The following is a 55,171-nucleotide window of genomic DNA, read 5'->3' on the forward strand; positions in this document are numbered from 1 at the left end:
ACGTGGTGGGCGAATTTACTTCCCACTCGGTATCCGTGGTCCCCGGCACCCTGCTGGAGAATGTCTTGGATTCGGCTACCTTCGACATTGCCTCGCACCACCACCAGGCGGTGGAAACCCTCGGAGACGGACTCGTCGCCTCGGCACATTTCGACGACGGCGTCATCGAAGCCATCGAGGCTCCCGGCGATACCTTCACCCTGGGGGTGCAATGGCACCCCGAGGAACGTCTCGACCCGGAAGGCCTCAAGCTGCTCACGGCTCTTGTCCGGGCGGCCAACCGCTTCCGGCAGCACCGCCAGGAACCAGCGACCGCGCTTCAACACTGACGGGTCCGCGGCCGATGCGTCCGGCGGTGCCCTTCCGCCAAACCGCTCTCGAATCGAAAAGGATCCCATGACCCACACAGCTACCGCTGCCACAAAGAACAGTTTCGCAGTGACCAACCCGGCCACGGGAGAGGTATTGCAGAGCGTGCCTACCGCATCGGACGCGGAAGTCGTGGCGGCAATTGCGGCCGCCCATGAGGCCTACCTGCAGTGGCGGGACGTGCCGGTTGCCGAAAGGGCACGCAGGGTGAAGCGCGCGGGCGGACTCTTTGCGGAGCGCACCGACGAGCTGGCAGCCATCATCACCCAAGAGATGGGCAAGCGCCTAACGGAGGCGCAAGGCGAGTTGTCCATTGTCGCCAGTATCTTCGACTACTACGGAACCGAAGGCCCGGCGCTGCTGGCTGACCAGGAGTTCGCACCCCGCAGCGGCGGCCGGGCCCTGATTAAGAAGCGGCCGGTAGGTGCCTTGCTGGGCATCATGCCGTGGAACTACCCGCTTTACCAGGTGGCGCGTTTCGCGGCGCCGAACCTGGTGCTGGGCAACACCCTGCTGGTCAAACACGCGTCCAACTGCCCCGCCTCAGCCCAAGCGATTGAAGAAGTCCTGCTGGATGCTGGGCTTCCGGCCGGCGTTTACAGCAATCTCTACGCCGCCACGACCCAAACCGAATTGATCGTCGCCGACGACAGAATTCAAGGCGTCTCGCTGACCGGCAGCGAAAGGGCCGGTGCCGCCGTCGCCGAGATCGCCGGACGCCACCTCAAGAAAGTGGTGCTGGAACTCGGCGGATCGGATCCACTGATTGTGCTGGACAGCGACGACGTGGCGGCCACCGCCCGCAAAGCGTTCCACGCCAGGCTCAGCAACGCGGGCCAGGCCTGCAACTCCCCCAAACGCATGATCGTCGTGGAGGGGATCTTCGACGATTTCGTGCGCGAGATCTCGGCCTTGGCTCGCGGCCTGGTGCCCGGGGACCCCTCCCATCCTGCGACGACGATCGCGCCGATGTCCTCGGCGGCAGCGGCAGACGAGCTGGCCGAACAGATTGCCGATGCGGTGGCGCAGGGAGCCACCCTGCACACCGGCGGCCGGCGACTGGAGGGCCCGGGGGCCTTCGTAGCGCCCGCCGTGCTGACCGGCGTCGTAGACGGCATGCGTGCTTTCCGGGAGGAACTCTTCGGCCCGGCCATCGTGGTCTATCCCGTGCGGGACGAAGACGAAGCCGTCGCCCTCGCCAACGACTCCCCCTACGGGCTGGGGGCGTCCATCTTCACCACCGATGCACAGCGGGCACTGGACCTCGCGGAGCGCTTGGAGTGCGGCATGGTGTTCATCAACCAGGCCCCGGACTCCGAACCCGACCTGCCCTTCGGCGGGGTAAAGAAGTCCGGTTTCGGCCGTGAGCTGGGTCCGTGGGGCGTGGACGAATTTGCCAATCTGAAACTGGTTCGCCTCTGACGCATTCCCCCAGGCCAGCGGGAAAACGCGCAATATGCCTCCGGGGCTCCGGCAGCACCATTGATCGCGCCGGCTGCTATTCGATAAGAATGGCAGCCGGCGCCGTCGTTGGTGGAATACTTCATTCCGATACATTTTCTGCTTGGGACAACTAGGAGCCATGAAACCCGATCTGAGCGCCAACCTCGCGCGCAACGTCCGCCAATTGCGCGAGCGACGCACTCTGACGCTGAATCAGCTGTCGGAGCGTTCGGGCATCGGGAAGGCCACGCTGTCGCAGATAGAGTCAGGCTCCGGCAACCCGACCCTGAGTACGCTCCGGGATCTGGCCGCGGCTTTGTCCACCGATGTGGACAGGCTGCTTGCTGGCGGTGAACTCGACGGCGTGGTGGTAGTTCGCAGAGGTGCAGGCGTAGACGTTGGGGACGACGCCGTCGGTGCCCTTCTGGTCCACACGGCTGGCACGGACGCGGCGAAACTGGAGGTCCATGCACTGACCGTTAGTGGGGGACGCCGTGAAGTTTCGGCCAGCCACGGGGTCGATTCACGCGAGCTGGTAGTGGTTGCCCAGGGCAGCGTCCGAGCGGGTCCGGTGGGGGAAGAACAACTGTTGCACGAGGGAGACTTCGCCAGTTATCGCGCAGACGGCCCTCATGTATGGGAAGCGCTGGACGAAGACGCCGTCGTCTGGATCACACTGATCCAGCCCATGTAGATAGCGAACTGCCACACCTTCGCCCGGCGCCACTATATGTCCTGCTTCACAGCCTCCCCTCTGTTCGTTATAGTGCTTATAACACCTATTACATCGAACACCCCCGGCTGTGGAGGCCCTCATGGCAGATATCAATTCGTACCTGAGCTCCATCACCATGGACCAGCTCGAGGATGACCCGTACCCGGTCTGGCAGCGGCTCCGCAAAGAGTCACCCGTGGCGTACATCCCCGCGGCGGAATCCTGGGTCATCACCCTTTTCGACGACGTTGCGGCTGTACTTCGCGGAGACCACGGTTTCGGCGGCGCCACCAAGCATCTGACCATGAACCAGGTTTTCGGGCAGCCGAATATCCTGACAAGTACGGGTAAGGAGCACGACGAGATCCGCGACGGGGTCGACCGTTCGCTGCAGCCTGATCCTGTGCTGAGCATGATCGAAGAAATTGTCCGTCCGGTGGCGCGCCATTACCTAGACCGCCTCAGCGGACGTGGCGACGCGGAGCTGGTCACCGAGTTCTTCGAACCCATCAGCGTCGAGGCGCTGCGTCGAGTGATGGGCTTGGACGCCGTTGCAGACACGGAAACCATCCGCCGCTGGTTTACGCAGCTCAACCTTGGCGTTTCCAATTTCGGACAGGATCCGGATCTGTACGCCGTATCCGAAAAAGCTTCCAGCGAGTTCGAGGCTGCAGTTGCACCACTGTTAGAGCACCTTTCGCACCACCCGGATCATTCGATGATTTCGCACATGCTGTGGGCAGGCCGCGAAGGCACCACTCCCCGGCCGGCCAGCCAGATTCTGCCCTCACTGAAAGTCATCCTCCTCGGCGGCATGCAGGAGCCCGGCCACGCCGCCGCCAGCAGCCTGTACGGCCTCTTTTCCCGCCCGGACCAGTGGAAGATGCTGGTGGAAGATCCCGAGGAGTGGATTCCGCTGGCCGTCCAAGAGGGCCTGCGCTGGATCGCCCCGATCGGCTGCACCGACCGGCAGACTACCCGGGAAACCAGGCTGCGCGGCAAGACCCTGCCTGCTGACGTTCCCGTCATAGTGGCACTGTCGTCGGCCAATCGGGACGAACGGAAGTTTGAGGACCCGGATGTGTTCGACATCGATCGCAGCAACCGGACACATCAGGCCTTTGGCGGCGGGGAGCACTTTTGTGCGGGGCATTTCTTCGGTCGTCACGTGGAGCGCATCATGTTCGAAGAACTCGTCAAGACCATGCCGGACGTCGCTGCTTCCCCGACCGAAGCCCCGGAGGTCACCGGCTGGGTCTTCCGCGCCCCGAAGAAGCTTCCGGTGGTCTTCACACCGACCATGTCCCGGGAACGGATCAGCCTGCCGGAGGCAACTTCCGGGCGCGAGCAGCAGGACAGCGCCGAGTTGGTCGTCTCGTCCATCCGGTTGGAGGCCGAGGGGGTGTTGTCCCTGGAATTCCGCGAACCCAACGGCCGCCCGCTGCCCGAGTGGACGGCAGGGGCACACATCGACTTCTGGTCCTCGCCGGACCGCTCCGCCAAGTACTCGCTGTGTTCGGATCCGGCCACCCCGAACGTGTGGCGCATCGGGGTGGTCAGGGAGGACGAAAGCCGCGGGACATCCAAGTTCATCCATGAAACGCTTCGTCCTGGCATGCTGGTCCGGGTCGGGAAGCCGACCAACAACTTCGCCCTGCGGCCGGCCAAGTCCTACGTCTTCATCGCAGGCGGAATAGGCATTACCCCGCTGCTACCCATGATGACCGAGGCTGCCCGGAATGGCATCAGCTACACGCTCCTTTACTGCGGCAAAGACCGACGGTGCATGCCGTTCCTGTCCGAACTGGACGAACACGGAGATCGGGTGAAGCTGTTCATCGCTTCCGAAGGCTCCCGGCTCGACGTGGCGGATACAGTGGCCCGTGCAGTCGCAGACGAGGCATCGATATACTGCTGCGGCCCCGATCGCCTCATGGACGAGGCGCAGCGGGTGGCTGAAGATATTGGGGGCGAGGTGTTGTGCGAGCGCTTTACGGGAGTCCGAGCTCTCCGCGAAGGCGACGAGCCGTTTCACATCCAGTTGGGACGCGGCGGGAAGACGCTTACGGTGCCGGCGGACAAGACTGCCCTGCAGACACTGCAGGAGGAAGGCATGGACGTGCTGACCTCCTGTGGCGCGGGAAACTGCGGGTCCTGCGAAACCCGCGTGCTGCAAGGCACCCCCGAACACCGGGACGTGTATCTGACCAAGGGACAGAAAGCGCGCAACGACCGCATGATGGTCTGCGTTTCGCGGGCCGGCAGCGAGCCGATCGTCTTGGACGTGCAGCCAGCCGTCCCCGCGGAGCATCAATGAACTGCACAGTGGACAAGTTGTGCCGGACACCCTGGTTCGAGTCACACGTCCTGTCCGAACCGGTTGTCGTACGAGCCTGAGGTACCCGACGGAATATCGATTAAAAGGCTTGGTCCCCTCAGCTCAGTGCTGACGGGACCAAGCCGTTTCCGATCGCCCTTGAACCACAGCTGGGAAGCGAGAGCGCGAGCAGGCAGTTCCGGCCCGTGGTGGCAGTCAGGCGGCCACGATGCGTCCGATGGACTGCCGATGATAGACCATGGGCGGCTGGTCTGCGGTGCCCAGGTGGTGCACCGAAAACAGGACGAGGGTGTGGTCTCCAGCCGGAATCTCTTGATGGATGGAACACTCCATCCAGGCGGCTGCGCCATCGATAAACAGGGCCCTGCCCGAGGAAGCCCGGGTCTGCACTCCGTCGAAGCGGTCGCGGCTCCGTGACGACAACTGCCAGGCCAGCGGACCCTGGTCTTCTGACAGAATGGAAATTCCGATCCGTTCACTGGACCGCAAAGCATTCCAGGTGTTGTTGTCGTTCTGGACGCAAATGGAAACCAAGGCCGGGTCCCAGGACACCGCCTGGAAGGATGAAGCGGCGAAGCCGGCGTTGCCCCCCTCGAGGACCGCGCAGACGGCCACCACGCCGCTGGGGAACTGAGCGAAAACCTGCTTCGCGTCCGCCCTCAAGGCATCCTGTTGGGGGTCAATGCTCTGATCGGTCATGCTAGCTGTCATGGTTTACTCCTGCTCCTCTGACTGAGGGACGTGCTTGCTTGTTATCTCAAGTTTGAAGGCGGCAGCTGTGCCAAGCGATGTGACGGTAGACAGATATACCCGCGTTCGTTGTGCCGCGTGCACAACCCCAGAAATTAGGAATGGCCATCAGTTTCCAGCCCGTTAAACGCGTCTTGTCCCGCCCAAGGAGCAGGGGCGGGACAAGACAAAAGCCGGCTAGGCTGGTCAGGCGTGGAGGTGGGAGGTGCCCGTGTTGACGGAGAACAACTCGAAGGTGTCCGTGCGGGTCCGGGTGGTCAGTATGTCCCGGAAGTAGCGCTGCAACGGGGCACCGTCCGCGCTGTTCTGACTGCCGGCGTTGCGCAACATCAGTTCAACGGCCTTCCAGACTAACTCCTCAACCACGAAGTACACGCCGTTCAGCCTCATCGATCGTGATTCATCAAATGCTTCGATGCCGGCGGCCGACCGTGCAGCATATTCCTCGTATAGCCGGGAGCTGTTGACCAGAATGGACTGCGCCCCGTCGACGTACGAGATGGCCATACCCAGGACCCGCTGCCATTCCTCATAATCTCCGCGTATGGACCCGTCCTTGATCCACGGATGCCGTGTCTTCATGATAATTTTTTCGAACTCGTCGACCGCCGCGTAGCCCAGCCCGACGGACGTGGAGGCGACCTCACCCTCGGCAAACCCGAAGAACGTCCCGGCATAGACCGGGTTGTTGTGCAGCTTCGACCCGACGGTTTCGCCCAGGTTGGAGGCGGTCCACTTTTCCTCCGAAATGCAGTAATCGGGGACGAAGGCTTTCTCCGCCTTGATGCTGTTCGATCCCGAACCGCGCATTCCGATGACACGGCCCCAGTCGTCCTGGACTTCGTAGTCCTCTCTCCGCAGAATCATCCAGACCCGTCGTTCGGGGTCGTCGGGCTGCAAGCCGGGAAGGAAGGCCGTGGCCATGAAGTGGGTGGAGTACGGCGCCCCGGAGCAGTACCGCCAGAACCCGGTGACTTCCCAGCCGCCGTCCACGCGCTCCACTGTTGTGTTCTGACTGTTGCCGCTGGCCGGACAGATGATGTGTCCGTGGGCGCCGAACACCTCGCGCTGAGCCCGCTCTTCGAAGAATGATCCCAGAGTCAGAGCATGGCCCGAGGACAATGAGAGGCACCAAGCAGTTGAAGGGCAGCCACGCGCTACCTCGGCGATCACCTGGTAGAAGGCCGAAACCCCCAACTCCAAGCCCCCGAACATTTGTGGCTGGAGCATCCGATAGAAACCATGCTCCAGGAAGTACTCATGCACTTCCTGCGAGTATTGTCCATCGACTTCCGTCTGGGCCTGCGCTTCCCGCAGCTTTGCGCGAATCTCACGGGCGCGTTCAAGGAGCCGTTCGAGCTCGTACCGAATCCGCGGGTCTTTCTCTGTTGGGACTTGAAGGCTGAACGGTCCGGCCAAGCCCGGCTCGACCGATGCTCCGGTGGCCACTGCTGGTTTGGCGGCTGTTTGCTCCGATGCCGACTGGGTGGGGGTGGCGACAAATGCTCGTGTCATAGCGATCTCCTTGCGCATCACGGGATGTGACTTTCCCTCAAGTCTGGGAGGGCCCGACGTCACAAACAATGTCCGGCGCTGACAATCATTGACTCCGAGATGGTGCCTGAAGCACAATTTGTTCGACGAGGTGCTGCCCTGGCAGTGCGTGGAACACAGAAGATGGATGCGTCAGTGTCTGGAAAAACTGAAGACCCTCCTGCTGACCTAGGCCAACATGCCGTGCGCCCTGCCCAGCAGGCCAGTACACCTTTGGACCAGGGCGCGGGCGAATCCGGCGTCTGGACTCTGATCCGTGCCGCGCGTCAGGGCGGACTGCAAAGCATCGTCGCGGCGCTGCGGCAGGCCCTGGGTGCCGACAGTGCGCTGTTCGATATCAACGGCAACACCCTGGCTGCTTCACCGTCACGTACCATCTGGAATTACCCCTTGGTGTTGGAGGCGAGCCTCGGTGGCGATTCCGCCCTGCCGGTCGCCGCGGCGCGGGTCTTCGTGGACAATGAGGCCGTCGCGATTCTTGCCGTCCACGAGCCGACACCCCCGAGACGACTCCTGGCAGCGGCCGTCGACCTGGTCACCCTGGAGATTGGGCGGTTGCGTGCCCGCCAGGACGGGAAACGCGAGCTCACGCAGCATGTCATGGACGACCTGATCCATCACCGCGTTGTGGAAGTGGAAGCCCGGAGCCGGCTCCGCAGCATTGGCTTTGATCCCGAGTCCCGTTACCGCGTGCTGCTCGGCCAGGCGAACATGCGCCGCGAACGACTGCTCTCCGTGCCCTGGAACATACATACTCTGCTGAGCAACCAGCATGAACCCTTCGTGCGGGTCGTCGTCGACGGTCGCATCCTCATGCTCGTGCCCGAAGACCCAATGGTGGACCGGATTGCCGCGTCATTACTGAGCCACATGCAGGAGGTGGGCACCGACGGGTCCGTGGGTGTCAGTTCTGTCCACACCGGCGCGGCAGGCATCCGGGCAGGTTACTTCGAGGCTTTGTCGGCAGCCTCCGGTGGCCCGGGAGTCCGGCGGCCCGAGATCGTGGACCTTGGACAACTGCTCGTGCTGACCAACACCACGCTGCCGTTGTCGGATTTAGCCACGGCCTCGCTAAAACCATTGATTAACTACGACAGCGGTCATGGAACGCAACTGGTGGCCACGCTGCAGGCTTTCCTGTCCTCGAACCGCTCCTTTGCGGAGACTGCTGAGGCGTTATTTATTCACCGCAACACACTTCGGTACCGCTTACGGCAGATCCATGACCTGCTGGGTTACGACGTCACGTCGACCCGCCACATCACCAACCTGTGGCTTGCGCTTCAGGCCCTGACCGGCCTGCAGGAACTGTAGTCCCTAGCCAAGCCCGCCCAAGTCGACGAAGTCGTCAAGCAAGCCCCTGACACCCCCGGCTTCCACCGTCACCGCAATCCTGTCATCGGCCTCGTAGTAGCGGCTGAGCCCGAACGTCTGGCCAAAGGGATCGCGGAGCACCGCATAGCGGTTCATCGTGCTGTTGTTGGCGGGCACAATGATCCGGGCACCTGCCTCAACCGCCCTTGCGACGGCGAGGTCCACGTCGGCAACATCGAAGTAGACGAGCCAGCCCGATTCCCCCGCCTCCATGAAGTAGCCGCCGAATTGTACGAAACCGGCCACGATCCGACGGTCATCGTATAGCAGCCGGAAGTCGTAAGGATCGTCGACCACGTCCAACCGGTCCACACCCAGAACAGACTGGTAGTAGTCGGCGGCTGACCGCGTGTCTTTCGTCGAATAATCCACGTTCGTTTGCCCGACGCCCGCTCCGCTCACTGAGCCGGTGTCTGCAATACCCGTCCAAACCTGCTGGCCGTCCACCACGTAGGTACGCTCATCGCCGCCGGGAAGAACAATGCTTCGCACCGCTCCCCCGGCTGCGGCGGAGCGGCTTCCTGCCGCTGCGGCGTCAGCCAGGTGAAAGAACGGGATCCAACCGGAGTTCGGTCCGTCCGCATGCTGCTCCGTCACAGCGAAAATGCCACGCGCCCGCAGCATTGCGGCCGCGTCCCAGGTACCGGCATCGACGTCCGCTGCACCGATCAGCCAGGCGTAAAAATCCGAGCTTGCGGCGGGGTCGGAGCTGACCAACTCCATGCCTGCCAGGCGGCAGGTTGCGATCTTGGTGTGCACAGTTCGAGTATGCCGCATTTGCTCCACGTGCGCAGACCTACCCCTGCAAAGGGTCCCTTGACATGCGAAGCCTGCCGTTGCGGGCGCGTGTGAGACGCGGACACTCGTTCGCTCAGCGAAGTAGGCGGCTTATGTTCCTCATCCGGCCGCCTGTCGGCGGGCAGCTTTTGGCGCTTCACCCGCTAAGGTCACAGTTCTATCTCGTACTACTAAAATACACGGAACGCATGCCATAATAAACGCACTGAATGTGACATAGGTCGCATTCCAGGCTCGGACGCCCACACACATTGAGTTTCAGACGCGCAGAGAGGCATTTCGTGGAACGTCAGGATACGAGTGCGGTCCAGTCCCGGGCCGATCACGTCGTCATTAAAGGAGTGCAGAAGCGCTATGGGGGCGTGGTGGCGCTGGGGGGTGTCGACGTCGTCATTAAGCGGGGCGAGATCCATGCCCTCGTTGGCGAGAACGGCGCCGGGAAGTCGACCTTAGGGAAGGTCATCGCGGGATCGATCCTCCCGGACGGCGGGAGCGTCACCGTGGACGGACGGGTAGTAAGATACCGGCGTCCGAGCGAGGCGATCAGGGATGGCATCGCCATGATCGACCAAGAGCTCGCCATTCTCCCGCACCGCTCCGTGCTCGACAACGTTTTTCTCGGTACCGAACGCTCGAGGTTAGGAATGACGAGCCGTCGCGAGGCGCTCGTTCGCTATGCCGCGTTGGCGGACCGCTATGGCTTTCAAGACCTCAACCCGCACGCCCGCGCCGGGGAGTTGCGCGTCGCCGATCAGCAACGCATCGAAGTGATGCGGGCTCTGGCACGTAACGCCAAGCTTGTCGTCATGGACGAGCCCACGGCTCCATTGTCCCGGGTCGAGGCGGAGAACTTGCATGCGATTATCCGGGATCTGCGGGACCAGGGAACAACGGTCGTGTTTGTCTCCCACTTTCTCGATGAGGTGCTCAGTCTCGCCGACACGACAACGATCCTCAAGGATGGACTCTGGATACGCACGGCGCCAGCCAGCGCGGAGACCAAGGACTCTCTCGTACTCGGCATGCTCGGTCGATCGATCGAGTCGGTATTCCCAGAAAAGAAGACTGCAGATGTCCCCAAGGAAACGGTCCTCAGCGTCTCCGGGCTAACGCGCCACGGTGTCATCGACGACGTGTCGCTAGAGGTCCGGGCCGGAGAAATCGTCGGAATCGCAGGGCTTGTCGGCAGTGGGCGAACAGAGACTGCACGGGCTTTGTTCGGCGCAGACCCGATCGACAGCGGCACCATCCTTCTCGATGGAAGGAAGATGCTCGCCCATTCACCGCGTGATGCCATCCGCCAAGGTATTGCGTTGGTCCCGGAAAGCCGTAAGACGCAGGGGCTGCTCATGGGCCGCTCCGTGCGGGAGAACATCTCCATCTCAGCGCTCTCGCGGCTTTCCATCGCCGGGCTCATCAGCCGGAGGCAGGAGAGCGTGAAGATCAAGACGCTCATGAAGGAGCTCGGCATCAAAGCCGGCTCCCCCGCAGAAGCCGTCTCAACCCTTTCAGGTGGCAATCAGCAGAAGGTGGCGCTGGCTAAATGGCTGGCACGCTCCCCACGGCTGCTTATTGTCGACGAGCCCACGAGGGGCGTCGACATCGGCGCGAAATCGTCCATCTATCAAGTTCTCCGCAATCTGGCCACCAACGGCATGGCGATTTTGGTGATCTCCAGCGAACTTGAGGAAATTTTAGGCCTCGCGGACCGCGCCTACGTGATGAGCCGAGGACGAATCGTGCGGGAATTCACCGGAGACTTGCCGGCACAAGAGGAGGCTGTGCTCGCAGCAGCCTTTGACAAAGTCGCTCCACAGGCGAGCACTGCAACAAATGCAGACGCATTCATAGAGGAGAGAGTGTGACCCCTACATCCACCACCCCGCCGTCGCTCGCCTCGGAAGCGACGGCCCGCACATTGAAGTCGAATGGCAAGGAGACGAAGCAACACCTAGGCCGCCGGGTACCGGAGATACTGCGCGAATACGGCATTGTCTTCGCTACGGTAGTGCTCTTCATCGGGATGGCGGCATCGTCTGATGCATTCCTCACCACGGGGAACCTTTTGAACATTCTGAACCAAAACGCAGCTGTCGGCATCATGGCCTGCGCGATGACCCTAACCTTGATCGCCGGCGGTTTCGACCTCTCACTCGGCGCCATCTACGGCTTTGCCGCCATCACGGCGGGCCTGGTAATGAATACGACGGAGTCCGTCACGCTCGGCGTGGCCGTCGGACTCGGTGTCGGACTCCTATTCGGCCTCGTCAACGGCTTTATCGTCAATGCGGGTCGCATCAACTTCTTTGTCGCCACGCTGGCGATGTCGCTCGTCTACCGCGGTTTCGCCTACGTAATCACCGGCGGCTTCATCGTCGTTGTTACTACACAGGCGTTCAGCGGCCTTGCCCGGACCCCGATCCTTTTCGACGTCCGTGCCCCGATCCTGATCTTCATCGCATTCGCGCTCATCTGCGGGTTCCTGCTCAACTTCACCGTGTTCGGGCGCCACATCTACGCGGTCGGAAGCAACGACCAGGCGGCCAGGCTCTCCGGAGTCGCGGTAAACCGGGTGCGCACCATCACCTATGTAATAGGTGGCGGTGCAGCCGCTCTCGCAGGACTCATCACCATGAGCCGCACGCTCAGTGTCGACGCCCAATCCGGAGTCGGTCTTGAGTTCGACGCGATCGCCGCCGTTCTTGTTGGCGGCACGTCCCTCATGGGCGGGTCCGGCGCTATCTGGCGCACGGTCGTTGGAGTGATGCTCTTCGCCCTGATCAACAACGGCTTCAACCTGCTCGGATTCGATCCGCTGTACTCGAAGATTTTCACCGGCGCGGTCATCATCCTCGCCGTGATGCTCGATGTATGGGGCCGGCGTAACCGGCGTGACTGATTCTTCCCCGCTTGACCTCGATCAACGGGATCCGCAGTGCCGCGGTCTCCCACACCAACAATCAGATAGGAACCACATGAAACACAGGGTAGCAATGCGCATGACGACCCTCGCAGCTGGCGCCTTGGCGGTCGGACTGGCGGCCGCGGGCTGCTCGGCCTCGTCTGCTGGAGATACAGGAACCGAGCAGCCCGCGAACGAAGGGGTCGAGCTGGCGTATCTCGTCGGCCACATCTCAGACTTCACCCAAGCCCAGCTCGCCGGCATCGAGCGGGCAGCCGAGGAGCGCGGTGCAAACGTCACGATCTTCAACGCCGAGGACTCTTCTGCTGAGACGCAGGACAAGCTTTGCCAGGACATCATAGCTGCCGGTCGCTACGACTCGCTTGTCATTGATGCCTCCAACGGACAGACCCTCACGGTCTGCGCCGAGGACGCCATTGCGGCCGGCATTGAAGTGGTTTCGGCTTGGACGGCGCTCGGACCTGACCCCAAGAGCACAGAGATCCAGATCGAGGGCCAAGCCGGGGCCGTCGTGCTCAACCCGGAGGAATATTACGGGCAGATGTTCGATATCGTCGTCGAGGCGTGCGAAGGCATCGATCCCTGCAAGGTTGTCTCCGTCATCGGTTTCAAGGGCTACACTCCCGAGAACATCCGAGTGGAGTCTTGGCAGGAGCGGGTTAAGGACCACCCGAACATCCAATTCGTAGCGTGGGGCGAGGACTCGTATGATGCTGCGACAGCTGTGGTCACCGGCGGAGACCTCCTGCGGGCAAACAAGGATGCGGCCGTGTACACGGGGTCTGGCGACACGACGACCGTGGCTATGATCCCGGTGCTCGAGGAACTCGGGCTCGTCGACAAGGTGAAGCTCATCGGTGACGGTGCCAGTAAGCGCGGCCTCGCCGCCGTCGAGGCCGGTGACATGTACGGCACGGTGCCGCTCTTCCCGAACGAGCTCGGCTACCAAGCTGCCCTCAGGGCCATCGATGCCGCCGAAGGCAAGGAGATCGAGCAGCCTGGGCTCAACGTGAATGACATCTTCCCGGAGCTGCCCCGCATCATCACCCAGGAGAACGCGGACCTCTTCACTCCGGAGTGGTGAGGACCGGGGCGGGTCTGAACGAATGAGGGGCCGCCCAAGAGCCAGCCGTTGTTGCGCTCTTGGGCTGTCCCTCGCACCCGGGAGCGCCCAACCTTAGCGCTCCCATGCATAAGGCGGCAAAAGCAAAATACGGATCCATTTGAGGAGCAGATGTGACGTTCAAGGTTGCAGTGTATGGCGTGGGCACTATGGGCGCGGAAATTGCGAGGATGCTCGTCGAGCGCAACGTTCCGATCGTCGCGGCCATCGCGCGTAACCCTGGGAAGGTCGGTAAGGACCTTGGAGAAGTGATCGGCATCGATCGTGAGCTGGGGGTTATCGTGACCGACGACGCGGACGCCGCGCTGCTAGGGACGCGCCCTCACGTGGTCGTGCTCACCGTGAACAGCTTTATCACCGATCATGCTTCCTTCGTTGAGCGCGCGGTGCGCGCCGGAGCCAATGTCATCACCATCGCCGAAGAGGCCTCCCACCCTTGGCGGACCAGCCCCGACGAGACAAAGCGGCTCGACGCCCTCGCGAAAGAGCACGGGGTTTCTATCTACGGCGGCGGGCACGAGGACGCCTTCTGGATCGGCCTCGGCCTGCAGTTGGCCGGGGTTGCACACCGTATCGATGCAATTCGTTGGGAATCCACGTGGAACCCTGACACGTGCGGCCCGGAAATCCTCGCTTCGATGGGTATTGGCAGTCAGCCCAACGCGGGCACGGTGAATCTCGAATGGGAGGAGAACATGCCGCATCCCCCGTTCGCCCTTCCCGCGCTCGACGCCGTGGCCGACCACCTCGGGCTTCCCGACGCACCGCGCCGGGTGTCAACCGAATATATTCTTGCCGAGACCGCGACATGGTCCTGGGCACTCGACCGCAAAATCGAGGTTGGGGAAATCATCGGTCTCCGTGACATTGTCCGCCGCGACCCCGTAAATCCCGGTGAGCCGTTGCTGGAGTTTGCCGTAGCGGGCATCCTCGCGCCGGGTGTTCATAATAGTGGTGAAACCTGGGAAATTGAGGGCGAGCCGTCACTGAGTATGCGCACCTCATTTTCGGAGGGCACCGCTCAGGTCACTGGTCAGGTAGTGAATCGTCTCCACGATCTAGTCGCGGCAGCCCCCGGTTGGGTCAAGCACTCCGACATGCCGGCGATCAGTTATCAGGGAATGCCGCGTACATAGTTGATAGCGGTCGTTGAGCGAAAGCAACGAGGGCGGGGACAGTACATCTGTTCCCGCCCTCGTTGGTTACCCACCTGCTAACTGGTTCACGATTAGCGATGCCTTCGCCTTCTCGATTAGCGATGCCGACCGGCGGCCCAGCCTCCAGCAGCAGCGATGAGCGTGCAGGCGAGCAGGCCGACACCCAAGGAAATCTGCAAGTCCTCTCCGCCGAGGCCCACGAGCGGAGCAGCAGCCGCGCCAATTGAATATTCCGCTGCGCCGATAACCGCCATCGCCGTGCCGGCAGCGTGCGGGATCTGTTCGACCGCGAGCGCTGTCGCGTTGCCCAGCACAAGTCCCAGGCTGCTCACGACGAGGAAAAACAGCAGCACCGTGGCCCAAAGACCCGAGCTGCCGGTGAGCGTCAGGAGGGCATAGATCATCGAACCTCCCAGCATGAGCGCCAGCCCCAGCAGCATAACCGTGACAGGGCTGAACCGGTTGACAAGTTTGGCACTTATGAGGCTAGCCAGGGCAAGACCACCAGAATTCACCGCGAAAATGATCGAGAACCAGCCCGGGCCCAGCCCGAACGTCTCCTGGAGTATGAACGGCGACGCTGCAATATAGCAGAACAAGGCGCCCAAGCCAGAGCCCACGGCAAGGCAATACCCCATGTAGGCGCGGTTCCGCATGACTGTTTTGATCAGCGACACCAACTCGGCCACGCCTCCGGCCTGCCGCTGCTCGAGCGGCAGGCTCTCCCGGATGAACAGCAACGCCAGCAGCCACAGCACCACGCTGAGGATGGTCAGCATCCAGAACACTCCACGCCAACCAAGGACCGGGACTACCGCTCCCCCAGCCAAAGGAGCAAGGATCGGGGCGAGACCCTGGATGGCCATCATCAGCGAAAACAGGCGCGCGGCTTGGCGTCCCGACGCACGATCGGCCAGCACAGCCCGGGCCAAAACGACCCCGGCGGCTCCGGAGGTCCCTTGCAGGAAGCGGGCGGCGATCAGCGCCTCCACAATCGGGGCCATAGCGCACAGCGCCGTGGCAAGAGCGCAGAGCGCTGAGCCGGCCAGCAGCAACTTACGGCGACCGAACTGGTCCGACAACGGTCCAATGACCAACTGCCCACCGGCAAGCCCGATCAGGAAGGCCGTCAGGGTCAGCTGCACGGCAAACGGCGACGCATCCAACTCCCGGGCCAGCTCCGGAAACCCGGGAAGGTACATGTCGATCGCCAACTGGGGCACGGCGGAGACTGCGGCCAACACGACCACGAGGAACGGGGTCGGCGGAACCGCACGGAACCCGGCGACGTTTCCTCCAGCTTCCGGAAGACGGGGCGTCACCTCGCCCGCGGGCCCGCTGATCGCAGGAAGCTGTGGGTCTTTGGCCATGACTAGCCGTCCTTTCAGGGTTGTACAGACGCCGACGGCGGTGCCGCGGCCGGGGTGGGATTCCCGGGCGGCACCGCCGTCGTCGCATACGCTGTGCCTCGCGCGGTCTGACCGGAAGAGGCAGCCGGCTCAGCGATTGCTGATGAAGTTCACATCATCGGGCGAGAAGAGCTTGTCGCTGGTCCAACCATTGAGGTCGTACTGGTCCATGCACTTTTCCACGAGCGACCGCGCATGATCGAGCGTGCCGTCTTGCTGTGCCGACTCGTTGAGCGTCAGGTGGCAGAGCTCGGGCTGGCCCCAGTAGTTGTGCTCATACAGTTCGTGCCGGGCGCCAAACTCCGAGCCGATCGAGTCCCACAGCAGCTTCATGGTCTTGGAACGGTCCAAGGCGGTCTTCCCGTTGGAGCCGCGCAGGTAGCGGTCCAGGTACGGGCGCATCTCGGGAGTCTGGAAGTCCACGGCGTTTGAGTTCAGGTAAATCAGCCCGGAGGCAACCACCGTCTCGATGATTTCGCGGATGCGCCGGTTCATGGAGGACGCCATGGAGGCGTAGGCCCACCCGTATGCCCGGTTGGGAACCAGGTCATCGCCCCATCCCTGGGTGGCGTTCTCGATCATGCCATCGCGCAGGGCGTTGACGGCATGGCGGTAACCGATCACTTCGCCCAGGGCAGCCTGCACGCCCCGGAACTGCCCGGCACCGGTGATTTCCAGCGCCTTGCTCAGCGCGCCCACGAAGAAGTCGAGTTTGACGCCGAAGCGCGTGGAAGCCTGAAGGACGGCCCGGCCTTCCCAGCCGGAGACGGTGTCGAACTCGGCCATCCGCTGCGTGTCGTAGATCAACACGTTCTCCCAGGGGATCAGCGCCTGGTCAAAGATGAGTACGGCGTCGTTCTCATCCAGCCGGGAGGACAGCGGGTAGTCGAAGGGGCTCGCGGCCCGGGCCGCCGTTGATTCGTAGGAGGCACGGGAGAACATCTTGATCCCCTTGCCGTTTGTCGGGGCGAGGAAGGTGATGGCGAGGGATTTGTCCTTCAGCGGGGCACCGGCGTGGGAGACGTAGACATACTGCGTGGTCGGGGATCCGGTAGCCACGACCTTGGCCCCGCTGACAATAATGCCTTGGTCGGTTTCCCGTTCCACGTGGACGTAAACGTCCTTGACTTCCTCGGCGGGGCGGGAGCGGTCCACCGGCGGATTCACAATGGCGTGGCCGATGTGCAGCACGCGTTCCTGGGTTTCCTTGTACCAGTAGCGGGCGTTGTCGGCGAACTCGCCGAAGTACTCGGGGTTGGCGCCCAGACCGGTGATCAGCGAGGCCTTGTAGTCCGGCGTGCGGCCCATCCAGCCAAAGACCAGCTCCTGCCAGGTCCTGATGGCCTCACGGCTGGCGCGCAGGTCATCCTTGGTTCGGGCGTACTTGAAGAAGGGGTGCGTCAGTCCCCCGTTTCCAGTATCTGTCGGCGCGGTGGTGCGCTCGCGGGTTTCGGGGTCATGCAGTGCATCGAACAGTGAAGCCAGCGACCGTGCCGAGTTCCGGAATGCCGGGTGGGTAGTGACGTCGTCGACACGCTCGCCATAGATCCAGACCTCGCGTCCGTCGCGGAGGCTTTCGAGGAACTCGTCGCCTGTCTGCATCCGTCCGGTCGAGGCCGGAGCGACGGGGGCGGTTTCGGTGGATTCGTTGACGATGGTCATGAAGTGGGTCCTTTCGCGAGGGCGCCGAACTGGCCGGCATGGAAGGTGAGGGGGGCGCCGCCGGTGTGGCTGTGTTGATGGACGTGCCCGATGAACAGGGTGTGGTCGCCGGCTCGGTGGCGGTCCACGATGCTGCAGGACAGGTAGCCTACGGCTCCGTCCACCAGGGCCATGCCGTCTTCCCATGTGAACTGCGGCAGCGTCTTCCCGGGTTTGCCGGCGAAGTGGGAGGCAATATCCAGTTGGTCTTCCGCCAGCACGCTGATGCCGTAGCGTGGGCGGTGGGTAAGGTGTCCGTGCATCTTGGCTCTTTCTCCCACTGACACCAGCACCAGCGGTGGGTCGAGTGAAACCGACACGAAGCCATTGGCGGTCATGCCGTGGACTTCACCGTCCTCAGTGACCGTTGTGACGACGACAACACCACTGGCGAAGCTCCCCAGCGTGCGGCGGAATTCCATCGGGTCCAAGGCTTTTTCCCTGATCAGCGTTTGCGTACCTTTGTACATACTTGAAGATGTTAGGCACCTCACAGAGTTAATACAAGAGGTTTGAGATTTATTTTAAAGAACGGCCAAAGCTGCCGGAAGCAGCCCTAGAACTTCCAGAAGTGGAGAGGGATGAACCGCGGGTAGCTACCAGTTGGCCGTACATACTTCTTGCATAGCGCTCCTGTCATAGGGCAGCTACTCCCGAGTATGTACAGTTATCTCGTGACTCTTTCTCCGACTACCGGCCGTCGTAGGCCCAACGACCCCGCCCGGCGACAGCGCATCATTGAGGCAGCAGCCCGCGTTGTAGCCGAGCATGGGGTGGACTCGTTGACGTTCCGCGCCGTGGCCGATGCCGCAAAGGTCCCGCTGGGGTCCACGACGTATTACTTTGCCGACAAAGACGATCTGCTAGTCTCCACCATCCGGATGATCCGCGAGCGCAACCAGCGATCGTTCGGCGAGATCCTCAAGCCCTTGGTCGAGGCGCAGGGCCTCGCTGGCGGCCTGGCCAGCCTCATAGAGGAAGTCACCGTCCGGCAGCACCAGCAGTTGGTGCTGGAGTACGGACTGTACCTGAGCACGCTGCACCGTTCGGCACTGCGGCCGGAAATCCGGGAGTGGCGGATGGACCAGGTGGTTGCGCCCTATTGCGACCAGCAGACGGCGGCCCTACTTGGCTATGCCTTGGAAGGCATCCTGTTGCAGTCGGTCATGGAAGACGTCATGTTTTTTGCCACGGACGTGGAACCCTTGTTGCGGCGGATCACCGCCCCGGCTTAGGCGGCAACACCGCCGGAAGCGGCATATACGCGCTCCGGCGGTGCCTGCCGCCGCTTAGGGCGGGCCGCTCTACGGACCAGTGACCGACTGGAAGGCCAGCGGGGCCCGGAACCTGAGGTTCGGCAACTTCTCCGCCCGCAGGTATCCAGCCGGAGCGGAAAGGACGTCGGGGACCCGGCTTAGCGCAATGCCTGCAGTGCATGCCACGCCAGGAAGCGGACTAATGCGCATGGAAATCGGCTCGGGCAGCAAGGGAGCGTGAACGGTGGCCAGCGCATACTCCTCGTCTCCCGCTTCGAAAACCTTCCCGATTAAGCGGACTTCGATGTCAACACCGGCAACAGTGGCAACGACTGTCTTTTCCAGTGATCCACTGACCACCCCGGCCGGGAAGTCGCCCCCCAGCGCTGCTACTCTCATCGGCGAAGCCGCAACTGTAGGTTCCACGGAGATACTCTCGGTAACCACCTCCGTACCGATGACGCCGGCAATCATGTGGGCACACTGTCGGGAAATGACGTCCTGGCCCCCACCGGTCCCCGGCGTGAAATCAGCCGGGTCGACTCCGATTTGCAGGAAGGACAGCAGTTCAGCTCCGAAAGCTCCGAAGTCGCCTACGCACTCGACTTCTATCCGGTTTACGCCAGGCACAATGCCCGCCAACATCGCCGGTATCTGAGCCATCGCGACTTCATTGACACCAGTGCCGACCAGGGTGGCGTTCCCAGCGATGGCTGCGGCGTCGAGCTCGGCGGCCGTGGCTGCGTCAAAGCCCCACGGGTACATTGCATCTTCAGCGATGGTCAGCACATTGATGCCGCTGGCCAAGCACTCTTTCGCCGGGCCGAGTAGGTCGGTGAGCGCCGTCGTCGTAAAGAACAAGGCGATGTCAGCCATGCCGGGCACTGCCCGGAAGTCCCCCGCCGCTTGCACCCGCACGCCGCAGGGCGGCATTCCAAGGACTTCGGCCACGTCCTCCCCCACATGGCTGGCGCGGGTGAAGGCACCAACGATTTCGGCCCCATCCCGAAGAAGTGAGCTCACGGCTTCGGTGCCGACGGCCCCGAGGCCGAAAACGAGATAGCGAGGATTGTGCACTGCGTCCGTCCAATCAGTCGATGTTCAGTGGTCATGCTCAGCGCCGGGACGAGGACGTCTCACATCTCGAAGGCTGGCATTAGCTGCGGAGCACAACCGTCCTGAGGGTTGCAAGCACTTTAGGCAATCGGTGCGGCACGCCATATGTCCATCGGAGCCAGAGATCGCCGATTCTTCTGTGCACGGTGCACTAGCACATCAGGCCCCGGCAAGGAGCAGACTAAAGCGTGCGGCTTACCCCTATACACTTTACGAGCACCTGTGTCATATTAAAACGAAGGACGATGCCTGGTCATTGGATTGGGTTGATCGAAAGCAGTCGCACCAACCTTCTGAAAAGGAACGTAAGCCATGATGACCGACAACCTCCGCCGCACGGCGTTCAGCCCGCTGTACGAAGAGGACGTGACCGAGTGGGAAGAGGTCATGGGCTACAGGATGCCAACGGCGGTCGCCGGCCTGGACACCGAGTACCGTGCGCTCCGGAACACCGTCGTCGCGCAGGACTACTCCATGCTTTACAAATGGTTCGTCGAGGGTCCCGAGGCGCGTACCGTGGTCGACTCGCTCTTTTCCCGCGATGCGCACGCGATCGGTGTGGGCCGGATTGCCTACGGCGTCATTGTGGCCGATGACGGCGGCATGGTAGATGACGTAACTGTGAGCGTGCTCGACGCTGACAGAGTCGTGGTCATGGGCGGCAACCCGGACGTCACCGATGCACTCCGGGCTGCCGCACCGGCGGGGACCACCGTGCGGGAACGGCGGGAGGACTTCGCCGTCCTTTCGGTCCAGGGGCCCAACAGTCGTGCGCTGCTCCAGCGGCTCACCGACTCTGACCTGAGCAACGAGGCGCTCCCTTACTACTCCCTGTTGTCGGACGCTAAGGTGGCAGGCGTCCCCGTCGACATCTTCCGTTTGGGTTTCACCGCCGAACTCGGCTATGAAGTGATGGTCGCCGCCGACAACGCGGAAACGCTCTATGAGGCTGTGTTTGCCCAGGCAGACCTGGGAGTTGCGCCTTTTGCCGGCGGGACGCTCATGGTGGCCCGAATAGAGGCCGGCCTGATGCTGGCCGGCGTCGACTACAACCCGGACATCACGCCGTTCGAATGCCGCTTGGGATGGACGGTTGACCTCGAGAAGTCGCCTTTTCGTGGCCAGGACGCCTTGCGGGAGCGGAAGAAGACAGCACCCCTGCGCGTGGTGAGCGTGGTATCCGACGCATCGGCGGAGGAATTAGACGGCGCAACCCTGTACGCCGAGGAACAGGCCATCGGCCGCGTGAACATGGCAGTCTCTTCTCCTGCCTTGGGCGGGACCACGCTCGGCCTCGCCCGGCTGCGAAAGGACTTCGCCACGGTCGGCACCCGCCTCACCACACCTATCGGTGAGCGCAGGGTTGCCGTGGAAGTCCGCCCCACGCCCGTGCACGACCCGGAACGCGTGCGAGTCAGGAGCTAGGTGGATGTAAAGGCCTTCGCTCCCAACAAGTTGCGCTCCCGTTAGCCACACCATCAACCCGTTTAACCCGTTCAAAAGGAGGACAACGATGTCCATTCCCACCCACTCGGGCGAAGTGCCGCAAACAACGCACTCCGCAAAGCGGACGTTAACGTCCACGAAGATCATCGTTCTGATCGTCGCAGCCCTCACACCGTTATCCGTCGTCGTCGGCACGCTCCCGCTGGGCTTGGCCTTCGGCGGACCCTCAACGGCGCTTTTGTACGTTGTCGCGGGACTGATCATCGGACTGTTCTGTGTGGGCTACGTCCAAATGGTCCGCAGGATCACGCGTCCCGGGGCGTTCTATAACTACATCGCCCGGGGGCTCGGCCGGCCTACAGGCGTGGGATCCGCGATGATTGCCGTAGTCACGTATTCGACCTTGCTCATCGGCATCTACGCGGTGACCTCCGTTGTGAACCAGGAGATCCTGGCTGGCTTCGGCATCAATGCCCCGTGGCAGGTTTGGTTCGTTGCCCAACTTTTGATTGTCACCGTGTTGGCATACCGAAAGATCGACCTGAGCGCACGGGTTACTTTTGTGATTGTCGGCCTCGAACTGCTGATTCTGGCCGCCCTGGTGATTGCCATCGTCGCCAAGGAGGGCTTGCCCGGGGCGTTCCCGGCGGAAGCATTCTCCCCGAATGTCCTGAGCGTTGGACAGTGGACGATCGCGTTCGTATTCGCCATGCTCTGCTTCCAGGCCTTCGAAGCCGGGGCCCTCTATGCCCCCGAAGCGAAGAATCCGGAACGCACCGTTCCCCGCGCTCTTTACGGGGCGCTGATCTTCCTGGTCGCCTCATTCGCGCTCGTAGCCTGGGCACTGACCGGCGTGACCGGCGTCGACGGATTGCAGGAGGCGGTGGGGGCCGACCTGGCCGGCTTCGTTTTCACCACGACGGCTGCGTACCTGGGCGAGGCGGGCGTGTGGGCGCTGAGCCTGCTGGCCCTGCTGGCACAATTGGCCTGCGCCCTGGCGACCACGAACTTTGTGGCCCGCTATCTCAACAGCCTGGCCCGCGAGGAACTGCTGCCCGCCATTCTTGGCCGGAAGAACCGCCACAATTCGCCCGGTTCCGCCATACTCATCCTCGCAGCCCTTGCCGTTGTGATCATCCTTGGTTTCTCCGTCGTCGGAATCGACCCGTACACGGAGATTGCCCCCATTGGGTTTGGGTTGGGAGCAGTCGGAGCAACTACCTTGCAAGCCTTGGCGTCCGGTTCGGCCGTAGGTTTCTTCCTCCGGCAGCCGGCCTCCGAGCGCCATTGGTGGAAAACGACCGTCGCGCCAATCCTCGCCACTGTCTTGCTGGTGGCCGCCCTGATCATCGAGCTGAGCGCATTCAGCTACATCACGGGTAAGGACTCTCCGGAGATGCTCGCCGTGCCGTGGATCATCCCCGTGGCGGGCGCGGCCGGACTGGCCTTCGGTTTCTGGCTTCGCAAGAACCGGCCGCTCCACTACCGCAGCCTCGCCGCCGGAGACACTGCGGAAGAAGCAGAAGAACTGCAGGAACTGCGTGACCAAGAACAGTCCCTGAGCGCGAGATCCGCATCGATGGAGATTGCCGGGGAGAAGTAGCACCGGAATTTCCTCCCGGTGGTACGGAGGAGCGGCCGATCGTCGAGCTAAGCGCGACAATCGGCCGCTCCTCCTGCTAAGACTCGAGTCGCGCGGAAGCAGTCGGGCAGGCGGTGCTCTGTAACTGCTGAGACAAACTCGAACCTCAGCGATATCATCGCCATATGACGATGCAGCAACAACGGGCCGCGGGCCGAACAGGCGACCTGGCGCCGGCGGCCGCTTTGTTCCATAGCCTTTCCGACCCCACCCGGCTGACCATCCTGCAGCACCTGACCACCGGCGAACACAAGGTCCGGGAGTTGACGGAACACCTCGGCCTTGCCCAGTCCACGGTCAGCGCCCACCTGTCGTGCCTGAGCGACTGCGGCCTGGTCACCTCGCGCCCGGTCGGGCGGGCGTCGATGTACTCGCTGACCACCGAGCCCGAACTGCTCGCCGCATTGGCGTCAGCCGAGCAACTCTTGAAGGCCACCGGCTACGCCGTCGAGCTGTGTCCGACGGTTGCCGGCGGCCGGGCTGCCGCTGAGGCGCTGCCAGGTGCGGCGCCCTCATCCGAGGCGTCGGCGTGAGCGGACACCACCACCACGCGGCGCCCACGCACCGCGGCCGGCTGGCCATCGCCTTCGCCATCACCGCCTCCATCCTGGTCGCCATGGTGGTCGGCGCCTTCCTGACCGGGAGCCTCGCGCTGCTGGTGGACGCCGGGCACATGCTCACCGACGCCGGCGGGCTGCTGATTGCCCTGCTCGCCGCTTCGCTCATGGCCCGCCCGCACACGCCGCGCCGCACCTGGGGATACCTCCGGATGGAGGTCCTGGCCGCCGGCGCCCAGGCCGCGGTCCTGCTCGCGGTCGGAGTCTACGCGCTGGTCGAAGGTGTCCAGCGGCTGTTCCACCCGCCCGAAGTCAGTTCGGGCGGCCTGCTGGTCTTCGGCATCATCGGCCTGCTGGGGAACATTGTCGCCATGCTGGTGCTCAGCGCCGGCCGGAATGCGAACCTCAACCTGCGGGCGGCTTTCCTCGAGGTGGTCAACGACGCCCTCGGCTCCGTCGCCGTCATCGCCAGCGCCGTCGTCATCGCCACCACCGGGTGGACCCAGGCGGACGCGCTGGCCGCGATGCTGATCGCCGTCCTGATCGTCCCGCGCACCGTCAAGATCCTCCGCGAGGCGGGCAGCATCCTGCTGGAAACCGTGCCGAAGGGCCTGGACCTCGAGGACGTCCGCCAACACATCCTGGAAGTGCCACACGTGATCTCGGTCCACGACCTGCACGCCTCGCGGATCTCCTCCAACATCCCGGTACTCAGCGCGCACGTGGTGATCGAGGATTCCTGCTTTGTGGACGGTCACGCCCCGCAGGTCCTGGACCAACTCCAGCAGTGCGTGGCCGAACACTTCGAGCTGAGCGTGGAACACTCCACCTTCCAACTGGAGCCCGCGGGCCATGTGGAGCACGAGCACCCGGGCCACGACTGAGCGGAACGGCCGGCGCGGCATCGCCCCTCACGCCGGCCGTTCCTGGCCGGACGGGGCGAGCTACTGCGCCGGGACGAACTCCCCTGCCACCACGCGGCCCATCAGCTCCGTGAGGAGATCCACGCCGGCGAGCAGATCGTCGTCGTGGGTCAACTCCTTCTCATTGTGGGAGATGCCATCCACGCTGGGCACAAACAGCATGATGGTGGGGACGACGTCCTTCAGGTTGGTCGAATCGTGCCCCGCGAGCGTGCGGACCGTTCCGTACGTCAGGCCCAGCGCCTCCGCGCACTTGGCAGCCAGCCGCATGCCCGCCTCGTCGTAGGACTTAGCCGCCCAGACGTGTTCGGCGCCGCGCTCGATCCGCACACTTGCCCTTCGCTCGATCTCCGCGACCCGGCGGTGCAGTTCGGCATCGGCGGCAGCAAGCACATCGGGGTCCGTGCTGCGCACGTCCACGAGCAGCTCCACCCGGTTGGCCACGACCACCGGCGAGTTCGGGTAGACCGTGAACTCCCCGCAGGAGGTGATGACGGAATGCTCGTCAGTACTGAACTCGTCTGCAATCTCCCGCGCTGCGACCACCAGCGAGGAGGCTCCGAGCAGCGCGTCGTGCCGGTCGGCAATCACCGTGGCGCCGGTGTGCGCCTGCTCGCCGTGCACGATGAACTCGTATTTGTTCGCGCCCCAGGTGGATCCCACCAGGCCGATGGTCAGCCCGGCGTCCTCCAGCGACCGGCCCTGCTCGATATGGATTTCCACGTACGCCGAGATGTCGAGGGAAAAGTCGCCGATGGTGCCGATTGCCTCCAGCGCCTCGCGGACGGTGGTGCCGTGCGGATCGGTGGTGGCAAGGACCTTCTCGGCGGGCAGTTTGCCGGTGAACACGGAGCTGCCCATCATGGAGGGCTTGAACCGGCACCCTTCCTCGTTGAACCAGTTGACGACGGCGATGTTGAACGCCGGTCTGGTGCGCTCGGCGGCCAGCCGCTGCTTGAGCCGGATCGCCGCATGGGCTCCGGCCAGCACGCCGTAGGCGCCGTCGAAGCGCCCGCCCAAGGGCTGCGAGTCCAGGTGCGAGCCGACGGCGATGTACGGTGCACCGGGCACCAGCTCGAGCAGCGCGAACTGGTTCCCCACCGCGTCGTAACGGACCTCGAAACCGTGCCCCTCGACCAGCCCGCGGAACCAGTTCCGGGTCTGCCCGTCCGCAACGGTCCCGGCCTGACGGTCCACTCCCCCGCCCGCCGTGGCGCCGAACGTACTCATGGAGCGGAAGTCATGCAGGAAGGACCCGGCGTCGTCGCTGGACTTGCCGGCCTGCTGCAGGGCGGTGATGGTCATGATGGCACTCCTAGGGTCTGATTGTTCAGAAGGTTCTCTGCGGACGACGCCGGCGCCGGGCTCGGGGCACGGACGGCGGTCCGGTTCGGGGCACGGACGGCGGCCCGGTTCGGGGCCGGCAGCGCGGCGTTGCCCGCGCCGGGAGCCGTGCCCGCGTCCAAGGTGTCGTAGGTAAATTCGCCGCCGACGATCGTGGCAAGGACCTCGAGCGCGGAGATGTCGGCAGCGTCCAGCGGGGAGCCGGACAGCACCGCGAAGTCCGCCAACTTCCCCCTGCGCAAGGTGCCCTTCTCGCTGGCCGTGCCGGTGGCCCGGGCGGCCCAGTCGGTGTAGGTCCGCAGCGCTTCTTCGGCGGTCAGGCCCTCGCCTGGCCCGCCGAGGATCCGTCCTTGTTCGGTGCGCCGGTCCACCCAGGACTGCATGGCGCGCAGCACGTTGTTGTCGGCCACCGGCAGGTCGGAGCTGCCGGCGACCAGGATGCCGGCGTCCACCAGCGAACGCCCGCGGTAGAGCCAGCCCTCGCGCTCGGGGCCCACCAAGGCGGCAAACTGGTCGCCCAGCGGGCCGATGAACGCGGCCTGCGGTGTGACCGCGATCCCGGCCGCGGCGACCGGCGCCAGCTGGTCGGGCCGCGAGATGCCGAAGTGTTCAATCCGGTTGGGCAGGTGGTTCCGGCCGTAGCGCTCCTGGCAGCCGACGATGATGTCGGTGGCCAGATCGATGGCCGCGTCGCCGATGGCATGAAGCGCAATCGGCCAGCCGGCCCGGTAGGCCGCGTCCACGCGTTCACGGTAGGCCTCGGGTGAATCCAGCAGGTACCCCTTGGTGTGCTGGTGGCCGCAGTAGTCCTCGGTCACGGCCGCCGTGACGCCCAGCAATGAGCCGTCCATAAAGACCTTTACCGGCCCCAGGGACACCCATTCGTCGCCGAAGCCCGCAACCGCCCCGAGATCCAGGCCCCGCCCGTTGCCGGTGCCATGCATGTCGGCGGCGTTGGCCTCAAGCGGCCGCAGCGAGTCGAGCGCGGGCATCAGCTGGGCGCGGGCGTGGAGCTTGCCGGCCTGCTTGGCCTTCAGGTACGCCTGCACTTCCACCGGGCTGTGCCCTATCCAGCCGCCCCCGATGCCTGCCTCGGTGAAACTGGTGATCCCTTCGGCCGCGTAACGCGTGGTCGCCGCGTCCAGTGCCTCGACGATCCGCTCCACCGGATACGGCAGCAGCAGGTTCTGGATCAGCTGCTGCGCGGATTCTTCGACGACGCCGGTCGGGTAGCCGTCCGCGCCGCGGAGCACGGCGCCGCCGGTGGGGTCGCTGAAGCCGGGATCGAAGACGCCGGCCAGGCGCAAGGTGGCGGAGTTGGTGATGGACAGGTGCCCCGAGACGTGCCGCAGGTACAGCGGCCGGTCGCCCGTGATCTCGTCCAACCGTCGGATGTCCGGAAAGGTCCCGCCATGGTGCTTGTGGTTGAAGCCGGTGCCGTTGACCCAGGCGCCCGGCCGGTCCTCCAGCCGCCGGACCTCGGCGTCCAGCAGCGCGTACAGTTCCTCAAGGCCGCGCGCCTGATCCAGCTCGACGGCGCCCAAGCCCAGCCCCCACCAGGCGGTGTGGCAGTGCGCGTCAATGAAGCCGGGCACCACGGCGGCACCGTCCAGCGATACTTCGCGGGCAGCGGTGCAGCCGTCAAGCTCCTCATCGAAGCCGACAATCCGCCCATTGAGCACGCCGACGGCTCGGGCGCGGGGACGCTCCGATTCCAGGGTGAGGATTTCGGCGTCGCGCAGGATGAGGTCCAGCTTCATCGTGCCCCCTCCACCGCCGCCGCCAGAGGACTGCCGGCATCCTGCGCCGCCGGCCGGGGTGAAGCCAGGCCTGCAATTTCCTCCGGCGCATTGGCCGTGCCCGGCGGCATCGTCTGCGGATCCGTGACCAGGTGCAGCAGCGCCAGCCGCCCGCTGGCCAGGGCACGCTCCAGCGCCGGCCCAAACTCGGAGGTCGCTTCGACGCGTTCCCCGTGCCCGCCGAAGCTGCGGATCCAGTCAGAGAAGTCGGGGTTGACCATGGAGGTGCCGGACGGCCGGTCCGGGTAGTGCCTGCGCTGGTGTTGGACGATGGTGCCGTAGATGCCGTTGTCCACCACGATCACCAGCGGAGCAGCTCCGTGCGCCGCCGCCACGGCCAGTTCCTGCGCATTCATCATGAAGTCGCCGTCGCCGCAGACGGCCACCACCTGCCGGTCCGGTTCTATCAGCGACGCGGCGACGGCCGCCGGGACGGCCAGTCCCATGGCGCCGTTGCGCGGTCCGATCAACGAACCGGCGGCGTGGTGGGTCAGGTAGCGGTGGCCCCAGAGGGTGGCGTTACCGGCGCCGTACGTCACCACCTTGTCCGCCGGCAGCCGGTCTTCCAGCACGCCGAAGGCCACCCCCAGGTCAACCCCGGGGCTGTGGTCCGGACGAGGCGTGGCGAACCGGCGCTGTTCCGCGGCGAGCGCGTCCATCCAGCCGCTGCCCCGCGTGCCGCGGACCTCTGCGGCGGGAGGAAGTGCGTCTACGAAGGCCGACGGCGAGACCGCCAGATGCTGGTCAATCCGGCCGGAGTGCATGGCTGCATCCGGATCCGGCAGCACCAGCACCGTCGTGGCGTCGAAGCCCTTGGTGTAGCCGTCGCTGAGCACATCGCTCCGGCCGCAGCCGACGAACAGCAGCAGGTCGGCCTCGTCCAGTCTGGCGGCCAGGGTGTCCGCCCGGCCGTAGCCGAGCCAGCCGGACCAAGCCGGCGAACCGTGCGGAACCACGTCGTAAGCCCGCCAGTCGGCGGCCACCGGTACCTGGGCCTCGGCTGCCCAGGCAGCGAGCCTCCCGCCGTCGTCGCCCCAACCCTCGCCGCCGGCAATGATCAACGGGCGGACGGCAGCGGCCAGCCGGCCGGCCAGTTCCTCCATCGCGGCCGGAGGCGGGACGGCTGCTGCGAGCGCACGTGGTTGAACTACCCGCGTTTTGGTCGGCCGGACCAGCACGTCCTCCGGCAGGCCGATGACCACGGGTCCGGGCCGGCCGGACACCGCCAATTGCATTGCCTCGGCCACCGTCTCCGCGGCGCGGTGCTCGTCGTCGAGCACCACCACCCGCTTTGCCGTGGTCGAGAACCAGCCCTCAAGGCTGAACTCCTGGAACGAGTCCCGCCCCCGGTCCGCCACCGGGATCAGGCCGACAAAGAGCACCAGCGGCGTCGCGTCCTGCCACGCGGTATGCACGGCAATCATCGCGTTCGCCGCGCCCGGTCCGCGGGTGACCATCGCGATGCCCGGTATGCCGGTCTTGCGCCCCTCCGCCAGCGCCATGAACCCGGCGCCGCCCTCCTGGCGGCACACCACGGTTGACACCGGCGAGTCGTGCAGCCCGTCCAGGACATCGAGGAAGCTTTCGCCCGGTACTGAATACACGCGCCGGACGCCGTGCGCCTCAAGTTGTCGGACAATCAGGTGGCCTGCGGACATGGCCATAGGGTGGTGCTCCTTCGTCAGGAAAGTCGTCGTCGGACGTTTGGATCAGTGCTTGAAGCCGGGCAGGTTTACGCTCATGCGCGGCGCCAGCGCACCGGCCACGGCGGTGAACAGGCTCAGGAACACCAGCAACGCGGCGGCCGGCCACCAGTGGTTTCCGGCGGCGGCTACCGTACCGGTGGCCAGCAGCGGAACGAACCCGGAGAGCATGCCGGCGGTGTTGGAGGCGAAGCCCACCCCGGTGTAGCGGGTACGTGCCGGGAACAGGCCGGTCAGCACCGTGCCGGAAGCCGCGTACGGGAACGAGAGCGTCGCCACGGCGAGCACCATGCCGGTGACCACCAGCGCGTGGTTGCCGCTGTCCACCAGCAGGAAGGACGGCACCGCGGCCACGGCGGAGGCGATGCCGCCGAAAAGGATGACGCGGCTGGCGCCGTACCGCTCGCCCAGTCGGCCGCCCAGGATGAGGACGGGAATTTCGACGACGGCGGCGATGATGCCGCCCAGCAGCATCAGCTGGGCGGGGTAGCCCAGGATGTTCACGCCGTAGTAAACCACAAACGCGGTGACCAGATAGAAGCCGCCGACGCCGAGCAGGGCCGCGGCCATGCCGATGATGATGTGCTTCCAGGATTCCCTCAGGGTGGTGCGGATCGGGGCCTTCTCCACCTGGTCGTGCTCCAGCAGCTCGGCGAAGACCGGGGATTCTTCCAGCCTGCTGCGAATGTAGAGCGCGATCAGCAGCATCGGGATGGCGGCCAGGAAGGGGATGCGCCAGCCAAAGGAGTTGAAGGATTCCTGCGAGAAGAACAACGTCATGAGGAAGAAGCCACCGGAGGAGAGGATGGTGCCGATCGGTGAACCGATCTGCGGCAGCGCCGCGTAGCGGGCACGGCGCTCCAACGGGGCGTTCTCCACCACAATCGTCATTGCGCCGGACCACTCGCCGCCCACAAACAGTCCCTGGGCCACGCGCAGCAGCACCAGCAGCACCGGAGCGGCAATACCAATGGCGGCGTACGTCGGCAGCAGGCCGATGAGGCCGGTCACCACGCCGATGCCCACAATGGTGACCATCAAGGTCTTGCGGCGGCCGATTCTGTCGCCCATCGCCCCGAAGAACATGCCGCCCAGCGGACGTGCCACCAGTCCGACGCCGAAGGTGGCGAAGGAGGCCAGCGCCGCCGCCGTTGCGTTCTCGTTGGCGAAGTACTGGACGTTGAACACCAGCGCCGCCGCCGCGCTGAACAGGAAGAAGTCGTACCACTCCATGGCAGTGCCGATGAGGGCACCGATGGAAACCTTCATCGCCTCCTTGTCCGTGATCTGCCGGGTTGCCCCGGCCTCGAGGTTCAAGGTTTCTGACATGGTTCCTCCGTGTTGGGTGTTCAGGTGTTCCGTTGTGCCGGACGCCACAACGCGCCGATGACGGACACCAGCTTCCCAGAGTGTGCCGCGTCACACCCGCACGAAACGTTGCGGCTTTTCGCGGCTAGGATGTGCAAAAGCACACGATAGGGGCAAAAACGCCATGGAAGCACCACTCATGGAAAACCACGACGACGATGACGCCTCCGCGGCCCGTTGGAACCTGCTGCTGGACCAGCTGTCCGTGGACAAGTTGACGGACCTTTTCATCGAACGCATCCTCCAACTCGACGACTACCGGGACGGGGTGCTGCCGGCCAGCGAAATCCGCCGCACAGGGGCGGCCTCGTTCCGGGCGCTGATTGAGAGCCTGCGCCCCGGCGAGGACAGTGAGCGCCTCATCGCCGAGCGGCAAGGCATTTCATTGGACGTCGGTGTCTCCCGCGCGAGGACCGGCATCCCCGTGGAGTCCCTGATGACCGCAATCCGCATCGACTTCACCGTAATCTGGGGCGAACTCATGGCGCTGGCGGATCCGGGCGATGCCGAGCTACTGGTGCGCCGGGCCGAAACGGTGTGGCAGGTCGTGGATTCCTACGCGGCGGAAACCCAAGCCATTTACATGGCGGAGCGCCAGCGCATGGCCCAGGAAGAATCGTCGGTGCGGCAAGGACATGTCGCCACGATATTTGGGCAGGTGGACCCACCGCCGGAAACGCTCACCCGCATCGCCGACGAACTCGGCATCGATGAAGCTGCTCCCCTTGTTGTCGCGGCAGCCACAACCGACGACGCCGCCGCGCTTCGTGTGGAGGTTGCCTCGGCTTCCCGCCGTGGCACAGAGATATTCACCCATCCCCTGCCCGACGGACTGGTCGCCTTCTGGGCAGCCGATGACCGCCCGGGCAGCGCCGCACGCGAAACCACCGAGCACATCAAGAACATCCGCTGCGGCCTGGTCGCCCAGGTTGGCGGCCTCACAGACTTGCGCGTCGCCGCCCAAACCGCCCGCGCCTTGGCATCGTTGGCCGAGGACAGTGATCAGCAGGCCCTCACGATGCAAAACGCCTGGGCCAGGCTGGCCCGGCACCGCCTCTCGGAAACCGGGGTTCCCATTGTCCCCGACGTGGACGCCGCTCTGGCCCGATGCGGAACGGTGGAACGGGCCCGGCTGGTGGAAGCGGTACGTTCCTACCTTTCCACGGGCAGCATCGCCCAGTCCGCAGACCAGCTCTTCTGCCACCGGAACACCCTGATGAACCGGCTGCGTCGCTTCACGGAACTAGTCGGCGTCGACGTCACCGTCCCCCAACAGGCCGCCCGCCTCGTCGTGGCCTGGTCCTGACCGAGCAATCAAGCCAATCTCCCCGGCCGGGCCGCGCCGGAGGCACAGGCGCTAACCCGCGTTCCCACCTGTCCCGTAGATGAACTCCTCGGCGTGGGCCACGGACTTCTTGAACGAGTCGTTGCGCAACGCCGCCTGTTCCGGGCCGCCGTTGACGCTTTCCGTGTAATTCGTATAGCCGGGGCGCAGGGCCCAGATCCCACCCGCCGGCGGCAGATAGAACACGGCGAAGGAGCGGCGTTCGCCGTCGTCGTCCTCCCACACCGGAACGACGGCGACGGCGGCGCCGGTATCGACGTTGATCCACTGGGCGCGCGGCCGCGGTTGGCCTTCTTCGAAGACGCTCGGGTCCAGGAACGGTGCGGTTCCCGGCCCCCAGCGCTCCTCAAACCGTTCATGAAATACGGGAAACAGGTGCTGGTCGTACCGACGCCAACTGGAAACAGGCATTGATCCTCGCTTCATCGAAAGGGGAATAGCAGCCACTCGGGCCACACGGTATCCTCGGGCTCCGGTCGTGGGAAGCCGAGGTAGACCGGATCCGCCACCTCGCTGGCCGGGCGCACTCGCGGGACAGGGCGCGGACGTGTCCGGGGCGTCACGGGCGGTGTCGGCGAGGACGCCGGCTGGCCGGCGGCGGGCGCGTTCGCCGTTGGGTCGCTACGGCGGCCGCGGGACGAAGCAGTCGCTGTTTGCCCGCGTCCGCTGCCCACGCGACGCCCGCGGTCGTAATCCGCGCGGCGGCCTACGTCGCCCAGGACGGAGTAGGCCTGCAGGATGGCTCCCATCGCCAGGCCGTCGGCACGCGACCGCGGCGCATCGCCGTCGTGGTTCAAGTCGGGATGATGGAGGCGCAGCAAGGCCCGATAGGCGCGCCTGATGTCCGCATCGCTGGCATCGGGTGCCACGCCCAAAATGGCGTAGAAGTCGGCGTCGCCCATACCTGGCCTCCCTCCTGCTGCCGGAAACCTGCGCCGCTCATGGCCAGCCGGTGGCTCCGCCCGCGCCCGGGCGTCACCACCGGCTGCGATCCCACAGGTCAGGCGTCGATCATCTGCTTGGTGTCTCCGCCTTTGATCTCGATCTTGCGCGGCTTGGCCTGCTCGCGGATGGGGATCCGCAGGGCCAGCACACCGGCCTCGTAGTTCGCCGTGACCTTATCCGTATCCAGCGTGTCGCCCAGGATCAGCTGGCGGCTAAACGCGCCGCTGGGCCGCTCGGCGGCAACGACTTCCTTGCCGTCCTCGATCTTGGACTTGCGCTCCGCGGCAACCGTGAGGACATTGCGCTCAACGTCCAGGTCAATGGTGGACGGATCGACGCCGGGCAGGTCGAGTTCGACGACGAACTCCTCGCCCTCGCGCCACGCATCCATCGGCATCGCCACCGGGCGTGCCTGGTTTCCGAAGACCTGCTGGGTCAGGCGGTCCAGCTCACGGAAGGGATCAGTTCTCATCAACATGGCAGCCTCCTTCAGCTCTTCTTCTCGGCGCTCACTAAATCTATGTTCGAGCGCATAGATATTATGACTCTGCGCTACTATGTTTGCAAGTCGGTTTTGGGAGGAATTTTGGCACGCGAGAAGAAGCAGCAGCCGCGGACGGACAAGGGCGTCTACGGCATCTCCGTGGTCTCCGACATCGTGGGCGTGGGCGAGCAGACCCTGCGCCTGTACGAACGGCGCGGCCTGCTGGAACCGGAGCGCACGGCGGGCGGCACGCGGCGGTACAGCCAGGACGACGTCGACCGCCTCCGCCGGATCGGCGAACTCGTGGACGACGGGGTGAACCTGGCCGGCGTGGGCAAGGTCCTGGAGCTGGAGGAGGACAACGCCTCGCTGCACCGGCAGCTTCAGGCGGCGAAGGAACGCGCGGCCGGGCAGGAGCAGCCCGAGGAGCCGGAGGAAACCACGCGGCCGGCCTGAACGCCCTCCCTTCCGCCGGGCACCCGGAGTATGGTCGACACCGGGGCTCTGCTCCGGAGCCGAACAAAGGACCATGCTCATGGGACTGCGAAGCGCGCTGTTCGCCGCGCAATATGATGCTGCCATTCGCCGCGAACCGGCGGAGCTCGCGTCGCACCGCAAGGCCTTGCTGTCCGGCGTGAGCGGGGTTGTGTACGACGTCGGTGCCGGCACCGGCGCGAATCTGCCCTACTTCCCGCCGGGGTGCTCCGTGACGTTGGTGGAACCGGACCCGAACATGCGCAAGCGGCTGGAGTCCCGGGTGGGGTCCCACTCCGCAGCGGTGCGCGTCGTCGATGCGGTAGCCGAGGACCTGCCGGCCGAGGACGCCAGTCTGGACGCCGTCGTGTTCACCCTGGTGCTGTGCAGCGTCCCCGACCAGGCCGCGGCCCTGGCCGAGACCAGGCGCGTGCTCAAACCAGACGGCAAGCTCCTCTTCCTGGAGCACGTCCGCGGCCCGGGCGCGCACGGCAAAGTGCAGGACCTGCTGCGGCCCGCCTGGTCGTTCGCGGCACAGGGCTGCGAGCCCAATCGGAACACCGAGGCGGCTATAGCCGCCGCGGGCTTCAGCGTGGCGATGCAAGATGAGTTCGCCGTCGGCCCGGCCTGGCTCCCGATCAATCCGATGGTGGCGGGCACGGCAACGCCCGGAACCAACCGCTAGGCTGTCTCCGGGCGCTGTGCGGCGCGGCCGCTGTAGGCGGAAGCGTTTGTTACCCGAAGCCGCCGAGCTTGTCCTTCATGCCGCCCAGCTTCTCGCCCAATCCCCCGGGGAGCTTGCTCAGGAGCGCGTCGACGTCAATGCCCAGCTTGGACAACAGCCCGGAGTCGCGCTCGGTGTCCACCTTTTGTGGCAGTTCCGCATCTGCCGCAACTGCCTGGTCCTCGTTTCCTTGCTGCTTGAGGAAATCGATGATCTGCTGCTTGTCGATCTGCATGGGTTTTTCCCTTCGCTAGCGTGTCAGCGTACTGTCCACTCTCCTCGCGGGGGGCACGTGTGGCAAGGGCTCAAGACGGCAGCAAACCCTGGATGGCATACTGTTTGGACTCCACAGCGCCGTGGAAATCTCGTGGACAGGAACGCATGACATGGCTGGGCATTTCGAAGTGATCAAGGCGCCCGACGGCGGCTACCGGGTCAGAATGCTGGACGGTAAGGGAAATCTCATGGCCGAATCGGTGACCTATCCGTCCCTCCAGGAGGCCAAGGACGGCATCGAGCTCGCCCGAGAAATTGCCGGCACCGGCCGCGTGATCGACCGGACGGACGGCGACGCCGGTACGTAGAGGCCAGGAAAACACCCCCAAAGACGAGGATCAGGCGCCCTTACCGTTGCAGTGGAGACGGCGTATCCAGGAAAGATGCCCCTACTACCGCCACGAATACCCGGAAATGTCTCGGTTTACTGACTGGCCACGCCAAGATGTACTAGACAGCAGGAACTGCCCGATAGCTGTCGGGGGTCAGGACACACGTTCGATCCAAGGCCCCCCGCAACTCGTAGATTCCGGACTTACGCTGCTTCCGACCGTCAGTTCCGCGAAAATCGTACACTCTCGCCAGGCTGTACTCGGCCTGCACATCTCTGGAGGTCTGTAGTTCACGCTTAGTAACAAAAAAGGGAACCGCACGTGAACCGGTGGTTGTCTTCACTTCAATAAACTTGTCGCGCCCGTCAGCCTCATAGGAATGTATGTCGTACCCAAGTCCATCTCCTCTGGTGATTGAGACATGCTCGATCCTATTCGCTAGCTTTTTCGCCCCCAGCGCATGCAATCTCCTTTCTTCAAACCAGAGAACAGCGCGTTCGCCCGCAAGCCCCAGGGCAGAGTTGCGGGCCTCCATTTCAAGATAGTTCCGTCTGACGCCCCGCGTCTTCCAGTCGGTGGTATCCGCGGGGACGTCCAATATTCGTGGGGCCGAAGGCGTGTAAACCAGGTCGACAGGCTTAGAATCGATACTTTTATGAATCAGACCCAAGGCAGCGTTGTCCAAAGAAGGGTGTCCTGCCATCGCGTCAATAACGCACGGCAACAACTCACGTTGGATGTTCGGCATCGGCCCTAGTCCCGGGATATGTGGCCACCCCAGACTCACAAATACGGAACTGATATTGCACATTTTGAGCTCAACGGAGCCTGGAGTGCGTACTTGAAGCTGATCGGATAGGCGTTTGAACTCACGCGCCTTCACAATGGCTTCACCGTTAGCGGCTCGCTGGAATAGGTCGATATATAAATTGACCGCCATGTCGATTTCCTGCGGTATCCACGCTTCCCCAGCGACTCCGAGTTCCATATAGGAAGTCTATGATGAAAATTACTTGTCCCTTGGATCTGCTCTGCGAGTCCGCATCAGCGCTCTTGGTATTAGCGAGTAGAGGTTTTTAAAACTCACCACTCCACCACGACACATACCGATGTCGGAGTTTTCTGCCTATCAGTACATAGCATGTTCTGCTGTGCCATTGGGCGGCCATCCAGCCATTGAGGATCGATCCGGCACTGGATGTGTCTAACGAGCCGTTGGAAACTGCGCATGGACCTCGGCAACGCTTATCGCACCGGTCATGTTTGGGACGCCGCTGACCGATGCATTAAGCGCGACGCCCGAAAAGACCGCGAGGAGGAGCGGCGGCGGATGAAGTACTCGGCGACGGCAACGTTGAGCAGCCAGGCCGCCCCCATGAGCACTGCACGGCTCAGTTCGTTGGTCGGGCCTACCAGGAGAATCCAAGGGATGGTCACCAAGGCCTGTGTGCCCGCCGCGATTCCGATGGCGTAACCGCGGGCCATCCAGGCACCGTGAGCGGCGAAGTTGCGCCGCTTGATTGCGAGGATGCCCAGGACGATGCTCACCGTCATGGCCGTGCCGAACACCAGTCGGAGCGCGAGCAGGATGACGCCGTCGTCCGGCGGGAGGTCGTAGAAGACGGACATCCAGAGGCCGGAGAGGGCAGCGAGCAGCCCGGCCGGGATAAGGACAACCCCGGCGATGCGGTGCCAGCTGCGCCTGCCTCGCTTGCCGCGGCGCAGCGAGGGCACAAACTGGAAGGCCCCGACCAGGCTGTAGACGATGGCCGCGGGGATGTGGATCAGCACGGGAAGGGGCGAGTCGAAGAACCGCTGGTTGGCCGGCGTGACCGCCGCTCCCCCGGTCAACTCGGCCACGCGTATCGATCCGAAGATGACCGGGATGAGGCTGACAAAGATCAAGCCGGCGGGTATGAGCCAGCGGCCGCGCGGCCGGCGCCCGGAGGCCTTGGTGACGGCGATCGTTTCTGCAGCCATTGTTTGTTCCCCAAGTTCCTGGGTGTACGGCGTACACCTTGTGATCTAAAAGTAGGTGTACGTTGTACACTTGTCAAGAGATATCTGCCGTCAGAAAGGGTGGTCCTGATGGCTCAGCAGGTGGAGTCGGCCCGCCGCACCCCGCTGAACAGGGAGCGGGTGTTGATCGCCGCCGTCGTTCTTGCCGACGAAGCGGGCGTGGAGCAGCTCAGCATGCGCAAGCTGGCCCAGGAACTGGGCGTGGTCCCGATGGCCCTCTACAAGCACGTCGCCAACAAGGAAGAACTGCTCGACGGCATGGTCGACGTCATTGTCGGCGAGATCGAGACGCGACCCAGCGGGACGGATTGGCGGAACGCGGTCCGTGAGCGGGTGTTGTCGGCCCGGGAGGTCCTGCTGCGCCACCCATGGGCCCGCCAAGTACTCGAGTCGCGCACCAACAAGTCGCCGGTTGTCCTGGACTACATGGACTCGGTGATCGGCATGTTCCGCGCCGGCGGATTCTCGGTCGACCTCACCCACCACGTGATGCACGCCCTGGGCAGCCGGATGTGGGGTTTCACCCAGGAATTGTTTGACGACTCGCAAAGCGCTCCGGCGGACGTACCGCCGGAGATGCTGCAGATGATGGCCGCGCGATACCCCCACATTGCCGAGGTTGCCATCGCGGGGGCGCACGACGACGGGTCAGTGGTCGGCCAGGGCTGCGACGACCAGTTCGAGTTCGAGTTTGCGCTGGATCTGCTGCTGGACGGTTTCGAAAGGCTCCACCAGCAAGGTTGGACCTCGGCCCGGCGCTAAGGCGGCGCGCCGCAGGATCACTGCATTTTGGCGGCCTGCACGAAATCGCGGATCAGCCCGACGTCCTTGATACCGCGGCGGGATTCAACGCCGCTGGAGACATCTACGCCGTTTGGCCGGAGCGTGGCGATCAACCCGCCGACGTTGGCGGGAGTCAGCCCGCCCGCCAGCAGCCAGAACCCCCGCGGCGGTTGCGCCTGGATGGCGCTCGCTTCAAAGGTCACTCCGGCGCCGGGCTCAACTGCGTCGAGCAGCACGCGGCCTGCCACCCAGTCCGCCTTTTCGTCCGCTGGGAGGGCTTCATAGCACTCGGCGGAGAAGGCGCGCAGAGTCCGGAATCCCGCGTCCTCGAGCAAGCGAATGTCGCCGCGCGGCTCGTCGCCGTGCAGCTGGACGGTGGTCACCGTCGCGGCTCTGGCGGTCTCGAGCACCTCGGCGATGGGCTGGTTGCGGAACACGCCGACCGTTTCAACATCCGCCGGCACAGTTTCGCCGAGCGCGCGTGCCAACTGGGCATCGACTGTGCGCGGGCCACCGGGGGCGAAGACGAAGCCGACCGCGTCCGCGCCTGCGTCGATAGCGGCGGCGACCGCCTCTGGAGTCCGCAGTCCGCAGATCTTGACATAGGTTTCAGCCATTATTCCTGCCCGTTCGTGCTGTGCGTGTACGTGCGCATCCGCTCACTCTCGGGACCGAAAACGCTGAGGAATTCGACGCGAGGGTTTTACAGTGGCCGCAGACTCCGACGAGCACCTTCCGCGATGCGCGCTCCGGCAAGCGCAACCGGTTCTGGAGCGCGCCACTCTTGAGGACCATCGTAGCCGCCCGCAGGTGCGCCGCATCCGGGTCGGCGGGCGTGTCCGGTCAGGCCTTGCCCCGGACACGTAGGGTATGAGGGACGAGCGCCGGAAGCCGACCAGAGGAGGAGAATGCGCGCCTACGTCCTCCTCCTGCTGGTGGTCATCTTCTACGCCGGCAATATCTTGACCGGCAAGGCGCTCGGCGACCTGCCGCCTTTGACCATCGCGTTCTTCCGGGTCTTCATTGCCTTCCTGGTGCTGCTCCCGCTGGGATACCGCAGCGCCTGGCAGTCCCGTCAATTGTTCCTCCAGCATCGCAAACCGCTGCTGCTGCTGACCCTCACGGGAGTCGCCCTCTTCAATACGCTGATCTACACCGCCCTCCAATTCACCTCGGCCACCAACGCCTCGGTGCTGGAAGCCTCGGTGCCGGCGGTGACGGTGGCCCTCAGCTTCTGGCTGTTGCGCGAGCGGCTCAGGGCGATCCAGTGGTTCGGCGTCGTGCTCTCCATATGCGGGGCGCTGTGGGTGGTTACCAACGGGCAGCTCATGAGCCTCGCGGACCTGTCCTGGAACATCGGCGATGCCATTATGGCGGCGGCCGCCGTGTCCTGGGCGGTGTATTCGATCGCTGTGAAAAAGTATCTGCACCTGTTCCCGTCCTACGGGGCGGTCCTGGTGATGACCGGGCTGTCGGTCATGATCCTGCTGCCCGTCATGGCGGCGGAGTGGCTGGTCGTGGGAGTCCCGCAGATCGGCGGAGGCCACTGGTCCGGGCTGGTGTACCTCGGCGTCTTTCCGTCGGTGATTGCCCTGATGCTCTACAACCGGGCCGTTGCCGTCCTCGGGGCGTCACAGACGTCCGTGTTCCTGAACTTCGTGCCGGTCTTCACCATGCTCGGTGCGTATCTGCTGCTGAACGAGAGCATCAGCGTCATGCAGATTCTCGGCGCAGCCCTGGTGATGTGCGGCGTGTTCTTCACCACCCGGGACAAAACAAGCGCCGGGCGCAAGGGCTCGCGGCCCGCCGTGGAACCTCGCAGGGATTCAGCCGCTGAGGAGATTCCTTAGCCTCCGTCCCTTTGGAATGGGGGCCGCTATCAGGCGTACGGTGGCTTTAAGGCGGCTGCAAGGGAAGGCGCAAGCGCGCCCGATCATGCGCTGTGACCGTAAGCGGCGAGCGTGAAAACCAGCCGTGAAAGCAACCCGAGGGAAGGATGGACATGGAACCCGAGGATTTCGACCTGCTGGTGGTTGGCGGCGGGAAGGCCGGCAAGTCGCTGGCGATGGATCTGGCCAAGTCCGGCCAGAAGGTGGCGATGGTGGAGCGGGCGATGGTCGGCGGCACCTGCATCAACGTGGCGTGCATTCCCACCAAGACCCTCATCCAGTCCGGCCGGGTGCTGGACACCGTCCGCCGGGCCGTCGAGTTCGGCGTGGCAGGCGCGGAGCAGGCACGGATGGACCTCGACCTGCTGCGCCACCGCAAGGAGGACGTGGTGGACACCATGGTCGCCGGGCAGCAGAAGCTGTTCACGGGCTCGGGCATGGACTTTATCCTCGGCGAGGCCAAGTTCGTCGGCGAGAAGACCGTGGAGGTCGCGCTGAACGACGGCGGCACCCGCCTCCTGCGCGGCACCGACGTCGTTCTCAATCTAGGCACCGAACCGGCGCTGCCCAACATCGACGGCCTGGCCGAATCCAGGGTGCAGACCAGCAACACCCTGCTGCATCTGGAGCAGCTGCCGGGGAGCATGGTTATCCTGGGCGGCGGCTACATCGGCTGCGAGTTCGCCGACCTGCTGAACACCATCGGCGTGGAGGTCACGGTGATCCAGCGCGCCGGGCAGTTGCTGCCGCGGGAGGACGCCGACGTGGCCGGGCTGGTGGCCCGGAATTTCACCGACGCCGGGATCACGCTGAAGCTCGAGGCGTCCGCGGAGAAGATCGAGCGCGCCGCCGACGGGAGCGTGACCGTGACGCTGTCCACCGGGGAGACCGTCACCGCGGACGACGTGCTGGTGGCGCTGGGACGCCGGCCGATGACGGACGGGATGGGGCTGGAGAAGGCCGGGGTGGAGCTGACCGACAAGGGCTTCGTCCGGGTGGACGACCAGCTGCGCACCACGGCCGACGGCGTATGGGCCGCCGGCGACGCGGCCGGCTCCCCGCAGTTCACCCACGCCTCCTACGACGACTACCGGATCTTGAAAGCCAACCTGGCCGCCGCGCGGCGCGAGGGCGAGCCCCGGTCTACCCAGGGGCGGCTGATCCCCTACACCGTCTTTACGACGCCGGAGCTCGCCAGGGTGGGGATGACGGAGGCCCAGGCCCGGGAGGCCGGCCACGACGTGCGGATCGCCCGGATGCCGGTCAGCGCGATCCCCCGCGCCCGGACCCTTGGAGAGCTGGACGGCGAATGGAAGGCCGTGCTGGACCGACAGACCGGCAAGATCCTGGGTGCCGCGTTGCTGGGAACAGGGGCCAGCGAGGCGATTGCGGTGCTGCAGATGGCGATGATCGGCGGAATGGACTACACCGCGGTGCGGGACGCGATCATCACCCACCCCACCGTCTCCGAGGGGTTGAACCTGCTGTTCACACCCGCGTGGCTGGAGGACTAGGCGTCCAGCGCCTGCTTTCCGGTGTCCTTCGTGGCGGCTTCCCGGACTTCGAGCTCCGCGGCGAGTGCGTAGTACTGGAACAATGCGTCCCGGACCGGGTGCTCACAATCCAGGTCACGGAAGCACCGGTTGCTGAGATTTAAGAGCTGGTCCGTGGGCAGGATCGACAGATCGGCGGGAAATGGCGAACGTCCGGACGCCCGGGTCATGCTGTTCATGCCGCCCCCTGCAAACGTGCCCGGCCTATGGACACGGCCGGGCAGTGCGGCAGATCCGCGGGAGCGGCTACCGCAAGGGTGCCGGTAAAGGGGCCCGGCTGCGCTGCGCCAACTTCTTCTCCTGCGCCGAACCGTTCGAGCATCTCCAGGCCGCGGCGTTCGATGTGCTGCGCGTCGGACAGATCGACCGTAATGACGATTCCGTGGGCAAGGCGCTCCATACGATGGAACAGGGGTAAAAGCGCTGTGCAGCTCTCCGCGGTCAGGCACCCGCTGACCTCGATGACCGCCGAGGTACGGTCAATATCAAGCCTGACAAGTACACGCAGTTTGTGATCCATGATCGGCGCTCCATATGAGTGGATCGATGGCCAACTGCTTAACCGGACCCAACGCTACAAGGACATCTCCCCTTGCTCAAGGGCTGGAGACGATGCGTGCCGGTTATTTGTCGAAATGGGTTTCGGCCGATGGAGTTCCGGTGGAGGCGACGATGTCGGAGGCCAGCTCGCGGAGCTTGATGTTGCGGGTGTTGGAGGCTGACTTGAGCATCGCGAAGGCTTCGTCTTGGCTGCACCGGCTTTGGCCCATGATGATCCCGACGGCAACGGCAATGGTCGTTCGTGATTCCAGCGCCGCCTTTAAGTCCGCTTCGGTCTCTCGATGCCGGGCCAGCCGGACCGCCAGGGACAGTGCCTGGGATGCCTGGTGCGCGTATTGTTCGGCGGCCTTGAGCGCTTCCGCATCAAACCTTTTCGGCATATCGGAGTAAAGGTTCAGCCCCGCACTGTCCCCGCTCTCAAGCGGGATCGGCACGGCCAGGATGGACCGGATGCCTTCGGCCAGAACGTCCTGGGTGTATTCAGGCCACGTCGTTTCTGTCTGCAGGTCTGCCATGTGGACCACCGTGTGTTCGCGAGCGGCGCGCAGGCACGGTCCGTCTGCGTATTCGTACTGAATCTCGTCCATCTTCTGCGCACGGTCGCTGCTGCTCGCGACCGTGCCGGCCTTTTTATGGCGCAGCAGCGTGATGCCGACCAGGAGTTCCTCGCCGGGCCGCGACAGGTTGTGCACGGCCAAACGGGCCACGGCGTTGAGGAACGCCTCAATGTCCGCACTGTCGGCAGCCAGTCCGTGAAGAAAGTCCCTGACCGTCGTCTCGGAATCATCATAAATTTCGCGTGCCATGATGCCCTCCACTGATGCTCCGGCGTACGTCCACGCTACACCTCGTGACGCGGGTCACAGCTAGAGCCAGTCGGGTGGAATCTGTTTCGCCGGCCTCCGGCCTCCCCTCCCTCGCTGATAACGATTCGGAATACCGATCGCTTCAGGCAACTACTTGGCACTCGACCCCGTACGATGCTAAGTGTGCTGTCAAAAGGCCAGCCGGAAAGCAGGAGACGTTGACCAGTACGCCTCATTTGGATCGGGCGGGCACCCTCTTGGGCGGGCGATACCGGCTCAAGGAACTTGTCGGGACCGGAGCGAGCGCGCGGGTGTATCGGGCGGAGGATGCCGTCTTGGGACGCGAGGTCGCCGTCAAGGTCATCCAGCGGCCCTCGATGAACGAGGCAGAGTTCCACCGCGATGACGCGGAAATCAAGCTCCTGGCGCGGCTGAACCACCCCAACCTGGTGATCCTGCTGGACGCGGGCATCGACCGCGTGGAAGCGGGACACCCGCAGATCTACCTGGTCATGGAGCTGATCGAAGGCGCGGACCTGAGAACGCGCCTGGCGGAGGGGCCGCTGCCGCCGCGCCACGTGGCCCAGGTTGGCCGCGAGCTGGCCGAGGGAATCGCCTACATCCACAACAACTCCGTGGTCCACCGGGACATCAAGCCCGGCAACATCATGCTTCTCAATCACGACGACGACGCCTCGCGGCTCCGGGCCAAACTCACCGACTTCGGCATCGCCGTCGTGATTTCCGAAGATGCACGCGAGGACGGCATCTATGGGACCGCCGCCTACCTGAGCCCCGAGCAGGCCAAGGGCGAGCCCGCCGGCCCGGCCAGCGACATCTACTCCCTTGGCCTGGTGCTGTTGGAGTGCTTGACCGGCAAGCCCGCCTTTCCCGGTCCGCCGCTGGAAGCAGCGGTTGCCCGGCTGCTGCGTGATCCGGAGATCCCGGCCAGCCTCGGTCCCGACTGGGTGTTGCTGCTGGGCGCCATGACGGCTGCCGACCCGGCGGAACGCCCTACCGGACGGGAGGTGGCGCTGGCGCTGGAGGAGATGGAGCTTTCGCTCCGGGGCAGGCGGCGGCTGTGGGGCAGGCGCCGGCTGGACATCCCCGTCGTGCCGAACCACGGACCCCACCGCCTGAAAGCGGCCGCGCGCTAAGGCTTTCGCGGCTGCTCTGCCGGTCCGGGGTCCGACGCCGGCAGCCCGGCCAAGCGTTCTATCACGCGAAGTCCCGCCGGAGTACCGGGCCAGTGCCGGCGCAATGCCTCCGGGCCCGCGGACCGAATCAGCAGCCGCAGGGCCCAGGCGACGACCAGGACGTCGTCGGCATACCCGATGACCGGTAAGAAATCCGGCACCAAGTCGATGGGGCTGGCCAGGTAGGCCAGCAGCAGCACGAGCAGAATCCGGACCCGCGCCGGAACCGCGCGGTCCCCCGTCAACCGGCGCAGCAGCCGCAACAGATCCGGCAGCAGGCGCAGGGCATCGCGCATTCCCACCGTCTCCGGATGCCGGCGCGCGTACCACCACAGGCAGGCCAGCAGCACCGCATAGACCAGGACGAGGCCACCGGCAACACCGACCAGCAGGTCAACCCAGTCCACTCTCTGCTCCCTTCCCGGCACGGCCCCGACGTCGTACTTTTCCTGGCCGCGCTACCGCAACTGTAGGGCAGACAGGGACGTCCATGTGCGGTAGCGTCCAACCATCACGGCGGCCCGGCGAGTGCCGGGCCGGCTTCGGCAATCCTTCGGAGGGACCCATGCTGCGCGGAATGAGTACGGTCAGCTATTACACCCCGGACCTGCCGGCGGCGGTCGAGTGGTACTCCGACCTGCTGGGGAAGAAGCCCTACTTTGAGCAGCCGGGCTATGCGGAGTTCCGGGTCGGCGACTACGAGCACGAGCTGGGGCTGATCGACACCATGCACGCTCCGCCCGGACACGCTATCGACCCCGGCGGCGCGATCCTCTACTGGCATGTGGACGATGTGCGGGCCGTGCGGCAGCGCCTGCTGGACAAGGGCGCGAAGGAGCTGGAGCCCGTCACGGAACGCGGCCACGGTTTCGTCACGGCCTCGGTGGTGGATCCGTTCGGCAACGTCCTCGGCATCATGCAGAACCCGCACTACCTGGAGATGCTGGGCTCCTCCGCTCCGGCGTCCTGACGTTAAAGCGCCGCAGCCACCGCTGCCCGGGTGGCTGGACCGCCCAGTTCACCGCCACCGTGGTGAGGGCCCAGCGGAAGCGCCGGGCAAACGCGGTTCGGCCGGCGAAGATCCGCCCGGCCGCGCCGACGCGCAGCCGCCGGTCGAACCTGATCCGCGCCCACGGAGCCAGTTGGAAGCTCAGGTCCAGGTCGTCGTGGATGTCCTGCCGGTCGCGGTGGACGCCCGCCATGGCCCGCTCCCAGGCAGACCGTCGCATGGCGAAGTTCGACCCCCACACCGGGGTGGCCGCCATCGCGAGGCCGGCGCCGAGCCGGTAGCCGGAGCCGTACGCGGCGCTGGCCAGCCAAGCCACCGGCCGCCGCAGGTCGTAAAACCGGCCCGGGCCGGTCAGCGCGTCCAGGCAGGGATCGGCGTCGAAGGCGGCACCGATCCGTGCCAGCCAGTCGGCGGGAGGACGGGTGTCGGCGTCGCAGCGGACGATCACCGCGGCGGGGGTGTCGAAGCGGGCGGCAGCATCAAACCCCGCGGCGGCGGCGTCGTAGCCCGCAGCCGATGCCGCCGGGATGCCGGGACGGCGTTCGACGACGACGCGCGCCCCGGCGGCCCGTGCCACCTGGGCCGAGGAATCGGTGCAGTTGTTGTCTACGACGATGACCTCGAAGGCGGCACGGGTCTGCCGCCCCAACAGCGCGAGGCAGTCGGCGAGCGCCGCGGCGTCGTCGAGCACCGGGATCACCACGGTCATGATGGTGTGATGCCGGCCCTCCGTCGGACGGGCCTCCGCGGACCCGTTGTCGCCCCGGGGTTTCACCGGGCTCCCGCGTACCAGATCAGCAGCATGGTGACCAGGAAACCGACCGCATAGTTCAGCCACAGGAACCGTTTCCACCCCGCGTTCGCGGCGGCCGAGCCCGCGTCGTCGATCCGGGCGAAGCGCAGCACGTTGGCCAGGTACGGCAGGGCCAGGAGCCCGCCCAGCGGGCCCGGCCAATCGGTGGCCAGCATCAGCAGTCCGGCAGCGGCATAGGCGGCGGCGGAGACCAGCACGGTGTTGCGTGCGCCCAGCACGGTGCCGATCGACCCGAGCCCGGCCTCACGGTCCGGGACCACGTCCTGCACCGCCCCGAAGGCATGGCTGGCCACGCCCCACAGGAAGTACGCGGCCAGCAGCGCCCACAACCCCGGGGTGAACACCGCGCCGGCCAGAACCAGCCCGTAGATAGCGGGCGAGACGAAGTGCGTGCTGGAGGTCAGGGAGTCCAGGAACGGCCTTTCCTTGAACCGCAGCCCCGGCGCGCTGTAAGCGTAGACCGCGGCCAGCGAGACCAGCAGCACCAGGTTGGACGCCACGCTGCCCGCGACCGCCAGGACCGCGATGAACGGCACCGTGGCCACGGCGCTTGCCTGCAGGATCGCGCGGTGTCGGGCCCTGTCCACCACCGCTCCCTCGGCCCCACCCTTGCGCGGGTTGAGCAGGTCCGATTCGTAGTCGAAGACGTCGTTAATGCCGTACATCGCCAGGTTGTACGGGACCAGGAAGAAGATGGTGCCCACCACCAGCAGCCAGTCGACGCCGCCGGAGGCCAGCAGGTATCCGGCGGCGAAGGGGTAGGCGGTGTTGACCCAGGACACCGGCCGAGAGGTGATGACCAGTTCACGAATCACGACGGTTCCCCTCCCCCGTCGGCTCGGCCGGCCCTCTCATCCGCACGACGGCGGCGCGGGCCCGTGAGCATCAGCCACACCGCGGGCAGCAGCAGCGCCGCACCCAACGGATAGGCAAAGTCCTCGACCGGCGCCAGGCCGATCCGTAGTCCGGCCAGGGCGTGGCCGCCGTAGTCGAACAGCCCGGAGGCGATCATGACGTTGTCGAACACGGCGGTGAGCACCCACAGCGCCGCGACGGACAGGCCGGCCGCCGCGACTGCCCCGCGGGGCACCCGCCGGGCCAGAACCGCGCCCACTGCCGCCACCACCGCGACGCCGAGGAAGACCGCATTCAGCTCCAGGAAACTCACGCCGCACCACCCCCGGCCGGCGCGCCGTCGTCGCGGCCGGCCAGCTGCGGCCTGGCCGCGCGGGCCGCCCGCCGGTGCCGGCCCCATGCCAGCAGCCCGGTGAACAGGATCATGGTTTGGTAGCAGAGGAAAGCCAGGAAGAACGCCTCCTCCAGCGGCAACTCCGGGCCCAGCATCAGGCCGGTCATCAACGGCGAGTCGCGGTGCACAAAGATTCCGAGCGCGATCGCCCAGACGTCCCAGGCCAGGAAGTACGCCAGTCCGATGGCCAGGGTGACGGCCGCCGCGACCGGCCGGGCGAAGAAGAACAGCCTGTAGCGTGCGTCCAGCAAGGCCATGCAGCCCAGCAGCGCCACCAGCACGGCCAGGTAGATCATGCGCTCCTCCCCGCACTGTCCGACGACGGCGCGGGGCCGGGCGCCGCCGGGTCCGGTTCCGGCAGTGCGCCGGGCGTCCCGATCCCCTGCACGGCCTTGAGCACCAGTTCGGCACTGATCAGGCACATGGGCACGCCGATGCCCGGCCGGACCGAGCTGCCGGCGTAGTGCAGCCCGTCCACCCGGCGGCTCCGGTTGCCCGGGCGCAGGAAGGCGCTCTGCCGCAGGGTGTGCGCCGGACCCAGCGCGCTGCCGCGCCACGCGTTGAAGCCGTCCGAGAAGTCCGCCGGGCCGTAGGTGCGCCGGACGGCGATCCGGCCGCACAGGTCAGTCGCGCCAGCCCAGGCGGCCAGCTGGTCGATGGCGGCATCCGCGACTGCTTCCACGGCGGCCGCCCCGGACCCGTCGTCACCGCCCGAGCCCCAGGCCGGCTCAGCCGGGGCGGGAACCAGGATGAACACGTTCTCGTCCCCGGCGGGCGCCGCCCCGGCGTCGGTGGCGCTGGGCTTGCACACGTAGATGGACGTCTCCCGAGCCAGCGCGCACCCGGAGCGGATGCGGCCGAAGTTCTCCTTCCAGTCCCGGGTGAAGAGCAGGTTGTGGTGGGCCAGCTGCGGCAGCGGCCCGCGCACGCCCAGGCAGACCAGCACGGCGCTGGGACCGGGGTCGCGGCGGCGCCATACCCGTTCCGGGTGGCTGCGCAGGTGCGCCGGCAGCAGCGCGGTCTCCACGTGATGCAGATCCGCCGCGGCGACGACGACGCCCGCCGCCGTCCGGTGTTCGGCGCCGGCGGCATCCGACCAGACCACCGCCTCGCAGCGGGCCTTCGCGCCGGACCGCCCGGTGACGATCCGCCGGGCCGTGGCACGGGTTTCGATCCGGACGCCGGCCTCCCGCGCCAGCCGCTCCATCGCATCGACCAGGGCGGCGAACCCGCCCATCGGGTAGTACACGCCGTCGTCCAGATCCAGGTGGCTCATCAGGTGGTACATCGCCGGCGCCCGGTACGGGCTGGTGCCCAGGAACACCGCCGGGTAGCCCAACAGCTGGTGCAGCCGCGGGTCCGTGAACCGTTCGCGGACGTAACGGTCCAGGCTCCAGCCCAGCAGCTTGGCCAGCCGGGGTGCCCGGCGCAGCACCTGCGGGTGGGCCAGGCCGCGCAGGCTGGCGAAATCGTCGTATAGGAAGTGCTCCTTGGCCAGCCGGTACGTTTCCGCTGCCTCGTCCAGGTAGCGGTGCAGCGCCGGCCCGGACCCCGGTTGCAGGCCTTCGAACAGATCCGCCACGATTTCGCGGCCCGAGCGGACCTCCGTGGCCGCCGGATACCCCTCGAACCAGATCCGGTAACCGGGGTCCAGCCGCACCAACTCCAGCTGCTCTGCTGCGCTGGTGCCCATCAGTTTGAACCAGTGGTCGATCACCTCCGGCATCAGGTACCAGGACGGGCCGGTGTCGAAGCGGAAGCCGTCGCGCTCGAGCCGTCCCGCCCGGCCGCCGAGGACGGAACGCTGCTCTAGCAGGGTGACGCGGTGACCCGCCCGGGCCAGCAGCCCGGCTGTTGCCAGTCCCGAGACCCCGCCGCCGATGACCACCACCGGTTGGCCCGAGCCGCCGGCCGGCGGCGCCGCACCCGCTGCCCGTCGACGGGCGGTCAGCCTGGTCTTGAACGAGGCGGCGCCCATCAGGCGGCACTCCTTCCGCGCAGCCGCTGGCGGGCCAGGATCCGCAGGGCGATCGCGGCCTTCTGCGGCGTGCCGACGCGCACCCGGCGGGAAAGCAGCTCCTCCGCCGGTATCCGTTCCAGCCGGTCGACGAGCGCGCTGAACAAGGCGTGGGCCAGTTCGACGGCGGTGCAGGCACCGGGCGGGAGCAGCGCAATACCCCGCCCGGCGGCAGCGAGGTCCGCCCGGATATCGGCCACCAGCGCGTGCTTCCGTTGCTCGTCCCACGCCTCGGCGCCCGTCTGCGGGAAGTAGATGCGGCCCAGCTGATCCCGGTCGGCGGCGAGGTCGCGCAGGAAGTTGACTTTTTGGAAGGCGGAGCCCAGCCTGCGGGCGGCGGCGGCGAGCTCGTCGTCCCGGCCGGGTATCGCGCCCGGCATGGTTTGGAACACCCGCAGGCACATCAGGCCCACCACCTCGGCGGAGCCGTAAATGTAGTCCGCCAACGAATCTGCGGTGTGTTCGGCCACCGTGATGTCCGCGCGCATGGAGGCGAAAAACGGCCGGGTCAGGTCGACGCCGATGCCGCACGCGCGGGCGGTTCCGGCGAACGCGTGTACCACCATGTTGGTGCTGTAACCGGTTAGCAGTGCGGTTTCGGTCTCGTGTTCCAGCCGGTTCAGCTGGTCGCGCACGGCCACGGCGTCGAGCCCGGCCTCGGCAGCCGCCCCGTCCACCGCTTCGTCGGCCACCCGGACCAGCGCATAGATGTTGGCGATGTGCCGGCGTTCCTCCGGCCCGAGCAGCCGGCATGCCAAGCCGAAGGAGGTGGAATAGCGGGCAATCACGACGCCGGCGCTGCGGCCGGCGGCGTCGGTGTAGCGGAGCAGCGGGTTCGGTTCCATGGCCGCTAGTTCCCCCTCGTCAGCACCTGGTTGCAGACCCGCGCCAGTTCGCTCCACGCGCCGGCGTCCAGGGGCAGGAGGCGGGACTCCTCGAGCGCTTCGTCCACCAGGATGCGGGCGAGCCGCATCGCCTGCGCGTCGGCGCCGCAGTCCGTGAGCGCCGCGCGGACCTCGCCGACCCCCGCCTCGCCGCGGCGAAACGCGGCCAACAGGTCATCGAACCCTTCCGCCTCCGCCGCATACGCGGTCAGCACGGTGCGTTTGCCTTCGCGCAGGTCGGATTCGGCGGATTTGCCGGTGGTGCCGGGCTCCCCGAAGGTCCCGAGAACGTCGTCCACGATCTGGTAGGCCAGCCCGATGCGGCGGCCGACCGCGGCGAGTGCCTCGGCCGGGTGTCGGTCGGCACCGGCCAACAGCGCCCCGGCTTTCAGCGGCGCCTCAAAGGAGTAAGCCGCCGTCTTCAAACGTTCCATGCCGAGGACGTCGCCCAGGCCGGGGCTTTCCGTCGCCGCCGACAGCAGGACATCATCCAGTTCGCCCGCGGCCGAGGCGAACACGGCGTCGTGGACCGTTTCCATCAGGACGTCGGCGCACGGCAGCCCGGCGCCGGAGCTGCCGGCCATCCGCAGGGCACCGGTCAGCAGGAGGTCGCCGGCAATGATCGACGCCGCGTGGCCCAGGTGCTCGGCCTCGGGCCCGGGCAGCCCCTGACCTCTGGCGTCGTCCCGGTAACGGGCTCCGATGGTTGGCAGGCCGCGGCGGACGAAGTCCCTGTCGATGACGTCGTCGTGCACCACCAGCGCGGTGTGCAGCAGCTCGAACGCCGCGCCTAGCCGGGCGCAGCGGCGCGGATCCTCGCCGCCGAAGGACTTGTACGCGAGCTGCACCATCCTGGGCCGCAGCCGCTTGCCGCCGCCCAGCGCAGCCTCAATCCGGTCCCACAGCACGGGAAAAGTACGCGAGAGCTTGCCGGCCCGGCTGCGGTTCCCTGCAGTAAATCGCTGAAGCTCCGCTTCGACGAGGGGGCCTACTTGCCGCCAGCCACAGGGATCCGACGCTGCCTCGGCGGCCGCGCGGCTTTCGGCGTTCAGAGTCATGACTGACCTTCTCCCCAAGGTTGGGAGCGTGCAGGCTGCCCCCGTCACTTCTGCACTTCGTTGTTCCATAGTGTGCGTCACCGGGGCCCGGTGCGCGACCATTGCCTGCAATTGGCGGGGTCAAAATCCCCAACTAGTCGGCCGGTTTGGCGGGCTCCCGCGCCGATATCCGGCAAAGGCTTGCCAGCGGCGGCCCCATCATGGAACGTAGTAAGCACACTTAGCATCGTTGGGGTATATCGTCCGGACCCTGGCGTCACGTGAGGCCGGTCAGGCTTCCTCACCCTAAGGAACAAACCATGACACCGACACCGCAACAGCCGGTCACCGACGACAGCATCAAGGTCCGCCAGCTCAGCCACTACCAGTTCACCTGGGTAGCCGGTGAGCCGGGGGCCCGCGGCACCTGGACCCTGCAACTGGTCCTGGACCAGGGCGCGTGGGAAGAGGTGCTGACGCTGGACGCCGACGACGCCGACAACCTCCAGGACCTCCTCTCCACCGCGGAGACCGTGTACTACGACATCGCCCGCCGCACGCTGATGTTCGGCACCACCAAGGCCGGCCACCACTAGCCACGGGGCGACGGTGGAACCAGCCGGGCGCTAAACCGTCAACGGTTTCCGCGGCGGGGGCTGTGCTGAGATGCTGGTGGCGTGACAACAATCTCGACCGAGCCGCCCCGGACCGCGCTGAGCTGGAAACTGGTGCCGGCGCTGCTCCTCTCGGCGTCCGGCGTGATGCTTTTTGCCGTCGAGAATGGGCCCCTCGGCTACGGCCTGCTCGCGCTGAGCGTGGCCACGGCGGCGTTGGTTGACCGGGAGTTTGTGCGGCATCTTGCGCTGATCGCGGGCGGGATGCTGATCATCAGCCTGGTGCCCCTGAACGCCGACCTGAGCCTCGGGCACATGTCCCTGATGGGCGGCGCCCTCGCGTTGGCCGTCCTGGTGCCGTGGCTGGTGTCGAGGTTTGTCTACCGGGAGAAGATCATCAGGTTTCCGGTGAACACGGGCCGCAAATGGCCATTGTCCGCCAAGCTGTACCTCATCGGCGTCGTGGCGCTCGGCTACTTCATCCTGCCGGTGTACTTGGTCAGCACCGGCGTTTACCAAAATTGGCCGGATGCCTCCGACCCCACGATCTTCTGGCGGCTCTTTCTCGGCGTGAACGCCGTCGGCATCTGGGACGAACTGTTCTTCATCTGCACCACCTTCACGCTGCTGCGCCGGCATTTTCCCGACTGGCTGGCCAACCTCCTGCAGGCCGTCGTGTTCTCGTCCTTCCTGTGGGAAATCGGTTACCAGGCGTGGGGGCCGCTGCTGACCTTCCCGTTCGCGCTGCTGCAGGGCTATACGTTCAAGCTGACGAAGTCGTTTACCTACGTGGTATCCGTGCACCTGATCTTCGACTTCGTGCTGTTCCTGGCGCTGGTGCACGCGCACAACCGCGACTGGCTGCCGATCTTCCTGTATTGACCGTACTGCTCCCGCGCACACCAGGACGTAGAGGGGCCGGGGCACTGGGACGCGAAGGGGCCCGGCACGCAGGACACAAAGGGGCCCGGCGGCACCCCCTGTGCGGGTGCCGCCGGGCCCTGGATGCGGCGAGGCGCGCCGGAGGGCGCCGCCGGCCTACTTGGTCTTCTTGGCCGCGCCCTTTTCGGTCTTGGCGCCCTCCGTCGCGAGTTCACCGGCGCTGTTTTCCAGGTGTGCGCGCATGAACCACTGGAAGAGCTCCAGCTCGGCGGTCTGGCCGATCAGCATGTCCTCGGTGACCGGATCAATCTCGCCGACGGTTTCGATGGCCTCGCGGTGGTCGGAGATCACGCCGTTGTACACGACGTCCAGGGCGGCCAGGTGTTCGGCGGTCCCGGCGCGGTGGATGTCGTAGTCGTCCCAGCTGCGCTCCTTGACCAGGGCGCCGGGCAAGCCGTTCGGCGAGACGCCCAGGGTGGCGATGCGCTCGGCGGTCTCGTCGATCATCGCGCGGACCTTTTCGATCTGCGGGTCCAGCATTTCGTGGACGCCGATGAAGTCGCGGCCCACCACGTTCCAATGTGCGTGCTTGAGCGTCAGCTGCAGGTCGTTGAGGGCGTGAAGCCGCATCTGCAAGAGGTCGGCGACCTTGACACCCTCTTCAAGTTCGAGCCCCGGTACGGTGTAGCTTGCCTTCGATCGGTTCGTTTCCGCCATGAGAAACCTCCTTGTGTAGGTGCTGCCGCTTGTCGGCGTGCTGCTATTCCCAACCTAGCCATGGCCGGCGGTTTCGTCCCGTCGGCGGCGCGTCCGTCAGCCAAGGGCGAAATTCAGCACCCTTACTAATCTCCCGGGGCTCCCCTGGCAATGAACCGGATGACGACGGCGGAGAGCAGCACCACCGCGGCGCAGATGCCGGCCGCAATAGCGGTGCCTTCGTCCACCAGCCCGCCGTCCAGGCGCCCGACGGCAATCCAGGCCAGGCCCCAGGCGGTGGCCAGCGCAGGCGCGAGCCGGCCGCGGCTGTACAGGGCGGTTCCGACGCCCACCGCCGCCGCGACGGCAAGCACGATGGAGGACAGCAAGGTGACCGGCAGCCCCAGGCCGTCCAGCCCGGACGCGGCGAGGACGGCGGAGGTGTTGGCAACCGTGGCCACGGTGACCCAGCCCAGATACAGCCCGAACGTGCCGTCGGTGATCAGGGTGTCCAGCCACCCACCGGACGTCGACCAGACCAGCAGCACGAGGATGCGCGCCAGCACCGCCAGCAGGACAACGATCACCGTGAGGCTGAACACCAACAGGCCGGCCTGCACCACCCAGATCCAGGCAGCGTTCAGGAGCATGGCCGCCACCGCCCAGGGACGCAGGGCCGCGTGTCGTTCCGACTGCCGCTGGGCCGGCAGCAGTTGCCACACCGCGTAGGCCAGCAGGCCCAGGTAAATGAGCGACCAGATGCGGAAGGCGGCCGAGGCCGGGGCCAGCGGCGTCGAGTCCTCATTCAGCCAACCCCCTGCCGCCTCCTGGATCGGCGTGCCCATGAGCGCCCCGCTGCCCCAAAAGGCGGCAACGATCGCCGCCAGGGAACTGGCCAACACCAGGATCGGCACGGCCGGCCCGGTCCTCGTCTCCGTTTGCTGCATGGTTCCTCCGGCTGTCGAGGGATGTTCGGGTGCGCTGCGGGACCTTCCTGTCGTGACCGGAGGGGACGGCTAGGTGTCGAGGGTGCCGCGGACGATGCTGACGCTGGAGTGCTCCGGGTTTCCGTCCAGCGGTTCGTCCGAAACGTCAACGATGGGGAACTTCGACAGGTCCAGCCCGTCCGGGATGGCGAACCTGCCGGTGTCCGAGTCCATCACGCCGAGGCTGACCAGGGCGGACAAATCCGGTGCTATCAGCCACACCTCCTGGTATCCCTGCGCCTCGTTCTCGCTCAGCCGGATCTCAAGCTCCCTGGTGCCGTTGGCTTCCACTACCCGGGCCGTTCCGGTGGCCGCGTATTGCTCCAGCGGTTCCAACTGCGCCTGCGCCAGCGTGGCGGCGTTGCGGGTGACGCCCCAGGAGATGCCGATGGCGGCGACGATCGCCACCGCGGCCGCCGCGGCCAGCCAGGCGGGCAGGTGCCGGGAGGAAACGCGCCGGGAGGACGGAGGCCCGGCGGGGAGGCGCCGGGCAGCCTTGGGCTTGGCAGATACCCCCCGGGATGAGGCGGTCCGGGACGGCCGGCGCCCGGCCGGCGCTGATTCCGTACGACCCTGCAATGGGTCCGCGGCCAGTTCGGGGGAAAGGGCGAGTTCGCGGTGAATGGTTTCCCAGACCGCCGGATCCGGCGGCTCCAGGGTTGGTTCGGGGTTGGCCCTTACCGCCTCCACCGCCCGGCGCAGCGCGTGGTACTCCTCCGCGCACTGGCTGCAGCGGCGCAGATGGTCCCTGTCCGATTGATTGCCGACGGCGTCGTCCAGCGCCAGCA

The 55,171-nt window shown here is 65.6% G+C and carries 57 protein-coding genes (2 of these 57 cut by a window edge); 25 read left to right on the forward strand and 32 right to left on the reverse strand.

Going from position 1 to position 55,171, the window contains the following annotated elements:
- The 4 genes from AC5RTY_RS14895 to AC5RTY_RS14910 all read left to right on the forward strand — a co-directional run.
- Positions 1-329, forward strand: the end of a protein-coding gene (locus AC5RTY_RS14895) for a gamma-glutamyl-gamma-aminobutyrate hydrolase family protein (RefSeq protein WP_494139802.1). 439 nt of this gene lie to the left of the window's left edge; only the last 329 of its 768 coding nucleotides appear in the window; its start codon lies beyond the left edge, outside the window; its stop codon occupies positions 327-329.
- 67 nt (positions 330-396) lie between these two features.
- Positions 397-1,791 carry an NAD-dependent succinate-semialdehyde dehydrogenase gene (locus AC5RTY_RS14900; protein ID WP_494139803.1) on the forward strand — a complete coding sequence of 465 codons (1,395 nt, stop codon included), beginning with the start codon at positions 397-399 and terminating at the stop codon, positions 1,789-1,791.
- Positions 1,792-1,951: 160 nt separating this feature from the next.
- Positions 1,952-2,506, forward strand: coding sequence for a helix-turn-helix domain-containing protein (locus AC5RTY_RS14905; protein WP_494139804.1), 555 nt, complete (start codon positions 1,952-1,954; stop codon positions 2,504-2,506).
- Positions 2,507-2,627: 121 nt separating this feature from the next.
- Positions 2,628-4,844 (forward strand): cytochrome P450/oxidoreductase, encoded by a 2,217-nt coding sequence (locus tag AC5RTY_RS14910; protein ID WP_494139805.1) that lies wholly within the window; start codon positions 2,628-2,630, stop codon positions 4,842-4,844.
- Positions 4,845-5,060: 216 nt separating this feature from the next.
- Here AC5RTY_RS14910 and AC5RTY_RS14915 read toward each other — a convergent pair whose 3' ends face one another.
- Both AC5RTY_RS14915 and AC5RTY_RS14920 read right to left on the reverse strand, forming a co-directional pair.
- Entirely contained in the window at positions 5,061-5,576 is a 516-nt protein-coding gene (locus tag AC5RTY_RS14915) for a flavin reductase family protein (RefSeq protein WP_494139806.1), read from the reverse strand.
- Between the two features lie 225 nt (positions 5,577-5,801).
- Entirely contained in the window at positions 5,802-7,130 is a 1,329-nt protein-coding gene (locus tag AC5RTY_RS14920) for an acyl-CoA dehydrogenase family protein (protein WP_494139807.1), read from the reverse strand.
- A 222-nt stretch (positions 7,131-7,352) separates the two neighbouring features.
- On the opposite strand from AC5RTY_RS14920, the gene AC5RTY_RS14925 reads away from it, so the two are divergent.
- The gene (locus AC5RTY_RS14925; RefSeq protein WP_494139808.1) at positions 7,353-8,483 is read left to right on the forward strand and encodes a PucR family transcriptional regulator; all 1,131 of its coding nucleotides are present in this window, start codon (positions 7,353-7,355) and stop codon (positions 8,481-8,483) included.
- A gap of 3 nt (positions 8,484-8,486) precedes the next feature.
- Here AC5RTY_RS14925 and AC5RTY_RS14930 read toward each other — a convergent pair whose 3' ends face one another.
- Positions 8,487-9,302 (reverse strand): VOC family protein, encoded by an 816-nt coding sequence (locus AC5RTY_RS14930; RefSeq protein WP_494139809.1) that lies wholly within the window; start codon positions 9,300-9,302, stop codon positions 8,487-8,489.
- Positions 9,303-9,622: 320 nt separating this feature from the next.
- Here AC5RTY_RS14930 and AC5RTY_RS14935 point away from each other — a divergent pair, with 320 nt between their 5' ends.
- From AC5RTY_RS14935 to AC5RTY_RS14950, 4 genes are all read left to right on the forward strand, one after another.
- A complete protein-coding gene (locus tag AC5RTY_RS14935; RefSeq protein WP_494139810.1) occupies positions 9,623-11,206 on the forward strand; it encodes a sugar ABC transporter ATP-binding protein in 1,584 nt (527 codons plus the stop codon).
- The gene (locus AC5RTY_RS14940) at positions 11,203-12,240 is read left to right on the forward strand and encodes an ABC transporter permease (protein ID WP_494139811.1); all 1,038 of its coding nucleotides are present in this window, start codon (positions 11,203-11,205) and stop codon (positions 12,238-12,240) included. Before AC5RTY_RS14935 ends, AC5RTY_RS14940 begins: the two co-directional genes overlap by 4 nt.
- 100 nt (positions 12,241-12,340) lie before the next feature.
- Positions 12,341-13,348: a sugar ABC transporter substrate-binding protein gene (locus AC5RTY_RS14945; protein WP_494139812.1), complete on the forward strand. Its 1,008-nt coding sequence runs from the start codon at positions 12,341-12,343 to the stop codon at positions 13,346-13,348.
- 152 nt (positions 13,349-13,500) lie between these two features.
- Positions 13,501-14,523: a Gfo/Idh/MocA family oxidoreductase gene (locus tag AC5RTY_RS14950; RefSeq protein WP_494139813.1), complete on the forward strand. Its 1,023-nt coding sequence runs from the start codon at positions 13,501-13,503 to the stop codon at positions 14,521-14,523.
- A 116-nt stretch (positions 14,524-14,639) separates the two neighbouring features.
- Here AC5RTY_RS14950 and AC5RTY_RS14955 read toward each other — a convergent pair whose 3' ends face one another.
- The 3 genes from AC5RTY_RS14955 to AC5RTY_RS14965 form a co-directional block, all read right to left on the reverse strand.
- Entirely contained in the window at positions 14,640-15,914 is a 1,275-nt protein-coding gene (locus AC5RTY_RS14955; protein ID WP_494139814.1) for a multidrug effflux MFS transporter, read from the reverse strand.
- A gap of 129 nt (positions 15,915-16,043) precedes the next feature.
- Positions 16,044-17,615 (reverse strand): 4-hydroxyphenylacetate 3-hydroxylase N-terminal domain-containing protein, encoded by a 1,572-nt coding sequence (locus tag AC5RTY_RS14960; RefSeq protein WP_494139815.1) that lies wholly within the window; start codon positions 17,613-17,615, stop codon positions 16,044-16,046.
- Positions 17,612-18,124, reverse strand: coding sequence for a flavin reductase family protein (locus AC5RTY_RS14965; protein WP_494139816.1), 513 nt, complete (start codon positions 18,122-18,124; stop codon positions 17,612-17,614). The genes AC5RTY_RS14960 and AC5RTY_RS14965 overlap by 4 nt, the downstream gene beginning before the upstream one ends.
- 204 nt (positions 18,125-18,328) lie before the next feature.
- On the opposite strand from AC5RTY_RS14965, the gene AC5RTY_RS14970 reads away from it, so the two are divergent.
- The gene (locus AC5RTY_RS14970) at positions 18,329-18,889 is read left to right on the forward strand and encodes a TetR/AcrR family transcriptional regulator (protein ID WP_494139817.1); all 561 of its coding nucleotides are present in this window, start codon (positions 18,329-18,331) and stop codon (positions 18,887-18,889) included.
- 69 nt (positions 18,890-18,958) lie between these two features.
- Here the strand turns inward: AC5RTY_RS14970 and AC5RTY_RS14975 are convergent, their stop codons facing one another.
- Positions 18,959-19,987, reverse strand: coding sequence for a hypothetical protein (locus AC5RTY_RS14975; RefSeq protein WP_494139818.1), 1,029 nt, complete (start codon positions 19,985-19,987; stop codon positions 18,959-18,961).
- 354 nt (positions 19,988-20,341) lie between these two features.
- Here AC5RTY_RS14975 and AC5RTY_RS14980 point away from each other — a divergent pair, with 354 nt between their 5' ends.
- The 4 genes from AC5RTY_RS14980 to AC5RTY_RS14995 all read left to right on the forward strand — a co-directional run bounded on the left by AC5RTY_RS14980 (position 20,342) and on the right by AC5RTY_RS14995 (position 24,555).
- Complete coding sequence (locus AC5RTY_RS14980; protein ID WP_494139819.1) at positions 20,342-21,451, forward strand: aminomethyl transferase family protein; 1,110 nt, start codon at positions 20,342-20,344, stop codon at positions 21,449-21,451.
- 88 nt (positions 21,452-21,539) lie between these two features.
- Positions 21,540-23,075 carry an APC family permease gene (locus tag AC5RTY_RS14985; RefSeq protein WP_494139820.1) on the forward strand — a complete coding sequence of 512 codons (1,536 nt, stop codon included), beginning with the start codon at positions 21,540-21,542 and terminating at the stop codon, positions 23,073-23,075.
- A 164-nt stretch (positions 23,076-23,239) separates the two neighbouring features.
- Entirely contained in the window at positions 23,240-23,647 is a 408-nt protein-coding gene (locus tag AC5RTY_RS14990; RefSeq protein ID WP_494139821.1) for an ArsR/SmtB family transcription factor, read from the forward strand.
- Positions 23,644-24,555 (forward strand): cation diffusion facilitator family transporter, encoded by a 912-nt coding sequence (locus AC5RTY_RS14995; RefSeq protein ID WP_494139822.1) that lies wholly within the window; start codon positions 23,644-23,646, stop codon positions 24,553-24,555. Before AC5RTY_RS14990 ends, AC5RTY_RS14995 begins: the two co-directional genes overlap by 4 nt.
- Before the next feature lie 60 nt (positions 24,556-24,615).
- On the opposite strand, the gene AC5RTY_RS15000 is transcribed toward AC5RTY_RS14995, so the two are convergent.
- From AC5RTY_RS15000 to AC5RTY_RS15015, 4 genes are read right to left on the reverse strand one after another with little or no spacing between them, the layout of a single operon-like run.
- Positions 24,616-25,899 carry a M20 family metallo-hydrolase gene (locus AC5RTY_RS15000; RefSeq protein ID WP_494139823.1) on the reverse strand — a complete coding sequence of 428 codons (1,284 nt, stop codon included), beginning with the start codon at positions 25,897-25,899 and terminating at the stop codon, positions 24,616-24,618.
- On the reverse strand, positions 25,896-27,698 hold the full coding sequence (locus AC5RTY_RS15005) for an amidohydrolase (protein WP_494139824.1): 1,803 nt from the start codon (positions 27,696-27,698) through the stop codon (positions 25,896-25,898). The genes AC5RTY_RS15000 and AC5RTY_RS15005 overlap by 4 nt, the downstream gene beginning before the upstream one ends.
- The gene (locus AC5RTY_RS15010) at positions 27,695-29,401 is read right to left on the reverse strand and encodes a thiamine pyrophosphate-dependent enzyme (protein WP_494139825.1); all 1,707 of its coding nucleotides are present in this window, start codon (positions 29,399-29,401) and stop codon (positions 27,695-27,697) included. The genes AC5RTY_RS15005 and AC5RTY_RS15010 overlap by 4 nt, the downstream gene beginning before the upstream one ends.
- 45 nt (positions 29,402-29,446) lie before the next feature.
- Positions 29,447-30,769 (reverse strand): MFS transporter, encoded by a 1,323-nt coding sequence (locus AC5RTY_RS15015; protein ID WP_494139826.1) that lies wholly within the window; start codon positions 30,767-30,769, stop codon positions 29,447-29,449.
- A 163-nt stretch (positions 30,770-30,932) separates the two neighbouring features.
- Here AC5RTY_RS15015 and AC5RTY_RS15020 point away from each other — a divergent pair, with 163 nt between their 5' ends.
- Positions 30,933-32,114, forward strand: coding sequence for a PucR family transcriptional regulator (locus tag AC5RTY_RS15020; protein WP_494139827.1), 1,182 nt, complete (start codon positions 30,933-30,935; stop codon positions 32,112-32,114).
- Between the two features lie 51 nt (positions 32,115-32,165).
- Here the strand turns inward: AC5RTY_RS15020 and AC5RTY_RS15025 are convergent, their stop codons facing one another.
- From AC5RTY_RS15025 to AC5RTY_RS15035, 3 genes are all read right to left on the reverse strand, one after another.
- A complete protein-coding gene (locus AC5RTY_RS15025; RefSeq protein WP_494139828.1) occupies positions 32,166-32,564 on the reverse strand; it encodes a hypothetical protein in 399 nt (132 codons plus the stop codon).
- An 11-nt stretch (positions 32,565-32,575) separates the two neighbouring features.
- Positions 32,576-33,055, reverse strand: coding sequence for a J domain-containing protein (locus AC5RTY_RS15030; protein WP_494139829.1), 480 nt, complete (start codon positions 33,053-33,055; stop codon positions 32,576-32,578).
- A gap of 98 nt (positions 33,056-33,153) precedes the next feature.
- Positions 33,154-33,576, reverse strand: a complete 423-nt coding sequence (locus AC5RTY_RS15035) for an Hsp20/alpha crystallin family protein (RefSeq protein ID WP_494139830.1) — start codon at positions 33,574-33,576, stop codon at positions 33,154-33,156.
- Positions 33,577-33,684: 108 nt separating this feature from the next.
- On the opposite strand from AC5RTY_RS15035, the gene AC5RTY_RS15040 reads away from it, so the two are divergent.
- The gene (locus AC5RTY_RS15040) at positions 33,685-34,038 is read left to right on the forward strand and encodes a MerR family transcriptional regulator (protein WP_494139831.1); all 354 of its coding nucleotides are present in this window, start codon (positions 33,685-33,687) and stop codon (positions 34,036-34,038) included.
- Between the two features lie 79 nt (positions 34,039-34,117).
- Positions 34,118-34,741, forward strand: coding sequence for a class I SAM-dependent methyltransferase (locus AC5RTY_RS15045; RefSeq protein WP_494139832.1), 624 nt, complete (start codon positions 34,118-34,120; stop codon positions 34,739-34,741).
- A gap of 49 nt (positions 34,742-34,790) precedes the next feature.
- Here the strand turns inward: AC5RTY_RS15045 and AC5RTY_RS15050 are convergent, their stop codons facing one another.
- Entirely contained in the window at positions 34,791-35,015 is a 225-nt protein-coding gene (locus AC5RTY_RS15050) for a hypothetical protein (protein WP_494100984.1), read from the reverse strand.
- Positions 35,016-35,166: 151 nt separating this feature from the next.
- Here AC5RTY_RS15050 and AC5RTY_RS15055 point away from each other — a divergent pair, with 151 nt between their 5' ends.
- Positions 35,167-35,364, forward strand: a complete 198-nt coding sequence (locus AC5RTY_RS15055) for a YegP family protein (protein WP_494139833.1) — start codon at positions 35,167-35,169, stop codon at positions 35,362-35,364.
- 142 nt (positions 35,365-35,506) lie between these two features.
- Here AC5RTY_RS15055 and AC5RTY_RS15060 read toward each other — a convergent pair whose 3' ends face one another.
- Both AC5RTY_RS15060 and AC5RTY_RS15065 read right to left on the reverse strand, forming a co-directional pair.
- Positions 35,507-36,376, reverse strand: a complete 870-nt coding sequence (locus tag AC5RTY_RS15060; RefSeq protein WP_494139834.1) for a protein NO VEIN domain-containing protein — start codon at positions 36,374-36,376, stop codon at positions 35,507-35,509.
- Positions 36,377-36,645: 269 nt separating this feature from the next.
- Positions 36,646-37,368: a DUF2306 domain-containing protein gene (locus AC5RTY_RS15065; protein ID WP_494139835.1), complete on the reverse strand. Its 723-nt coding sequence runs from the start codon at positions 37,366-37,368 to the stop codon at positions 36,646-36,648.
- Between the two features lie 108 nt (positions 37,369-37,476).
- Between AC5RTY_RS15065 and AC5RTY_RS15070 the strand changes: the two genes are divergently transcribed.
- Positions 37,477-38,169 (forward strand): TetR/AcrR family transcriptional regulator, encoded by a 693-nt coding sequence (locus AC5RTY_RS15070; protein ID WP_494139836.1) that lies wholly within the window; start codon positions 37,477-37,479, stop codon positions 38,167-38,169.
- A gap of 17 nt (positions 38,170-38,186) precedes the next feature.
- Here the strand turns inward: AC5RTY_RS15070 and AC5RTY_RS15075 are convergent, their stop codons facing one another.
- The gene (locus tag AC5RTY_RS15075) at positions 38,187-38,807 is read right to left on the reverse strand and encodes a phosphoribosylanthranilate isomerase (RefSeq protein ID WP_494139837.1); all 621 of its coding nucleotides are present in this window, start codon (positions 38,805-38,807) and stop codon (positions 38,187-38,189) included.
- Positions 38,808-39,098: 291 nt separating this feature from the next.
- Here AC5RTY_RS15075 and AC5RTY_RS15080 point away from each other — a divergent pair, with 291 nt between their 5' ends.
- Both AC5RTY_RS15080 and AC5RTY_RS15085 read left to right on the forward strand, forming a co-directional pair.
- Positions 39,099-40,040 carry a DMT family transporter gene (locus AC5RTY_RS15080; RefSeq protein ID WP_494139838.1) on the forward strand — a complete coding sequence of 314 codons (942 nt, stop codon included), beginning with the start codon at positions 39,099-39,101 and terminating at the stop codon, positions 40,038-40,040.
- 152 nt (positions 40,041-40,192) lie between these two features.
- Positions 40,193-41,593: a dihydrolipoyl dehydrogenase family protein gene (locus AC5RTY_RS15085; protein ID WP_494139839.1), complete on the forward strand. Its 1,401-nt coding sequence runs from the start codon at positions 40,193-40,195 to the stop codon at positions 41,591-41,593.
- On the opposite strand, the gene AC5RTY_RS15090 is transcribed toward AC5RTY_RS15085, so the two are convergent.
- The 3 genes from AC5RTY_RS15090 to AC5RTY_RS15100 all read right to left on the reverse strand — a co-directional run bounded on the left by AC5RTY_RS15090 (position 41,590) and on the right by AC5RTY_RS15100 (position 42,999).
- Complete coding sequence (locus AC5RTY_RS15090) at positions 41,590-41,811, reverse strand: hypothetical protein (RefSeq protein ID WP_494139840.1); 222 nt, start codon at positions 41,809-41,811, stop codon at positions 41,590-41,592. The two genes, AC5RTY_RS15085 and AC5RTY_RS15090, sit on opposite strands and share 4 nt — an antisense overlap.
- Entirely contained in the window at positions 41,808-42,152 is a 345-nt protein-coding gene (locus AC5RTY_RS15095) for a hypothetical protein (RefSeq protein ID WP_494026199.1), read from the reverse strand. Before AC5RTY_RS15095 ends, AC5RTY_RS15090 begins: the two co-directional genes overlap by 4 nt.
- 103 nt (positions 42,153-42,255) lie before the next feature.
- The gene (locus AC5RTY_RS15100; protein ID WP_494139841.1) at positions 42,256-42,999 is read right to left on the reverse strand and encodes an ANTAR domain-containing protein; all 744 of its coding nucleotides are present in this window, start codon (positions 42,997-42,999) and stop codon (positions 42,256-42,258) included.
- 257 nt (positions 43,000-43,256) lie between these two features.
- Here AC5RTY_RS15100 and AC5RTY_RS15105 point away from each other — a divergent pair, with 257 nt between their 5' ends.
- A complete protein-coding gene (locus tag AC5RTY_RS15105; protein ID WP_494139889.1) occupies positions 43,257-44,156 on the forward strand; it encodes a serine/threonine-protein kinase in 900 nt (299 codons plus the stop codon).
- Here AC5RTY_RS15105 and AC5RTY_RS15110 read toward each other — a convergent pair.
- Positions 44,153-44,602: a YkvA family protein gene (locus AC5RTY_RS15110; protein ID WP_494001640.1), complete on the reverse strand. Its 450-nt coding sequence runs from the start codon at positions 44,600-44,602 to the stop codon at positions 44,153-44,155. The genes AC5RTY_RS15105 and AC5RTY_RS15110 overlap by 4 nt on opposite strands.
- A 170-nt stretch (positions 44,603-44,772) precedes the next feature.
- Here AC5RTY_RS15110 and AC5RTY_RS15115 point away from each other — a divergent pair, with 170 nt between their 5' ends.
- On the forward strand, positions 44,773-45,165 hold the full coding sequence (locus AC5RTY_RS15115; protein WP_494001641.1) for a VOC family protein: 393 nt from the start codon (positions 44,773-44,775) through the stop codon (positions 45,163-45,165).
- Here the strand turns inward: AC5RTY_RS15115 and AC5RTY_RS15120 are convergent.
- From AC5RTY_RS15120 to AC5RTY_RS15150, 7 genes are all read right to left on the reverse strand, one after another.
- Entirely contained in the window at positions 45,110-45,913 is an 804-nt protein-coding gene (locus AC5RTY_RS15120; RefSeq protein WP_494139842.1) for a glycosyltransferase, read from the reverse strand. The two genes, AC5RTY_RS15115 and AC5RTY_RS15120, sit on opposite strands and share 56 nt — an antisense overlap.
- 62 nt (positions 45,914-45,975) lie before the next feature.
- On the reverse strand, positions 45,976-46,833 hold the full coding sequence (locus tag AC5RTY_RS15125) for a prenyltransferase (RefSeq protein WP_494139843.1): 858 nt from the start codon (positions 46,831-46,833) through the stop codon (positions 45,976-45,978).
- Positions 46,830-47,186: a lycopene cyclase domain-containing protein gene (locus AC5RTY_RS15130; protein ID WP_494001644.1), complete on the reverse strand. Its 357-nt coding sequence runs from the start codon at positions 47,184-47,186 to the stop codon at positions 46,830-46,832. Before AC5RTY_RS15130 ends, AC5RTY_RS15125 begins: the two co-directional genes overlap by 4 nt.
- Positions 47,183-47,563: a lycopene cyclase domain-containing protein gene (locus AC5RTY_RS15135; protein ID WP_494001645.1), complete on the reverse strand. Its 381-nt coding sequence runs from the start codon at positions 47,561-47,563 to the stop codon at positions 47,183-47,185. Before AC5RTY_RS15135 ends, AC5RTY_RS15130 begins: the two co-directional genes overlap by 4 nt.
- Entirely contained in the window at positions 47,560-49,245 is a 1,686-nt protein-coding gene (gene crtI, locus AC5RTY_RS15140) for a phytoene desaturase family protein (protein ID WP_494139844.1), read from the reverse strand. The genes AC5RTY_RS15135 and crtI overlap by 4 nt, the downstream gene beginning before the upstream one ends.
- The gene (locus tag AC5RTY_RS15145) at positions 49,245-50,129 is read right to left on the reverse strand and encodes a phytoene/squalene synthase family protein (RefSeq protein ID WP_494139845.1); all 885 of its coding nucleotides are present in this window, start codon (positions 50,127-50,129) and stop codon (positions 49,245-49,247) included. The genes crtI and AC5RTY_RS15145 overlap by 1 nt, the downstream gene beginning before the upstream one ends.
- A gap of 5 nt (positions 50,130-50,134) precedes the next feature.
- Positions 50,135-51,226 carry a polyprenyl synthetase family protein gene (locus AC5RTY_RS15150; RefSeq protein ID WP_494139846.1) on the reverse strand — a complete coding sequence of 364 codons (1,092 nt, stop codon included), beginning with the start codon at positions 51,224-51,226 and terminating at the stop codon, positions 50,135-50,137.
- A gap of 299 nt (positions 51,227-51,525) precedes the next feature.
- Between AC5RTY_RS15150 and AC5RTY_RS15155 the strand changes: the two genes are divergently transcribed.
- The gene (locus AC5RTY_RS15155; RefSeq protein WP_494001649.1) at positions 51,526-51,801 is read left to right on the forward strand and encodes a hypothetical protein; all 276 of its coding nucleotides are present in this window, start codon (positions 51,526-51,528) and stop codon (positions 51,799-51,801) included.
- Between the two features lie 81 nt (positions 51,802-51,882).
- Positions 51,883-52,701, forward strand: coding sequence for a CPBP family intramembrane glutamic endopeptidase (locus AC5RTY_RS15160; RefSeq protein ID WP_494139847.1), 819 nt, complete (start codon positions 51,883-51,885; stop codon positions 52,699-52,701).
- 156 nt (positions 52,702-52,857) lie between these two features.
- Here the strand turns inward: AC5RTY_RS15160 and AC5RTY_RS15165 are convergent, their stop codons facing one another.
- The 3 genes from AC5RTY_RS15165 to AC5RTY_RS15175 all read right to left on the reverse strand — a co-directional run.
- Positions 52,858-53,418 (reverse strand): Dps family protein, encoded by a 561-nt coding sequence (locus AC5RTY_RS15165; RefSeq protein ID WP_494014581.1) that lies wholly within the window; start codon positions 53,416-53,418, stop codon positions 52,858-52,860.
- A 125-nt stretch (positions 53,419-53,543) separates the two neighbouring features.
- Entirely contained in the window at positions 53,544-54,344 is an 801-nt protein-coding gene (locus AC5RTY_RS15170; protein ID WP_494139848.1) for a TspO-related membrane protein, read from the reverse strand.
- Between the two features lie 69 nt (positions 54,345-54,413).
- Positions 54,414-55,171 carry the 3' portion of an anti-sigma factor gene (locus AC5RTY_RS15175; protein ID WP_494139849.1) on the reverse strand. It continues 31 nt past the right edge of the window, so 758 of the gene's 789 nt are visible here — the last part of the coding sequence; the start codon falls outside the window, past its right edge; its stop codon occupies positions 54,414-54,416.

The organism is Arthrobacter sp. Y3224055 (genome assembly GCF_059090825.1).

Coding starts and splice junctions, on each gene's coding strand:
- AC5RTY_RS14985 (WP_494139820.1), top strand. CDS start 21,540: ATGTCCATTCCCACCCACTCGGGCGAAGTGCCGCAAACAACGCACTCC.
- AC5RTY_RS15070 (WP_494139836.1), top strand. CDS start 37,477: ATGGCTCAGCAGGTGGAGTCGGCCCGCCGCACCCCGCTGAACAGGGAG.
- AC5RTY_RS15080 (WP_494139838.1), top strand. CDS start 39,099: ATGCGCGCCTACGTCCTCCTCCTGCTGGTGGTCATCTTCTACGCCGGC.
- AC5RTY_RS15170 (WP_494139848.1), bottom strand. CDS start 54,344: ATGCAGCAAACGGAGACGAGGACCGGGCCGGCCGTGCCGATCCTGGTG.
- crtI (WP_494139844.1), bottom strand. CDS start 49,245: ATGGGCGCCGCCTCGTTCAAGACCAGGCTGACCGCCCGTCGACGGGCA.
- AC5RTY_RS15000 (WP_494139823.1), bottom strand. CDS start 25,899: ATGACCATCACCGCCCTGCAGCAGGCCGGCAAGTCCAGCGACGACGCC.
- AC5RTY_RS14955 (WP_494139814.1), bottom strand. CDS start 15,914: ATGGCCAAAGACCCACAGCTTCCTGCGATCAGCGGGCCCGCGGGCGAG.
- AC5RTY_RS15015 (WP_494139826.1), bottom strand. CDS start 30,769: ATGTCAGAAACCTTGAACCTCGAGGCCGGGGCAACCCGGCAGATCACG.
- AC5RTY_RS15060 (WP_494139834.1), bottom strand. CDS start 36,376: ATGGAACTCGGAGTCGCTGGGGAAGCGTGGATACCGCAGGAAATCGAC.
- AC5RTY_RS15055 (WP_494139833.1), top strand. CDS start 35,167: ATGGCTGGGCATTTCGAAGTGATCAAGGCGCCCGACGGCGGCTACCGG.
- AC5RTY_RS14920 (WP_494139807.1), bottom strand. CDS start 7,130: ATGACACGAGCATTTGTCGCCACCCCCACCCAGTCGGCATCGGAGCAA.
- AC5RTY_RS15100 (WP_494139841.1), bottom strand. CDS start 42,999: ATGGCACGCGAAATTTATGATGATTCCGAGACGACGGTCAGGGACTTT.
- AC5RTY_RS15150 (WP_494139846.1), bottom strand. CDS start 51,226: ATGACTCTGAACGCCGAAAGCCGCGCGGCCGCCGAGGCAGCGTCGGAT.
- AC5RTY_RS14915 (WP_494139806.1), bottom strand. CDS start 5,576: ATGACAGCTAGCATGACCGATCAGAGCATTGACCCCCAACAGGATGCC.
- AC5RTY_RS15155 (WP_494001649.1), top strand. CDS start 51,526: ATGACACCGACACCGCAACAGCCGGTCACCGACGACAGCATCAAGGTC.
- AC5RTY_RS14945 (WP_494139812.1), top strand. CDS start 12,341: ATGACGACCCTCGCAGCTGGCGCCTTGGCGGTCGGACTGGCGGCCGCG.
- AC5RTY_RS15085 (WP_494139839.1), top strand. CDS start 40,193: ATGGAACCCGAGGATTTCGACCTGCTGGTGGTTGGCGGCGGGAAGGCC.
- AC5RTY_RS14910 (WP_494139805.1), top strand. CDS start 2,628: ATGGCAGATATCAATTCGTACCTGAGCTCCATCACCATGGACCAGCTC.
- AC5RTY_RS15010 (WP_494139825.1), bottom strand. CDS start 29,401: ATGGCCATGTCCGCAGGCCACCTGATTGTCCGACAACTTGAGGCGCAC.
- AC5RTY_RS15090 (WP_494139840.1), bottom strand. CDS start 41,811: ATGAACAGCATGACCCGGGCGTCCGGACGTTCGCCATTTCCCGCCGAT.
- AC5RTY_RS15145 (WP_494139845.1), bottom strand. CDS start 50,129: ATGGAACCGAACCCGCTGCTCCGCTACACCGACGCCGCCGGCCGCAGC.
- AC5RTY_RS14905 (WP_494139804.1), top strand. CDS start 1,952: ATGAAACCCGATCTGAGCGCCAACCTCGCGCGCAACGTCCGCCAATTG.
- AC5RTY_RS15135 (WP_494001645.1), bottom strand. CDS start 47,563: ATGATCTACCTGGCCGTGCTGGTGGCGCTGCTGGGCTGCATGGCCTTG.
- AC5RTY_RS15035 (WP_494139830.1), bottom strand. CDS start 33,576: ATGTTGATGAGAACTGATCCCTTCCGTGAGCTGGACCGCCTGACCCAG.
- AC5RTY_RS15095 (WP_494026199.1), bottom strand. CDS start 42,152: ATGGATCACAAACTGCGTGTACTTGTCAGGCTTGATATTGACCGTACC.
- AC5RTY_RS15025 (WP_494139828.1), bottom strand. CDS start 32,564: ATGCCTGTTTCCAGTTGGCGTCGGTACGACCAGCACCTGTTTCCCGTA.
- AC5RTY_RS14965 (WP_494139816.1), bottom strand. CDS start 18,124: ATGTACAAAGGTACGCAAACGCTGATCAGGGAAAAAGCCTTGGACCCG.
- AC5RTY_RS15115 (WP_494001641.1), top strand. CDS start 44,773: ATGAGTACGGTCAGCTATTACACCCCGGACCTGCCGGCGGCGGTCGAG.
- AC5RTY_RS15005 (WP_494139824.1), bottom strand. CDS start 27,698: ATGAAGCTGGACCTCATCCTGCGCGACGCCGAAATCCTCACCCTGGAA.
- AC5RTY_RS15050 (WP_494100984.1), bottom strand. CDS start 35,015: ATGCAGATCGACAAGCAGCAGATCATCGATTTCCTCAAGCAGCAAGGA.
- AC5RTY_RS15165 (WP_494014581.1), bottom strand. CDS start 53,418: ATGGCGGAAACGAACCGATCGAAGGCAAGCTACACCGTACCGGGGCTC.
- AC5RTY_RS14900 (WP_494139803.1), top strand. CDS start 397: ATGACCCACACAGCTACCGCTGCCACAAAGAACAGTTTCGCAGTGACC.
- AC5RTY_RS14980 (WP_494139819.1), top strand. CDS start 20,342: ATGACCGACAACCTCCGCCGCACGGCGTTCAGCCCGCTGTACGAAGAG.
- AC5RTY_RS15120 (WP_494139842.1), bottom strand. CDS start 45,913: ATGACCGTGGTGATCCCGGTGCTCGACGACGCCGCGGCGCTCGCCGAC.
- AC5RTY_RS14990 (WP_494139821.1), top strand. CDS start 23,240: ATGACGATGCAGCAACAACGGGCCGCGGGCCGAACAGGCGACCTGGCG.
- AC5RTY_RS15030 (WP_494139829.1), bottom strand. CDS start 33,055: ATGGGCGACGCCGACTTCTACGCCATTTTGGGCGTGGCACCCGATGCC.
- AC5RTY_RS15065 (WP_494139835.1), bottom strand. CDS start 37,368: ATGGCTGCAGAAACGATCGCCGTCACCAAGGCCTCCGGGCGCCGGCCG.
- AC5RTY_RS15045 (WP_494139832.1), top strand. CDS start 34,118: ATGGGACTGCGAAGCGCGCTGTTCGCCGCGCAATATGATGCTGCCATT.
- AC5RTY_RS14960 (WP_494139815.1), bottom strand. CDS start 17,615: ATGACCATCGTCAACGAATCCACCGAAACCGCCCCCGTCGCTCCGGCC.
- AC5RTY_RS15075 (WP_494139837.1), bottom strand. CDS start 38,807: ATGGCTGAAACCTATGTCAAGATCTGCGGACTGCGGACTCCAGAGGCG.
- AC5RTY_RS15020 (WP_494139827.1), top strand. CDS start 30,933: ATGGAAGCACCACTCATGGAAAACCACGACGACGATGACGCCTCCGCG.